A 57,671-nucleotide genomic window follows, 5' to 3' on the forward strand; every position below is an offset into this window, starting at 1 on the left:
TAGGAGATGCTGCTACTGGTACGAATTCTGCTCCTAACGCTGTATTAGCAGCTACTACTTTAAGTATTAAGAATGGTTCGATTACAGGTGGTAAAATTGCACCTACAACTATCGCTACAGGCAACTTAGTTGATAAAGCAGTTACGGTTGGAAAAATAGCAGATGGTGGGGCAGACAGAGTATTAACGACTACTGCTGCGGGAGTGGCTCAATGGGAACCTAGAGCAAACTTAGCTGTAGCTAAAGCGAACTTATCAACTGATGGAATAATCGTGGTAGGAGATGCTGCTACTGGTACGAATTCTGCTCCTAACGCTGTATTAGCAGCTACAACATTAAGCATTAAAAATGCCTCTATTACAGGTGGAAAAATTGCAAATAGAACTTTAACTGCTAATCATTTAGCTATTGTAGAGGCTAGTGACTTTAATTCTGTTTTGTCAACGGATACAAAAGGTAACCCTCAATGGTTTGTAAAAGGAAATTTAACTACTGATAACATCATTGTCGTAGGTAAAGGTGATAGTGGTGCTAATACATCTGGTCATTTTCCTTTATTAGCCCCTATGGAATTAAGTATAAGAAATGCTTCTATTACAGGAACACAAATAGCAAACAAAGCAATAACAGTAGGTAAAATAGCAGATGGTGGCGCAGATAGAGTATTAACAACTACTGCTGCGGGAGTGGCTCAGTGGGAGCCTAGAGCTAATTTAGCAGTAGCTAAAGCAAATTTAACAACAGATGGAATAATCGTGGTAGGAGATGCTGCTACTGGTACGAATTCTGCTCCTAACGCTGTATTAGCAGCTACAACATTAAGCATTAAAAATGCCTCTATTACAGGTGGTAAAATTGCTGCCACAACTATCGAAACAGGTAATTTAGCTAATAAAGCAGTTACAGTAGGTAAAATAGCCGATGGTGGGGCAGACAGAGTATTAACTACTACTGCTGCGGGAGTGGCTCAATGGGAACCTAGAGCAAACTTAGGAAATATTATTGCTGCTCATAATGGTCTTACTAAAAATGGTAGCTATATTGAGCTAGGGGGAACATTAGCTAAACCTACTACTATTACTACAAGTTCTTCAAATCAATTAATGGTAACAGGATTACCTACGGCTAATAACAAAACAGATAATGTCGTAATGGTAGATGCTAGCACTGGAGCTTTAAGACAAACAAATGCGGTGAATCCAAGTTATTTCTATCTTCCTCCAGTAAACATTACAGTAACACCTGGAGCTACTAATCAATCACTAAACATTTATAATCTATATAGTACGCAATACAAAAACCCTAGAGCTAAGAGCAATAGTGCCGCATCACTACCTGTATATAATGCAACAGAACTTAATTATTTTATAATCTATGCGGATCCTGCTGTGTTTTCAAATATTGCTGTTGACCCTTATGGAGTTATGACTTATAGTATATCTTCTAGTCCTAATGTAACAGGTAGTACATTCATTACAGTAGTACTACAAACAAAATAGGAAATACTTACTATTTACTACTTTTAATACAGTAATAATGAAAAAATTGTATTATAGATTTAAATCATTTGAATTATGAAATATATAAGTATACTTAAAAGGTTAAAACCTCTCCTCATACTCTTAATCTTATTATCTATCAGTACTAGTGAAGTTCTGGGGCAAATTTTTATACCTTTTTCAGCAAGAAAATCCACACAAACTACAGGTCAGTATAAAGGAGTATCTACATATAAACTACAAGGAGATTTTAAGATGATTGGGAATACAAACCATTATCCTAAAAATTATGATCCTACAAGAGATAATATACAACCTACAGAATATATTGATATCGATAATGACCCAATTACTGTTAACTCCTCTATGGCCGAGTTAAGGTTAGAGAGTTGTTCTGATATTGTATTTGCTGGATTGTATTGGGTGGGTACAGTACCACATAATGCTGCTGGTTCCTTTGTCATCAATGGAAAAACACTATATAGAAATAAAATAAAACTAAAACATGAAAGAAATTCATCTTATACGACCTTTACTGCTGATGCCCTGTTTCCTGAACACACTTCTATCTACTATGGTGGTTATGCAGATGTAACGAGCTATGTAAAATCAAATGGAACTGGTAATTATTATGTAGCTGATATAGCTAGTGAGCTAGCTGTAAACCAACAGAAGGTAAGTGGTTGGGCAATGGTTATTGTTTATCGAAACACAACTATGACTTGGAAGGAAATTACTGTTTATGATGGGCTTGCTGCTATTAATCTTAATACTACATTTGATATTGATATTTCTGGGTTTCGTACTCCTCCTGTTGGCAATGTTAATATCAATCTTGGTTATATGGCTATGGAAGGAGATAGGCTTGCTGTTACTGACTATCTTGCTATTTTAAATGCAAATAAAAATGATTGGGTCAAACTAAGCCATTCAGCAAATAGTGTAGACAACTTTTTCAATTCCACCATCACACCTAATGACTATAATAGAAATCGAAAATTAGTCGATAATATGGGGATTGACATTGGTAAATTCACTCTTCCTAACGACAATAATCGCTTAATTAAAAATGGAGATACAAGTACTAAATTTAGAGCTGGAACAGTCAGTGATGGACTTAACATACATACTCTTGTCTTTGGTGTAGATACCTATGTCAGCGATATTATTGCTGAAAATAAAATCACAACTTCAGGAGTAGTAGATAATAGTACTGTATCTGCAGGACAAACTATACAGTTTAACACTACTTTACGCAATATGGGATCAGAAGCTATAGGTAATGGAAAAATAGAAATTCCTCTACCTAATACTGTATACTATGCTGGTAGTAGCATTGATCAAAGTAAAGTGGTTAAAGGAGCAGTTACCTGGGTTCCTCCTAGCGGTGCCGCAGCTGGTGCTACTTCAACTAATACTCCTGGGGGAACACTAGTATGGAACTTTAATGGGGATGTACCAACATCAGCAAACAACACAACCATATTAGGAAGTTTGACCTATAATTTAAGAGCACTAGACTGTAGTCTAGTATCCTCTGCATACAATCCAGCTTGTCAAACTAATATTGAAGTAAATGGATCTGTAACAGGAAGAGGTAGAGTTACAGGAACAAATTTAGATACACCATTAGTAAAAACTCCAGGATATTGTGCGGGAGCGCGAGATGAAAGTAGTTTTAATTTAAGAATAAATGCTTCTTATTGTTCAGATGTGTCTAATGGGGTAAGAATTTTTGAAGCCTCTTGTACTACTAGTATTAGACGTTCAGACATAGTTAATGCATATCCTCTTGGAACAAAATTCTATCGTTCTGCACCAGGTACAAGTAATTATTTACAGACATTAGTAACAGGTGATTTTAGTGCTACTGCTTCAGGAACACCTTATTATGCAATCTTACCAGGGAGTAGTGAGTATTGTTATCTCAGACTTTCAGCTGTTTCAAGATCAATAACAAGTTCTCCAATAGCAAGTGATATAAGCGCTTGTGAAAGGTACCCTTTAGACTATAATAATCACCGTCCATCTACAAGTGGAGTTTCTTTATACTATTATAATAATAGTACAGATAGTACTCCCCTAACTAGCGCACCAAAACCAACTACACCTGGAACATATACATATTGGGTAGCAGAGGGAAGTTATGTAAATGGAGCACTATGTGTAGGTCCTAAGAAGTCTTTTAGAATAGTAATTACTAAACTACCTACTATAGAAAATCAAGTAGGTCCAATTTCTATTTGTACAGGAGATAGTTATACATTACAAATGCGTACTTCTTCTGACGCAACGAATCATGGCTTCTATTACACTTTACCTGGTGATAATAGAGAATATCCATTAGAAGATAATTCTTTTCCTAATGAACAAGTAAGATATGACTTCAATACGAAACAATTAAGATTTAAAAATGCTAGTAAATCTTTAAACGGTCTAAAACTCCGTTATGCTGTATTTAATAATCAAGGCTGTAGTGGAGTCTCTGATTTCTTTACAATAACAGTTAAAGATTGTGCTTTTGAAATTAGATTAAACCCTAATATGTCAATAGAGAAAAAATAAATCGATTTAACACCCAATTTACCTAACCCCCTAAACTCTCCGTTATTAAGTTAACGGAGAGTTTTTTATTTAATAATATTGAATAAAAAACACGAAATGTACTACTACATTTCGTGTTCTATAGATATAAAATAAGCCAACAAAATGGCTGGCTTGAATTATTTAATTTTTGAAGCTAATAGATAGGTTACAGCCATACGTACTGCTACTCCATTCTCTACCTGGTCTAAGATCACTGACTGTTGTGAATCAGCTACATCAGAAGTAATCTCTACTCCTCTGTTAATAGGCCCTGGATGCATGACTACGATTTCTTTATCTAATGAATCTAAGATCTCTTTAGTCAACCCAAACTGTTGAGAATACTCTCTCGTATTAGGGAAATAGCTAAAATCTAAACGCTCATTCTGAACGCGAAGCATATTCGCTACATCACACCATTCTAGAGCTTTTCTTAGATTAGACTCTACCTTCACTCCTAAACTCTCGATATACTTAGGGATTAAGGTCTTAGGTCCACATACTCTAACCTCAGCTCCTTGCATCTGCAAAGCAAAAATATTAGACAATGCTACACGTGAATGTAGAATATCTCCTACGATAACTACTTTCTTACCTGCTACATCCCCTAACTTTTCGCGGATAGAATAACTGTCTAATAACGCCTGTGTTGGGTGCTCATGTGCCCCATCTCCTGCATTAATGATACTTGCGCTTACGTTCTTAGATAAGAAATGAGCAGCTCCTGCATCACTGTGACGCATCACTACCATATCTACCTTCATGGCTAAGATATTATTAACTGTATCGATTAGTGTTTCTCCTTTCTTCACTGAAGACTGAGCAGCAGAAAAACTAATTACATCTGCAGATAAACGTTTTTGTGCTAATTCGAAAGATAGTTTAGTACGAGTACTGTTTTCAAAGAAGATATTTGCTATGGTAATATCTCGTAGAGAAGGAACTTTCTTAATCGGACGATTAATTACTTCCTTAAAGTGATCAGCTGTTTCGAAAATTAAATCAATATCATGTTTATTGATATACTTAATTCCTAAAAGGTGATTTACGCTTAATTCTTTCATTGTACTTCTATGAGTAGATTTAGGTAGTTAGTTTTTTTCAGTTTCTTCTAGAAAGACTGCATCTTCCTGTTCATGTTCAGACCAGTGTACACGGATAGTCTCCTCGTCAAAGGCATCTACTTGTCTTCCTCTATAATCAGGCTGTATCGGTAAGTGACGACTAAAACGACGATCTATTAATACCAATAGTTCTATCTCTGCTGGACGGCCAAAAGACTGTATAGCTGTCAGTGCGGCACGTATACTACGTCCTGTATAAAGCACATCATCTATAAATACGACTTTCTTATCTTCTACTAAGAAGTCTATTTGTGTTTTATTCGCTTCAAGAGTTTTTTGATGTCTTCTAAAGTCATCTCTAAAGAAAGTAATGTCTAAAAAACCTAAAGGCACTTCAGATATACCATATTCAGTCTTAAGGATGCTTTTAATGCGTTCTGCTAAAAATTTACCACGCGGTTGAATACCAATAAGAAGGGTATTAGAAAAATCAAGATGTTTTTCTACTAATTGACAAGCCAAACGGTGTAGAATGATATCAATCTCTTTTGAAGTAAGTAATACTTTTGGATTCATATATAAAAGAGTTGTGTTTGGGGGGTAAATTTACAATTAAATATCATTTGTCACCAATTTATTAAACATATATCTTCTAAAAAAATGTAGTTAATCAAAGGATGCTTTCTAAATCATATTGATATCTTTGGATAAAGATTAAAAATTCTATTGCTCATGATCAAGTCTAAATTCATACTATTCATTACTTTAACCCTATCTCTAGCACTGCATGCTCAGAAGATAGAAGACCCTCTTCCTTTGACAAATAAACAAATACAAAAAGAACAGTGGGTCATACAGGACAAAGAGAAAAACCTAATTCTACAATGGACTGATGGTGCTCTAGAAGTAGCATTAGCCAACAAACCGATTAATCAAGATCAGAAGAAAACAATCTACGCTCGAATACCTGCTCAGCAAATCAAAGATAACATTACAGAATATGTCTTACTAACTGATAAAACAGAGTTCTTATCTACTCCTACAACAGTTAATTGGACACAAGAAGACTTAGAGTTCTTTCGCGTTTTAGAGTCTAGTGCTATCACTGTGAGTAGTACAACGGATGTCTTAATGCTTAAAAAAGGTACAGAGACTAAATATGTGTTCTATAACACAGCTTTTGACCGTATGTGTAAGTTCGTCTCTAGATTTAACTGGGGACTAATTGCTTTAAATAGAGATTCAGATAATCTACCTAAGATGATTACTTCTTTTGATTTTGAAAACAAAACCATGACAGGTACGATAGATAATATCCCTTTTGAGGTGAAGTTTGATTTCTATTTTGATCAAGATACTTTTTATTTCAAAAGTTTCGAAATTCCTTATCATGCTAAAAATAGAGCAAGTCGTAAAACAAAAGAGAGATACGGGAGATACTTCACAGATAAAACATATCGCTATGATATCGCTGAACAAACACTAAATTTCTATCAAGACGAAAAGTTAGTACTCATGTTTGGTTTCATGCCTAAAGAGTAAAACACAATCCCTATAATCTTTTAAAATACGCAAAAAAAGAAATACAACTCCTTATTATCTATATCACTTATTGATTTATATTAAGTTATCAATAATATATCTCTTATAAATTGTGTTATTAAATAGGAATTACTATCTTTTCGCAATCATTTACAGATACTTCTAAAAAAACTAAACACATAATAATCAATCTATTATAATTAAATAGTTAACAAAAAGAGGGTAAATGCATCACATATATTTAGAATTATTTTAATATTTATTATGAAAAAATACGCTACTAGTTTATTTCTTTGTTTAACAAGCTTAGTAACTTTTGCACAACAAGGTTTTTTCGATTCTCAAGAAAGACATCCATTAGCACCAGATGGTATATGGAATGTGAGATGGGTATTACAAGACAATAGCAAACCTGGGACACTAACTCCTACAGATAAACATATCATGCTTAATCGTGAATATGGATCTACTATCACTGGATTTGCTGGATGTAATGTGTTTGAAATTCCTGTAACGAAAACTTCTGTTAACTCAAAAGGTACACATCTGACGACTCGTTTTGATTCTAAAACGAACAAAGAATGTGCTACAGACGTTAAGTATGATGAGAACAAGTTCTTAAAGCGTATTTCTAATGGTACAATTACCTTTAATGAAAAAGAAGGTTTATTATACCTAATGACTAAAGATAGAATCGAGTACGTATTCGCTGATGAGAAGTTAGATAAAGTAGCTAAAGATGTACGTCGTTATGACTGGAAACTAGTAGAGCTAGATGGTGGTGAAAAAAGACCTTATAGACAATGGATTACTTTTGACTTTCACAATTACTTAGTGAAAGGAAATAACGGATGTGCTTTATTCGAAGCTCCATTTGCTATTAATACAAAAACGAGTACAGTCACTTTGTTTGAACTTCAATCGGATACTACTAAATCATGTGGTAACAGTAGCAAAGACGAGTTCTTAAAATACTTTGACAATTCTACTTACCCATTCGAAATTACAGATCAGACTCTAAATATCTTACAAAACAATAAGGTGATTATGAAGTTTGACTTAGCAAAGAAAAACTCTTTATAAAACACAAGACTGTAACAGAATACAGTCATGAAAATATCTAAAACCTGTGAAATTATACTTCACAGGTTTTTTTATACAACTAACTATAAATCAACCTAAACAGAATACAGTCTCAATATTCTCAGCTTTCTAATGAGGGTTAAATAAAAATTAAGATAAGCTTATAAACGCTTTACAATTGATAAATTCTTTACCTTAGTGGATTAATAACAATTTAGTTTTATGAAAGCTTTAATTTTTAATGGTTCTTTAGACGAAGAAGCATTCCGTACATCGCGACGCATTGCACAGTATTATGCAGATCAGTTCATAAATTCTAATATTGAAGTTCGACAGGTTCACTTATCAGATTTTCAAATTCCTATATTTCAAGCTAAATTAATGGATAACGTCCCAGCAGACGTAATGACCTTTGCAGATGCTTTTAGAGAAGCAGATGTGATGATTTGGCTTACTCCACTCTACCATGGTAGCCTTACTGGAGTAATGAAGAATGCTATCGATTGGTTAGAAATAACAGCTAAAGACCACCCTGCTTATTTGACAAATAAAATAGTAGGATTTACATGTTGGTCAGCTGGTAACCAAGCTATGCAAGGTATACAAGCTCTAGACAATATCGCAAAAGCACTTAGAGCATGGTCTTTGCCTTATTCTATCCCGATTAGCAACTCTGACTTATATGAAGACAATGATATCTCAGAAGTCTACAAAAAGAAAATGTCAATGTTAACCGACCTTCTAATAGAGAGCCAAACGCGATAAAACAAAAAGCCTATTTGAATACTCAATAGGCTTTTTTGTTACTATCAGAACAACAATAATTTTTGGTGGTTGGTATTTCTGTATTTAAGTGCTAAGTAAGAAAAAGAGAGGTGCCTCTACCTCTCATTCCCTATAAAACAATTTTTGAAAAACACCTTATTTGGATTTCACTAAATCCTTTCTTAATTAACACTCACTTTTAATCAAATCATTAAAACAATCCCTCCTTAAACTCAATTCAAGTTCTTTTTCACAAGCAATATTTTTAAAAAACTAAGCTTAGGAGGGAATGAAAATTATAAGAGTCTTTCTCAGTCTTTATAACCATATTCTAATCGATATGGAGATGACGAAAACACGATAAAGACTCCTTGAAACATAATACAAATCAATTAAACTGAAGCTAACTTGGCTAGAGCTGACACTCCTTTTAACTATGAAAAAATTATTGTAAAAACAATAAAAGAGCTATCTATAAAACTTGTTTAACCAATCATTATGTATCAACTATTTTGTTGTTATGTTTTTTGTACTGAGCAAATGTAAACATGTTTTTATACTATACAAACCCCTGTAAATACTGGCTTTTTTACCTCAATCACCTAATGTAGATAATAACCATAATAAGTTCACTCCTCATAAAATCATTAAACTAGCACTTGTCTCTACCACCCTACATCTCTTCACATTTAACAAACAAAATAGTTAACATACTACTCATCTAATAACTAATCTACAAAAACACTATTGACTTATTCTATAATAAACAGTCTATACATTCTACTTCTAATTTTTCTTAAATCGCTAATGGTGATAAGAGCACAAATGTTATTTAACAATTAATTAACTTAACATAATAACCTTTATTAGCTAAATACAACAACTAAATCATCTGATAAATAAGAATAAAGTTCATTACATTCCGTTTTTATGATAAATAAAGAGTTCTATTAATAGAAAAAGGCAGTGAGATAACTCACTGCCTTTACTATTTTTATACTCATATATTATCTTTGAAGGATAATAAACTCTGATCGTCTATTCTGTGCGTCTTCCCATTCACTACATGGTTCACATTCTACTTTTAGCTCTTGTGATCCATATCCCTGAGATTCTAACCTACTACTTTCTATACCTTGTGATACAATATAGTCAAGTGTAGCCTTCGCTCTATCATTTGACAATTTTAAGTTATAAGCTGGATTTCCTTTACTGTCAGAGTGTGAGTTAATTTTAACTCGCATACTAGGGTAGCGCTTCATCACTTTTACTAGCTTATCTAATTCTATCTTACTATTCTCTGTAATTTCGGTCTGATTAAAGGCAAATTGGATATCTCCTAATTCGATTTTGTCTTTCCCTATTACGAGTTCTTCTAGAGGCCTTAAGAATACGTCTATCTCCTGTACCCCTTCTTCAGCATTGACTGTGATATCAATGATTTCATCTAAATAATCTGGGTGAGAGACCTTAATCTTATAAGTCTCGCTACACTTCACTTCTCCTCTAGCCATCCCACTTCTACTAGATACGCCATGATCTTCTACTCTACGCCTAGTATTGATAAACTCTACTTTAGCATCAGCTACAGGAGTATTAAAGCTCTTGTTTTTAAGCATAGTTCTAAACTCTACAAAGCACAGCGGGAATGCCTTATATATATCTGTACGACCTATTCTATCAGAAGAGAATAATCCCATATTCTTATCGGGATAAAAGCTAAAAGCGAAATCGTTCTTAGCTGTGTTAATAGGTTCTCCAAGATTAGTAGGTGCATTAGATAGATTATTTAAATCTGATACATACACATCCATTCCTCCATATCCTCCCCATCGATCAGAACTAAAGTATAACTTATTGTCTGACGAAACGAAAGGATAATCATTACGAGTTCCTGAATTAATCACTGGCCCAAGGTTCTCTGGTTTTCCGAACTCATCATCTTCTAATAGGGCTACACGCCATATGTCTAATTCTCCATAACTTCCTGGCATATTAGAGGCAAAGTATAAGAATTTGCCATCAGGCGATAATGCTGGGCTCGTATACATAAAGCCTGCACGGGTAAAGCGCAGTGGCTTTACTCTCTTCCACTTCTTTTTCTTCTTTTTAGCGTAGAATAGACTCATTAAATGATCTCTATGCTTAACGTTATCATTCTTTCTAAACTTCCTGTTTCTATAGGCTTCTGAAGCGAAATAAATACGTTGTCCATTAGCAGAGATCACACTAGGTCCATCATTAAACCTTCTGTTGACACGCCCTTTAATACGCGTCACCCCTTTTATAGGTTCATCTTTTCCCTTAAACTCAGCAGTATAAAGATCATAGTTAGGCTTGCGTTGCCATTTATCTCTTACTTCAAATATCTTTCTAGGTATTTTCTTTTCGTGCTTCGTTCTATTTGACGCGAAGTACAGTGTATCACCAGGATTTAACCATGCTCCAAAATCGTCATATTCTAAATGATTAAGGCCTGACTCCTGAAACATATAAGTAGGATATCTGTCAACTAAGTCCTTATGTGCATCTGGTTTGGCTAGAAAGTCTTTTGCTCTTGCATCTTGAGGTGCTCTACGAACGAATTGTTGCATCATATCTTTGGCTGCTTCATAACGTCCATTCTTCTCCATCACTTTAGCATACTTATAATAGATATCTGGCTTAAGTGTAGAGTCGTTTTGAGCGATTGCTTTACCATAATACCTAGATGCTTCAATATCTTGATTTAACCTATCATAACAATCTGCTAATTGCAAATAAATATAATCAGCTGTACGACGTCCTAATATAAGTCTTTTATATTCGTCAGCCGCCTTAGCATACTCGGTATTCTTATAATATTTGTCTGCTCGTTTTAAGCTTGGTTTCTTTTTTGCTTGTACAGTTATACTTAAACTACACAGTAAAACCATCAAAAAAATTCTCATACTATTCTGTTATATAGACCAATAGAGATAAATGTACTCTATTTTAACTATTTATTACTCAAAAATACTACTTTAATTACTTACTATACTAACGTATATTCTGTAAATTAGTTGTTCAGAATCAGATAAAAATCCCTTCAGTATGAATATTGAATTAAAAAAAGCATTCTTAGCTCTTTATGACACTTTTAAAAAAGAAGATGCTCAAAAAACAGATCGATTAGATAAGTGGCGCAATATAGAACCTGAGTCTGCAGAGTTCCTTTCGCTATTAGTCAAAACAAAACAAGCTAAGAGAATACTGGAACTAGGTACTTCTAATGGGTTTTCAACAATATGGTTAGCCGAAGCTGTATCTCACCATCAAGGAGAAATTATCTCTATAGATATCGAAAGGGAACGTACAAATAAGGCATTTGAAAACCTAAAACAATTTAACCTACAGTCTTATGTGGAATTGCTAACCTATGACGCAGGACAATATCTAGCAGACACTAATCTTGATTTTGATCTTATCTTATTAGATGCAGAGAGAAGTTATTATACAGGATATTGGAAAGATCTAGAACGTCTATTAGATCAGACTGAGTCTAGCTTATTGGTAGTAGATAATGTAATCTCACATGAAGCAGAAGTAGAAGAGTTTATCAATGGAATAGATGAGAATAAGTTTAAGAAAGTCATCCTCCCTATCGGAGCAGGATTGTTATTAGTTTCTAAGCAGTAAAGAAAAAGCGTGAATAATCTCATTCACGCTTTTTTACTTATACTACTAAAATTGTAGCTATTGGTGGTCTGGTATGACTAATTTATCTTGTTTATACTCTCCTAATACCTTTAAGTATCGAGTAGCCTTAGTTACTTCTTCCATCGCCTTATAATACTTGTCATAATCTTCATTGACTAAGACAACACCTGCGTGGAATGAGTACTGGAACACACTTCCTGACAGAGGTACAGACTGTATCTTACTCAAGTTTAAATCATGAGAAGCTAGTATCTCTAATACTCTATTTAGACTTCCTTTTTGGTGATCTGTATAAAAATATAGTGAAGCTTTATTAAACCCTTCTACTTTCTTAGGCTCTCTACTTAACAAGAAAAATCGTGTATAGTTATCATACACGTCATGGATATTCTCTGCTAAGATCTCTAGATCATACATCTCTGCGGCTAATGTAGATCCGATAGATGCAACACCTTTATACTGTTTCTCTTGGATATTTCTAGCGCATGTAGCCGTATCATCCATCGCTAGACGCTTCCAATCAGTATATTGATCTAAGAAGTTCTCGCATTGTAATAAGGCCATAGGGTGTGTACGCACCTCTGTGATATCCGCTAATGTCTGTCCTTTTAAGGCTAGTAAATTATGTCTAATAGGAAGAGCAATCTCTCCCCAAATATACAAGTCATTCTTAGTTAACAACGAGTAATTAGGTAATATAGATCCTGCAATAGAGTTCTCTATCGCCATCATGCCATAATCTACTTCTTTATTGACTAACTGTTTTACTAACGAATTAAAAGTAGGACTATCCACTATCTCTACTTCTTCTGAACCAAAGAACTTCCCAACTGCTTCATGGTGGAAAGATCCTTTGATTCCTTGAATGACTACTGATTTCATAAAATATGTTTTTGGCTTTAATAATTTGCAATATTGGCAAACTATCAAAGTTAGTAGTTTATACTTATAATAAGCAGTTTTTATACTCCATATTTTAAGTTTTTATTACTTTTAGCTTATTAATCCCTATTGAATTTAAATTAATCACACTAATAACACTCTAAAGCAACTAATTACTAAACATATGAGTATAACAATCAGACCTTATCAACAAGAAGACAAGCAAATCTTACTCAATATCCTTCAACTCAATGTCCCTACTTATTTTGCGCAAGAAGAAGTAGATGACCTAGCGCTATACCTAGATCAGTATCTAGACCTCTACTATGTAGCCTTAGACAATGACAAGATTATAGGTGCTGCAGGTATTAACAGAAACTTCGAGAAGGAATTTGCTTCATTGAGTTGGGGATTCTTACATCCTGATTATCATCGAAAAGGTGCAGGTTCTCTACTCTTAAAACACAGATTAAACCTCCTAAAGCCTGATCATAGAATCAAAACAATACAAGTGCGTACCTCTCAGGTGGTGTACCGTTTTTTTGAAAAACACAATTTTGAAGTGATAGAAACTCAAGAAGATTATTGGGCAAAAGGTTTAGACCTCTATGTGATGCGTTTAAAATACTAAAGAAAACAAATTAAGCGTTAAAACAAGTAGGGAATTAAAAACAGTTTTGTAATTTCACCTCAATAAAACTCACATCATTATGAAAAAGTTATTCGTTATGGCGGCTATCTTAGCCATTACACCCATTTTTGCAAACACACACCATACTAATATTAATACCAATAAAAGCATTATGACACAAACCCCAAAAGACAAAAAAACAATTTACCAATTTAAGGTTACTGACCTTTATGGAGAAGAGTTTGACTTTGCTTCCTTAAAAGGAAAGAAAATCATGATTGTAAATACTGCTTCTGAATGCGGTCTTACTCCTCAGTATAAACAACTTCAGAGTATGTATAATGAATTCGGAGGAGACAACTTCGTCATCGTTGGTTTCCCTGCGAATAACTTTGGATCTCAAGAACCAGGTAGCAATGAAGAAATCGCTACTTTCTGTGAGCAGAATTATGGTGTATCATTCCCAATGATGAATAAGATATCTGTAAAAGGAGATGATATTGCACCGATATATGAGTTCTTAACTAAAAAGTCTAAGAATGGATTAGAAGACAGTGAAGTACAGTGGAATTTCCAAAAGTACTTAATAGACGAAACTGGTCATTTAGTGAAAGTAATCAACCCTAGAACACTACCAGATGACCCAGAAATCAAAGCTTGGGTTAAGGCAAAATAAGTCACTTTACATATTTAACCTTAAATCCTCAGCTACCATTTACTGTGAATTAATTCTACTTTACATAGCTTCAATTAGCGATTAAATGTTTTCTGCGGATTTGAGGTTTAATACAATGGGTTTGTTCGTATCTTTGGGTTTTACTTTTAAATTATGAACTATCCACAAATAGAACTAGCGCAAAGTATTATTGAAATTTGTAAAGCAAAGAATATTCAACATATAATCATATCACCAGGATCACGCAATGCCCCATTAACAATAGGCTTTGCTAGTGATCCTTTTTTTACGTGTTACAGTCTCGCAGATGAGCGCTGTGCAGCCTTCTTTGGTATGGGAATTGCTCAACAGACAGCGTTTCCTATTGCCTTAGTCTGTACGTCTGGTTCAGCCCTTCTTAACTATTATCCAGCTGTAGCAGAAGCCTTCTATAGTCAGATACCGATGGTTATTATCTCTGCAGATAGACCTTCCTCTAAGATTGATATAGGAGATGGTCAGACCATCAGACAGCGCAATGTATATGAGAACCATATCGTGTACAATGCTAATCTAACAGAAGAGGCGAGTAATGAAAATGATATTCTAATTAACAATGCTATTAATACAGCGATAGCCCAAAAAGGCCCTGTGCATATCAATGCTCCTTTTGAAGAGCCGCTATACAATACTGTAGAGGAACTTACAGTTACTCCTACTATCATCAACCTAGAGACGCTACCTCTCCAATTCAAAGAGTTTGATCAATATATAGATAGTTATAAAGAGGCAACTAAGAAGTTGATCCTTGTAGGTGTTAATACACCTGATGCACTAAGTCAGGAGATGATAGACTGGTTAGCAAATGATCCTTCTGTTATTATCATGACAGAGACTACCTCTAACCTGCACCACCCTCACTGCGTAGAACATATCGATCGCATCATTACCACATTCTCTGAAGAAGATTTCTTAACCTTTCAACCTGATCTTTTAATTACTTTTGGAGGAATGGTGATTAGTAAGAGAATCAAAGCATTCTTGCGTAAGTATAAACCTACTCAACATTGGCATATTGATACGCTAAGACATTATGATACTTATAATGCGCTTAACAAAGCAGTATTAGATACGCCTGAGAACTTCTTCCAAACCATTAAAGAAAACGTAGAACACTATACTACATCTAACTATTACACTTGGATGCAGAGCATTGTCACAGCTAGACTAGCTAAGCATGAGGCATATTTAAAGACAATACCGTTTAGTGATTTAAGTGTATTCGAAACCTTATTTGCTCAATTGCCAAAAGGAACCCAATTGCAAATCAGTAATAGCTCAGCAATACGCTATGCTCAATTAATCAAAATAGACACTTCTAACCCTGTTTATTGTAACAGAGGTACTAGCGGAATAGATGGAAGTACTTCTACGGCTATAGGGGCTGCTGTAGCTACCCAAAAGCCTACCTTATTAATCACAGGAGATATCGGTTTTCTTTATGATAGTAATGGACTGTGGAATAACTATATTCCTAAAGACTTTAAAATACTATTGCTAAACAATGGAGGTGGTGGTATTTTCAGAATCTTGCCAGGACATAAAGAAACACCTGTATTTAATACTTACTTTGAGACAAGCCATCATCACACAGCTGAGCACTTAGCAAAGATGTATAATTTTAAATATCAAACAGCGACTAACAAAGAAGAACTAGAACAGCAATGTCAATTGTTTTTTGAAGATAATAACGGTCCTGCTATTCTAGAAGTATTCACTCCTACTGAGGTTAATAATACAGTACTGAGTAACTATTTTCGCAATATGTAATTTTAACAGCGATTAATGCTTGCGTATTGAAATTTTATGTATCTTGTACTCAATAAAAAAGAAAATTATGAGTAAAAGAGACGAATTAATTCAAAAGTACGCTGCTGATTTAAAAGATAAGTGTGGTGTAACAGCTAATATGGATTTATTAACTGCTGTAACTATTGGATGTGGACCATCTATTTATAACCAAGATTCTTCTACCGTTGCTGGTTCTTCAGAGTCTGAGTTAGCTACAGTTAAAAACAACTTTTTAATTAAAAAGTTAGGTCTTAAAGATGGACCAGAGTTAGATAAAGGTATCCAAGCTGTTATGGATAAATATGGTCAATCAAATAGAAATAAATACAGAGCTGTAGTTTATTACTTATTGACTGTTCACTTCAAAAAAGAAAGTGTTTACAAGAAATAATATAACGTAAATATATTAATGTACTTTAAAAGGAGCAGTTCTGTGACTGTTCCTTTTTTTATGCTCATCACTAAAAAATTAGAGACTCATCTAATGACAAGTCTCTAATGGGGGTACTTCCAAAAACATTTACGCTTATACAAGTATATCAACCTTTAGGAGTAAACTTTAGAAAATACTATTATCACTAAATCAAATACTACTTCCTTCTGTTATTTTTGGGCTTTCCATATCAGGTCTCTATAAATGCAATGTCTTTGATGTTTAAAAAAAAATATAAAATTGGGTATGAAAAAACGTTCTTATTGTTTAGATTACTAAACAGTTTTTCTTGAGTACACTCTCTTTCCTTTATAGAAAGTGGCTTCTCTCTCTGGAGTACGAGCCACTGCCTCCGCAGAGCAACTAGCCTTCACGAAAACAAGGTCTGCTGAATCTCCTACTTTTGGCCATTGGCGATCTCCTGCTTCATTCAATGGTAGCACCTGATCCTTAGTCGCTATTTGTAAGGCACGACTCAGTCTTAACTCATCTGTCCATCCATAAAGTTCGGCACAGTGCTTTGCTTTTTCTAGCATATCACAGTTCCCAAATGGTTGCCAGTGATCTATAATACTATCTGTACCCGTCATCACACTTACCTTATGCTTATAGAATGTAGGTATAGGCATCATAGAGCGCCCTAGTGGTACAGTAGAGATCACTCCTACTCCATTAGTACTCATCTGTGTACATAACTCCTCTAATTCCTTAGCATCTGACTGCCCTAGAGCGAAGCCATGACTGATATAAGTACGTCCTTGTAACGCTTTATTAGCTTCTACTTGTTTTAAAATATATTGGATAGCAGGAATGCCTGTTTTAGCTCCTTCATGAAGATGGATATCTATTCCTTTGTCATAATCTAAAGCGATTTGAATCATGATATCTAAAGACTTCTCCATATTCCCATCTACCGTAGTTGGGTCAAGCCCTCCAATATAATCCACCCCTAGTTGAGCCGATTCTCTTAGCAGAGCCTCACTATCAGAATATAAAATACCATGCTGAGGAAAAGCAACTATCTCACTCCCCATCACCTCTTTTTTATTCTCTAGTGCTATTTTTAGATTCTCTAAGCTCTTCAGTCCACTAGTCGGGTCTATATTAGTCTGACACCTTGCAAAATAAGTTCCTTGACTATTCATTAAGTCTATCGCCATCTCCGCTTTTTCTACTGACTTAACTAATAGATTAGGTAATATTCTTCTTTCCAGATCGATCATATCTTTAACAGATCGACCAGGTTTAGGATCACCATACCAGCGCTCTCCATAGAACGTTTTATCGATATGAATATGCATATCTCTAAATCCTGGCAACATTAGTAATCCATCCATATCTACACTGATAATACCTGATGTATCGGACATTCCTACCTTATCAATAGAAACAATAACTCCATTGGCAATGCGTATATCAAATAAGGCTGTCTTAGTACGCCACACTTCCCCTCTATCATTATACTCAAAGCCAGTTTCTAATAATACATTGCGCAGAATGAACACATTTGCCTTAACAGAACTTCTTTCAGTACTTGCTTTCGCTGACGAGCCTACTGATGGAATAAATAATCCACCAGCTGCCGCCGCTGTTAATCCTAGAAATTGCTTTCTATTTATCATGTTGTTGTTTCCTATTATTGTTATACACCTATCGAATATACAGTTTATTTAGCACCAGCTGCTTTTAACAACTTCACCATTCCTGTATAATTTCTCTTTTGAGCATGTTGTAATGGAGTTATTCCATCAGCGTCAGGAATATTCACATTCACACCACCCTTAATTAATTCATCTACGATACTAGTATGTACAGCACCGCCATTGCTAAGGACTATCGCTTCCATAAGCGCTGTCCAGCCTAGTCTATTAACATGATCGATAGGATAATTGGGATAGTTAACCAGTAATTTTACTACTTCTAAATGACCTTTTTCTGCCGCAGGTATAAGCGCACTACCATTATAACGGTTAAACACAGTAAAGTCTGCACCGTATTTTAACGCCTCTTGCACTATTTCTAAATTACCTTCTGCTCCTGCATATAAGAAAGGGCTATTAAGAACCTTGTCTTGGGCATTGACATTTGCCCCTGCTTGCATTAAAATCTTTGCGATAGCATTGCGATTTTGATATACAGCATACATCAGAGGAGTCTCTCCTTTTTCGTTGCGCTGTTCTATATCTACCTTACTTTCAAGAAGCTGTTTCACAGCAGTAAGGTTATTATTCTTAATCGCGGTAAATAATGATACTTCCTTCATATCTACTACTTCATTTGAATGGGTTGAACTTTCATCTGACGAGTTACAAGCCATAGCCGCACCTCCGATAAAGCCAATAAAAAGTAATATAGCTATTCTTCTTCTCATTTTCATATCTCTTGGTTTTTAATAGGTTAAGTTCGTTACTTATAACTACTAATACAAAGATAGAAGTACTGATAGGAAGGAAGTTGTAATATTTTTATAGATTATTGGAATTTTTATAACTCGATCTAAACTCACCAGGTGTTACTCCCAATTGTTTTTTGAAGAAATTATTAAAATAGCTCGTATCATTAAAAGACAACGAAAAGGCAATCTCTTTAATCGAAATATTCGTTGTAGTCAATAACCTCTTTGCTTCTAGCAATAGTCTATTCTGAATTAATGATCCCGCATTAGTTCCCAATACCTTTTTACAAAGAATATTTAAATAATTCGGAGTGATCTTTAATTGCTCAGCATAGAATGCCACACTACTTTGTTCTTTAAAGTGTACTTCTAACAACTCTTCGAACTGGAGTATGTTCTTATCTATACTATGAGGATTCACTCCCTCATGATAGTCTACATAATCCTTGTGTAAGTGTTTTAGCAATAAATGAAACGACAATAGAGCGATCTCTCGGTCAATAATCTGATTCTTAGCTAATCGTCCTTCTAACTCCTCTAAATCTGCCTTATACTTCTCAAAGCTCTCCTTCGTTAGCAACATCTGATTCGGTGCTCCTAATTGAAAATAAGCTAAAGGACTATAAGTCGTATTCAGAGATTGTAAGATAGTAGGTGAGAACATCAGTTGAAATCCAACAGTATGATTCTCCAATAACCAATAGTGCACTTGCTGGGGTCTCAAGAAAAACACTTGGTAATCTACTACGTCTACTCTTTCAAAATCAATATCGTGGTATCCTCCTCCTTTTTCAACGAAGAAGATAAAGTAGAAATCATGCTTGTGTGGGGACAACAAATCATTTCTACCTTTCTCAATATGTTTGAACAAAGTTATATCCCAGGTATCTTCCCCTAAAATGGTGGAAGTGGAAAGTGTCTGAATTTTAGTATTTCTATTCACGTATTTTGTATGGTATATTAATTCAAGTGACATTTATAGTCGCTAAAAATAATTCAATTCAAATTCATGTTAAACTATTTTTAGTTAAAACATCACAAAGTTCACACATTGAGAATTATTTACACAATAAAACAACTGTAATTATTATCATTCCTTTATAAGAATATCATTTCAGCAATCTATCAACCTATAAAAAGCCAATATAAGCCTCCCTCTTTCGTTTATTCTAATCCTATAAATTAACATTTCAAATCTCATGTATAAAAAGAAAAGCCCATCCTTTATAAGGATAGGCTTTAACTGTGATATTAATTTAGTAGATGAATTAATTATTCTAACTTAAGAATGGTAATTTCATATTTTTGGTTCCCTGCTCCTATCTCCCTCTCATAACCAATCAAATACAGCTCAAAAGAGCTCTTTTTTAATCTATTACCGAGGCCAAAGAAAACAATTATATATTGAACTACCAAATTTTAAAGTATTTTTTGCTCTAAAACATCTACTTATTATTCTCTAAAACCAGCTTCCTTGCTACGAAATATCGCTAAGTGGGAGTTATTTTAAATATATCATGCTTTCTTCTAATTTTGCAGTTAATCTTTTACACATTGGTTTAAAGGTCATATAAGTTATTCCACCTGAAACCACTCCCCCTAACAAAGGAATAACCTTAGATACACTTTTTGCAAAAGTTTCTTTCGTCATTTTCACTCCAACCCATTTAGCAATCTGTTTTGCTAATTGATAAACGGCATATTTTGTTAGTGCTTTTTGTGGAACTCTTTTTACAAATTCCACTGAAAACCTTTTACTTAGTTCTACTACTGCTTTATTTGCTGCATTTGCTCCAAACATTACACCTATAAAAAGAATCAATACACTAACTAATTCTTCATTATCTGTATCTTCTAAACTAGGCCAACCATATAAATATGCTAATTTCTGTGCTACTATTATAATATGATAATAATATTGTGCTAAATCTAATGGAATTGTTGCAGCTAATGCTATCCCTCCAGGTAAACCAGCAAGGGCAGAACTTCCTGTAACTTTAACCAAATGACTTGAAATAACATCATTACTTAACTTTCTAATCAACTCAATATTAACATTCCTTTTTATAGTACCTTCTTCTATTATTAACTCCAATTCATATTCATTATAGTATTTACTAAAAATTCCTTGTAAATATTGCTCTCTATTTATTTTCGCTCCTGGTAGAGATAATGATTTATTTATTACCTCTGTCAAAATTGTATCTGCATTCATTATTTAATTCCGTTTTTGAACTTATATGCACTTAATACACCCGCAAGTGAAGTCATTGCTAATCCTACAACACTAATATCATCTACCCAACCTATTACTGGAATAACATCAGGGATTGCATCTATAGGGCTAATAGCATAAGCTATAGCTCCTCCTAGAATTGCTATTTCCTTTGCAGAAATCTTATATCTTCCACCTAATACATCTTTCATTAAACGTAACAACAATTTAAAATCAGCTATTCTAGATCCTAGATTCGAAGCTTTTTTATCTGCTTTATCTAAATCACCACTACTAATTCTTCTATTTTGATATTCTCCAAAAAGTTTCTCTGCTTTATTTTTTTGTTCTTGATTCATTATTTATATCTTTTAAATTAAACTTCTCTATTAATAACACAACCATTCGCCTTCAACTACCTCAGCTAAGTCGCCGAACTTTTGGATTTGTTGTTGGAGTTCATAGTTGGGTTTTACTGTTATTCTTATTTTATATCTATGTTCTGTATCCTCTAAGACCGTTTGGCTATGGTGAAGCTTAAGGCTCTCGAGGTAAGGCTTTTGATCAGGTTCGAAGAGGATGACTATATCCTGTAGTTTCTGACTCTTATCCCCTAGATTTACACCTACTATTTGACTATATGCCTTCTTAGCCTCTGCTATTCTACTTTTAAAATTCTTCTCTAAGCAATGAACCTCTTGGATGCGATCCATACCAAAGCTTCTAAACTCTTTCGTCTCCTCTACTTCAGCGATTAAATACCATCTGTTCTGATACTGTTTAAGGTATAGAGGATTCACTATAGTCTCAGAAGGTTTATCTTTTCTATATCCTTGATGCTTAATCATGACAGACTCCTTCTTTAGCATCGCTTCTCTTAATCTATCCAGATGACTCTCATTTCGCACAGCTAGTCCCTCTTCGAAATCTAGATGGTCTACCATTCTTTTATCACCTTTCACATAAGACTGAAGAAGATCAGCTGTTCTGAAGTGGTAAATCATCTCCATCAGTTTCTCATAGTCTACTTTATCATGTATTTTTAGACTATACGAATCATCGCCTTTATCATAGATTACCTCAAAACCATAATCTATGTCCATCTTCTTGCGCAGACGGTTCCATGTCTCATAACTAATTGTTTTCTCTTCTGCCTTTCCTACAGCCTCTAGAATATCTTCTTTCTTACAATGCTTCTTGCGTTCAAATAGGTCTAACACATTGTATATTCTTACTAAGTCCTTCATTCTTTCACTTGTATTATTGTGAATTTGTCTTTTTTTTATTCTCCTATAACATTTAAATTATCTTTCTACTAATCAATATTTGGTTGTCAAAAACATATTAATTACCTCATGCCAATAATCCCAACTATAAGCTGCAGACGGATGAGTCATTCTTAGCATAGGGATAATCTTCTGATTAGATAATGTATAGCACCATACCTCGTGTAGGTCTGTCTCAGACATTATCACTTCTTTTCCTTGAGCACCAGTATTAGGCAAATTATCATATAAGCGATTTCCCCACACGATTACATAATCAGGCTGTAGTTGTTCTAACACCTCAAATAAAGCACTCTCTGCTGCCCTAAACTCCTGAGCCGTTGGCGCTACTCTGGCACCCGAAATAGGAGCTTGTACATAATTATAAAAGGCTAAAGAATTCCATACTTTCTCTTTTCCCTTATAATCCAAATCTGTTCCTGCTATCGCCTTCGCAAACTTGGTATACGTATTCTTATACCCTTCATGTGGACTGTTAGAATCAAATAAGTCCATGATGATCTCTTGTGTCAAGGTTGGCACAGCATCACCTTCATTTGCACAATAGTGACTTTCCCCTAACACTAATACTTTCTTTCCTTTTATGCCTTGTTGATATTCTGTTCCAATCCAAGGCAAAAACATTACTCTACTCATATTAATTTTTTTAAGTAATACTTCCATTGTATTACAGTGACAGTGCAAACATATCAGCGATGACTGTCAAAAAACACCAGCCAACTTTTTATTTTTTGTGATGTTGTGATTTTGTTTTTTTGTGAAACCGTGATGTTGTGAAACTGTAAACCGTTTGCTGTAAACTGTAAACTATAATCCGTAAACCGTCTGCTGTAAACTGTAAACTATAATCCGTAAACCGTCTGCTGTAAACTGTAAACTGTAAACTATAATCTGTAAACCGTCTGCTGTAAACCGTAAACTGTAGCCTCTTGTTCCTAACTAAACCTCCACCACTTCTATAAAAGCAGGGCTACAACCGCCGCCTTTAGAGAAATCAATACCATATACTCGTCTAAACGCCTCTTGTACCACCTTGCCATTGTCTAACCAAGGATGTGCAAATGACACAAAATCAACACTCATCCCTTTTTCGAGGTAAACCTGCTCATTATTATATGTGCGTATCACCGTAGCTTTATATCTTGCCATAGCTCTAATTTTAAATCTAAGTTAATTCTAACACACTATGTATCATAACAATAAAGTGCCAAACCCCATTTTTTTTGAGTGAGAAAATTCAAATATTCATTCACTCAAAAAAAGCTCATATTCACCCAATAAAAATATTTTATATCGAAAATCACCTTATGTAATTCTATCCCTATCTACTCCTTTCAATAGGTGAGTATTGTTCCTTATTAACTCCATTCAAATAAGTACTTGTTCTTCTATTTGATAGTTTTAGAAATTATCATAGCTTTGGAGATTAACCTTAAGACAAGTTCGCTATATGAAGTATTATACCTACTAACCTAGATATACTACATCATACAAGCCTCTACTACCTAACCATTATAAATGAAAAAAAACACTACAGCATCTTCAGTTGCTGCTGCCCTGACCTCTATGATGTGTGTACAAGGGGGAGCATCTGTAGCCAAGCAATTATTTCCTGTAGTTGGAGCTACCGGAACGACCGCTTTGAGAATAGGCATATCAGCTATATTCCTTAATATTATTAATCGTCCGAAGATTTCGAAGTTCTCTAAAAAAGAATGGTTGTACTGTGGGCTATTTGGAGGTTCTATTGCCCTGATGAATATGATCTTCTATCTCGCTATACAGCGCATCCCATTAGGACTAGGAGTAACGATAGAGTTTATAGGGCCTTTATTTCTAGCGCTATTCTTATCTCGAAAAGTATTAGATATCGTATGGGCTTTATTTGCTTGTGCAGGAATCTTATTGATCGTTCCATGGCAGACTAACAATGTAGATATTATAGGACTAGGATTAGCCGCTACAGCAGGTGTGTTTTGGGCGTGTTATATCGTGATGGGAAGTAAAGTCTCTAAAGAGATGAATACAAACCATGCAGTATCAGTAGGTCTTGTATTCGCCACGTTTATCGTAGTCCCTGTAGCCTTATTTATGGGAGGACTAGAGAAGTTGACCTGGAGTAGTCTAGGACTTGGAGCATTAGTAGCTATTCTATCTAGTGCCTTACCATTCTCTCTAGATTTAGTTGCACTAAAGAAGTTACCCGCTAAGACATTCAGTATCCTTACTAGTTTACAGCCTGCCTTTGCAGCCATGTCAGGTCTTCTATTCTTAAAAGAGCACCTCACCTTGACACAGTGGATCTCTATAGCCTGTGTGATCACTGCGAGTGTAGGCTCTACTATATTTAGCACTAAAAAAGAAGCTTAGTTATTTATATATCCTAAAAAGGGTTATTCTCATGATTAGAATAACCCTTTTTTATACAGATGCATTTTTAAACAAATAGATAAGCATTACTTTTTAATGGCACTGATTGCATACCTATCGGATACTTATCGCATAGTGGTCACATAATTAAGCTATAAAAGAATGCGATCACTATGCTATAATTCTACCATCAGATGCTGAACATTCGGCTCGATTTTTGATATAAAACACTTATTATCAACTATTAAAACCAACAACATTATGGCTAGAATTAATTCCAAAAAACTCCTAGTAGGTATAATAGGACCTATTTATGGAAAAGAACACAGAGGCAAGCAGATATTGCAAACAAGGCCTAATCGTTCAAAACAAGACAAATCAAAAAACCACAATGCAAAATTAATGCGAAGTGTATCTCATAACTCTTCCTTTATTCGACAGGTAATCGAGATTCATTTAAACAAAAGACATGAGAGCTATATGCATTCTCGTTTTTTAGGGCAACTCATGAGTATCATGCACCAGGAGGATAAGATTGATTTTAAACAAAGGTCGATTTTTTCGGTCAATTGTAAAGCACTTGAAGGTTTTGAGTTCAATAGAAAAGTTTTGTTTAAAGAAACTTTCCTCGAAAGAATTATTGTACAACACACAGACAAAGAAGTACTGCCAGTACGGGTACCTTCTTTTATCCCAAAAGAACAAGTGGTCTTCCCAAAAGGTTGTACAGATGCACTCCTGCGCATTAGAGCCTTTGCGATACACCCTGACAACAACTTATCCAAAGAAGGGCCACTTAGAGAGCTAAATATAGAATTTTCGATACATGATCCTATTGTAAACGAAACTGACTGGCTATGTAATTGTATTGATACGGATGAAAAATTTGAGCTCTTAGTAGCAGATATACAGTTCTTTTATCCTATCAATAATACTGCACAAAGGTTAACTTTATATAATACAAAAGAATATAACCCTAGTATGGTTATCTATGCTAAATAGAGGTATTTGTACTTTGGTTTACTGATAAAGAAGATGATACCAAAATACACAGCAAATAAAAAGGGAGTCAATCACTTGACTCCCTTTTCTATTTAAAGTATTCTTACTTCTTTTCTATCGCAGCACGATAAATATCTTCGTATAGAGGTACGACCTTATCTATACTGAATTTCTTCGCTACTTCTCTTGCGCGTTCTTTAAAACCACATAGCGTATCTTGATCTTTTACAATCTTCAATGCATTCGCTACCATATCCTCTACATCTCCTACATTACTAAGATATCCTGATACACCATGCTCATTCACCTCAGGAAGACCTCCCGTATTACTAGAGATAACAGGTACTCCCATCGCCATTGCTTCTAAGGCTGCTAGACCGAAGCTCTCTGTCTCTGATGGCAATAAGAATAGATCAGAATAGGACAAGATATGCTCTATCTCATTACTATTACCGAAGAAGATAATCTTATCATAGATTCCCAATTCTAATGCTTGGCGTTCTGCACGCTCTTTCTCAGGTCCATCCCCTACTAACATCAGTTTGGCAGGTCTCTCTTTTTGGATTCCATAAAAGATAGAGACTACATCTTCGATGCGTTTCACCTTTCTGAAGTTACTGATATGCGTTACGATCACCTCATCTTTACCCGCCATAGCACTACGCTTACACGGTGTGTCTTCACAGTCTAATTCTTTTACCTCTATAAAGTTAGGAATAACATGAATCTCCTTTTCAGTACCAAACAGGCAGTGCGTAGATTCTTTTAAAGATTGAGATACAGAAGTCACATAATCAGAATTATTGATGCTAAAGCTCACTGCAGTCTTATAGTTCGGGTGATTTCCTACTAAAGTAATATCTGTACCGTGTAGTGTTGTAATCATCGGTAGATTAATCCCTTGTTCTTTCAACATCTGCTTCGCCATATACCCTGCATAAGCATGAGGAATAGCATAGTGTACATGCAGTACATCGATCTTGAATAGTTTCACCATATCCACTAATTTACTTGACAAGGCAAGTTCATAAGGCTGATAATGGAACAATGGATACTCAGGAACATTTACTTCGTGATAAAATATATTAGGATTTAGCAAGGCTAAACGCACTGGTTGACTATAAGTAATAAAATGCACTTCGTGATTTCTTTTCGCTAATTCCAACCCTAATTCTGTGGCTACTACACCACTACCCCCAAAGGTTGGATAGCATACGATGGCTATTTTCATATAATTAATGCTTGTTTTTTAGAATCCTTAAAGATAATTCTATTATTAATAACATCTCTTGTTTTAACTTTCAACTTTGTGCTATGCCGTCTTTTTTAACACTACACCACTGTAACACAACGTTTTTATCTGTTTTATTTTAACAAAAACACTATTTTTGTTAAGCTATAAGACGCATAAAATAACGCTCATAAAAAGTAAAAAATGACAAAAGAAGAATACCAACAAAAATACAATGAAGAAGATGCAGTGGGATGGGATGCTATCTCTGATCACTTAGCAAAACAATATGGAGAGCAAGAACCTCAGCACTTCGGCAATGCATTACCTTACTCTTTAGGTGGAGAAAATCCTTTAGATGGATTAAGTGTATATAATAGTGATCAGCAGACAGACCACTTCCATATCGTTACCTATGGATTCTCTGACTTATATTATAATGACGAAGCTGTAGACAATGACTTTAGTGGATATGGTTTTGAATTGACAATGCGTCTAAAAAAGCAAGGAGATGAAAACTTTCATTGGGCGATGAATCTAATGAACAACTTGGCTAAGTATGTATTTAGCTCAGGAAAATGGTTTGAAGAGTTTCACTTTATCCCTACTAATAGTCCTATTCGTTTAGATTACGATACAGATTTAGTAGCTATCGCTTTTGCATTAGACCCAGAACTAGGCTCTTTAGAGACTCCTAATGGACGTATAGACTTTTTACAGATGGTTGGTATTACCCAGAAAGAGTATGATGCTTTACTAGAAAACCCTAAGACTTCTGAAACAGAGAAACTACTTGAACAATTGCGTCAAGATAATCCTATGTTGATAGTCGATTTAGATAGAAAGTAGTTAATGGTGGACAGTTTAAGGTTTACAGTTTACGGTTCACTGTAAACCGTAAACTGTGAACCGAGAACCTATAAAACCCAACGCTCCACTAAGCTATACCACATCGCTTTACCTTCTTTTAAGGTAAATACTGCTGATGATTCTCTAACTGTTTTTAAATCATCTGTCTGTTGTATTTCTATATAGTGAACTACTGCATGTCCGAAAGTAGCGTATCCTTCTATATCCTTAACCTCTATTTGTCTTGTTGGAAAGATTCCATAAGCAGTAGTTAACCATTGTGTAAATGTATCATACCCCATACTCTTACCATCTCCGTTAGTCATTACAAATAATGGGTCGAATGTACTTACTATCGCTTGATACAACTCTTCTTTATTAGATGCTGTGCCGTTAAACCAAGTCTGTATATTGATGTGAAAGTCTATTACCTGTTGTTTTGCTAAATCCATGTTTTTTGTTTTTTTGTGAAACCGTGAAATCGTTTTTGTGTGATGTTGTTTAATCGTTTTTTTGTAAGGCGAATTGCAATTCGCCCCTACGGTTATATGTATATAGGTAACATTCTTAATTCCTAATTCCCCTTAGGGATAACCGCAAACCAATAATCTGTACTAACCCTATTACTGCTATTGCTATCCCAAAGGCATTAGGATAGTCTAAAGTACTGCTTAAACTAAAGAATATAGTACCTATTACTGCTCCTCCTAATACACTGCCTACTTGTATCGTAGTACTCACGATACCTGATGCTTGTCCTACTTGATCTACTGCTATGGACTTAATACTCTCTTTCATCATCACAGGCATTAACAGCCCATGTCCAAGTCCTGCTGATAAAAATAAGCCATGCATGAATGCGTTCGGTGTACCATATTGACTAAATAATATACCTAACCCTACGAAGGAGATTAATAATAACAATAGTCCTGATCTTATCCAAAAAGAAGCTTGCTTATCTACCTTAGCAAATAAGATTGGCCCTAGAAAGAAACCTATTCCATAAGGCAAAACAGCCATACCAGCTACTAATACATCCCACCCTAGATAAGACTGTAAATAGTAGGGATAGCAGATGAATAGCCCTGCGGTAAAATTATAAAACAAAATGATAGGCAAATTATAAGCAAAGGATTTATTACTAAACAAAGAGATAGATAACAAGACAGGTTTTTGGCGCTGTTCTCTATATTGTTCATACTTCACAAAGCTAATAGCAAGTGCTATACTACCTCCTATAATAGCAAATATCCACCACACCCAATCATAGGTTCTCCCATAAATCAAAGGAGTGATAAAACAAAGTAACGCACTAATCACAAGGACTACACCTAAGTAATCTAACTTTTGTTTTTGTACTTTCTCCTTAGGCATAGTAGTATAAATACCGTATAGACAAATAGCTGCCACAGGTACATTTACCAAAAAGATAATCTCCCACGTTAGATTCCACAAATGAATATTTAATAGTACACCACCTAATAATTGTCCTATTATAGCTGCTAAGCCAAATACAGAACCAAAAAGCCCTAAAGCCTTTGCTCGTTCTGATTCGTCAAAAAGGATGCGAATAGATGCTAATACTTGCGGAGCTAATAAAGAGGCTCCTATTCCTTGCAAAAAACGAGAGAAAATCAACATCTGTACAGATGGAGAAAATGCACACGCCAAAGAGGAGATTAAGAATATCCACAGCCCTGTCGTAAAGATGGTTCTCCTACCATATATATCGCCAAGCTTTCCACTACAGACTACCAGAGCAGCATACGTAAGTCCATATATCGCTATGACCATCTGTAATTGGTTCTCTGTTGCATGAAACGATTCTTTAATCGCAGGTAGCGCCATATTGACAATAAAGTAATCTAAAGGAGATAGAAAAGCTCCTATAACTAAATAGCGTAGAATAGTCCACCTATTTTTATATTCATTCATATTGTTTATTTTTATTCCTTTGCAAAGGAAATACCCTAGATACAAATTATCTTGTACTTTAAAAGGTTTTTACAGTAAACAATATGACTTCTAAAAACACCTTCGACCCTATTCATATCACAGAACATCTACTGATAGATGATGTTTTTAGTATACAACCAAAAACGCATCTCACTATCGTGTATATACAAAAGGGAAAAGGGATGAGTCGATATGAAGATCATAAAGTCCCTTTTAAAAAGGGAAAACTGTTTATTATTCCTTTTGATACACCGTATTCTTTTGAAAGTAAAGATGGTCAAATCCTCGTGATAGAATGCCCTCAGAGCTTTATCACTCAGATTCGCACAGAGGCAGATCGCATAGAGACTTGTGATAATATCAATAAGCTGACCTATATCACACATAACTACCATACTAAAGCGGGATGTGTGTTTCAGTCTAAAGAAGATGCTGTATTTGCAGAACAGTTATTGCTCAGTATTCAACGAGAGCACAATAACCATACACAAGATTATTTAATCATAAGACAATGCATTTCTATCCTACTCAACCTTGTAGCTCGTAACCTTATTCTACACGATTATGAGCAAGTCAATGAGAATAGAAAGGCACAAGATATTATGAAAATGATCACTTATATTCAGCAACACATTGGGCATAAGGAGAAGTTGACTTTAGAAGCGTTAGCCAATGAGTTTAGTATTTCTAAAAACTATCTGGGTGAATATTTTAAGAAACAGACAGGGATATCACTACAAGACTATATCTTAGATTACAAGCTAAAGTTAGTAGAAACTAGGCTTAAGTACAGCAATACCAGATTAAAAGAAATAGCTTTTGAACTAGGCTTTAACGATGAAAGTCATTTGTCTAAATTGTTTAAAAAATATAAACAAATGACTCCCTCACAGTATAAAAAAGAACACCAAAAAGTATAATATGCCTCTTACCAAACTAAATCAGTTAAATCGGTATTATAAATATCAAAAACGCTTACAGAAGAGTTGCGAAACTGTTCTTTTATCAAAGTTTGATACTCTTCTATTTTAGAATTCTCTCTTAACACTGATAAAGATTCATTATAACCAAAAGTATACACAGCTTCTTTTGTTTTATCACTATACTCTTTTCTTATCTCAATAGATTGACCATTTAACTTTGCATGAATATTATAAACACTTAACTGCTGATCTTTTAAATAATCTCTCAAATCTTCAAAATTAGGGATATCTTCTATCCACTCTGCTGTATATTCTATACCTAAGACTTCACTTAGTTTATTCTCTTGTTCAGGACGTAAAACGAAGTTAATCCTTAAAGCTTTTTTATCATTGCTTAATTTACATAAGCTATCATCCTTCAAATTGTTTAAACATCTCTCAAGTAGATCCTCGAAAGCAAAACCAGTTTCTTCTATTTCGTCATCTACCCAATTATAAACTGTTCGATCATCTATATCATCTGTACGTAACAACCAAAAGTCTTCACCTCCATTATCCCCTATCATCACATAGTTCTCTTCTACTTCACCTAAATACCCATTCTGTTCTATCCATTCGTTCTTATTGATGAATAGCCCTTCTATAACATCTTGATAGATACCAATAGTTAACAAGAACTCTCTGTAATAAGGTGGTAGCGATTTTGAGATGCTTGACTCTAAATCTATTACTTCTTCCTCTTTTAAAGCTTTATAAAACAAATAGTTTTCAAAAGGTGCTATCTCTTTTAAAAATAGTTGGTAATTAATAGTTTCCATATTATTATGTTTAGCATAATGAGCAAAAATAACTAAATTTAGAAAACATGTTTACCCCTAAAAACAGCCATTTATCTTATAAAAAAGCTAAAGTTAGTTAGGAAACTTAAATTCAAAAATCAATAGATTAATTTCGCGCGTGAAACAATAATTTATAGCGGATGAATACAAAAATACAAAGACTTAATCCTAGCACTTTAGCAGCACCAGTGGGAAGATATTCTCATGTGACTGTGGTTCCTAAAGGAGCTAATCTATATACATTCTCAGGACAAATAGGTACAGATGCGATGGGGAATATCCCTTCTACATTTAATGCGCAAGTACAAAACACATTTATGAATATCATCCAAGTATTAGGTAGTCAAAAACTAACTGCTGATGATGTTATTAAAGTTAATATTTGGGCGACACAAGAGATAGACTGGGACTTCTTCTACGAAGTTTGGGATAACACTTTTGGTACAGATTACCCATCTATGACTGTTGGGTATATCACAGCACTAGGATTGCCAGAGATTCAATTAGAAATAGAAATATGGGCTGCAAAGTAGTCGTTTAGATTGATACATAATAAGTAATTCGCAAGAGTTGGCTCAGTTGGGTCAACTCTTTTTTCTTATAAGCCTCCTAACACACTGAAAATAAATACTAAATAAAAGTAAATGCGCTATCTAAAATTATCAAATTTTGGTAACTTTGATAAAAATAGAAGTTATGGGACGTAATACATCAGTATCATTAGGAGACTACTTTGAAGGTTTTGTTGAAGCTAAAATAAATGAAGGTCGTTATAAAAATGCTAGTGAGATCATTCGCGCTGGTCTACGTCTTCTTGAGAAAGAAGAAAATGAGATACAAGTATTAAGAAATGCTATACAAGAAGGAATTGATAGTGGAATAGCTGAAGACTTTGACCCTAACAACCATCTAAAAGCTTTAAAGGCTAACAAATAGAAATAATGGCAAAGTATATTTTGACTAACCGTGCGGTTAAGGATCTCTCCGAAATTTGGTCATATACTTTTGAAGCATGGTCTGAGCATCAAGCTAATAAATATTATACTCTATTAATTGAAACTTGTCAGAAAATAACCAATAATCCAACTCTTGGAAAAAGTTACGCCAGGATAAATACACATCTCTTAGGTTTTGCTATAGGTAAACATATTATATTCTATCAAATACTACAGAATAAAGATATTTTAGTCATTCGCTTCTTACACGAACGAATGGACTTAAAAAACATTTTGAAAGAATAGTACTGATATAATTACATTCTCCAAGTCTACCTAACAAGAACTATCCTCCTATTAAAAAGTAACTAAATCGTCTTTTACTTCTTCTTCTATTAGGACTCTCGTTAGCTTTATTAAAAAAGATAAATACAATGACAAAATCAAAAGACGAGAGTCAAAATTCATAAATCCACCTTTCAACTATTTTCTTACAGATACACTATTTCTTAATTAAATCCTTTTAAAACACTGTATTATAGACTTTTAAACCTATATTCAAAATTAGTGATTTTTCAATTATTCCTTTCTCTTTAAACCTATAAGTCTGATAGGTAAACTTAAAATTGCAAGAGACCATTAGATGAAAAAAACTATGAATTAGCATTACTTTGTAGCATTTATCAAATGTGGATATTGGTTTAAACTAACTATAAAAAACCACAAAATATTATTGATATCCACTAATAATCAACTTATTATAAAATACTTCTCATTTAGAACAAACTTATACTTAGAATGATTATAAATAATTATATATTTGCGACACCCTAATTATATTTATTAAATCTAAATAATTGATTATTATGCAAACTGATAAGCCCAAGAAAACCAAGGGGATTTTCAAAAAGTATATGCTTAAACTCCACTTGTGGTTAGGACTACTGTCAGGTATAATTGTACTTATCGTATCACTTACAGGAACTGTTTTTGTCTTCAACGAGGATATCTCTACCTATCTTAAACAAGACATGATCTATCATGGCGAACAAGATATTGAAAATAAAAAACCGATTCCTATTCGTGAACTAAAAGAACTAGTTAATGCACAATTAGTTAACGAAGAAGTTCCAGCAGAGGAAGTAACAATCCCAATGGATCCTACTCGTTCTTATCAATTTGGATTGTTTAAAGCCAATCCGGAAGGATGGAATTATTTCGATACTTATCTCGTTTTTAAAACAGTCTATGTCAATCAGTATACAGGAGAAGTAATTGCTGTCGATGACCTATTGAAAAGCCCTTTCTTCTTCACTATGATTCTTCACCGCTCATTACTTTTGAGTAATGCTGTAGGAGGTACTATAGTAGGTGTAGCTACTATAATCTTTGTGATTATGCTAATCACAGGGATTATACTATGGTGGCCTAAGAATAAGAATATGCGTAAACAACGCTTTTGGTTTAGATGGAAGAAAGTAAAAGGTTGGCGCCGTAAAAATTATGACGTTCACAATATACTTGGATTTTACTCTTCGGCTCTAGCTTTAATAGTGGCTATTACAGGGATTATGTACTCTTTCCGTATTACTATGAGTTGGGTCTACTTCTTAATCAACGGGTTTTCTATGTATGCACCAGACTTTAGTCATTATAAGACTACAGCTCCTGAGTCTATGGAAACTCCAACAACAGTAGATCGCATAGCTGCAACTGTAAAAGAGCACTACCCTAATGCTTTCTCCTTTGGTATTGACTTAGAAGATCATGAGAACGCTGATCATCATCACGATAATATGACTATTCGTGTTAAAGATCACGAATTCAAATATAATGACTCACATACCATGATATTTGACGAACACTCTGGAGAGCTATTGTTCAATAGATCTCATGGAGAACGATTATTAGCAGAACGAGCTACTGGTGCTACTTATGATTTGCACGTAGGAGCTTTCTTTGGTATGCCAGGAAAAATAATTGCTTTTATCCTTAGCTTATTCTGTGCCTCTCTTCCTATTACAGGTTTTGTTATCTACTGGGGAAGACGCAATAAAAAAAAGACTACTAAATAATTTTAAAACAATGAAAAGACCATATATATGGCTGCTATCACTATGCGGCCTGGGTACCTATGCCCAAACAGAAGCACAATTAGACAGTATACTCAACGCATTTAATACAAACCTTGGCGAAGTATTAATCACTACTAAAGCTCCTGTATTCCAACAGAAAGCTGACAAAATGGTGTTTAGTGTAGAGAATAGTGCTTTATCAGATGGAAGTACAGTACTTGAAGTTCTTGGAAGAGCTCCAGGAGTGGTTGTATCTCAAGAAGGTGAATTGTCTCTGAGAGGTAAAAAAGGAGTTAGTGTAATGCTAAATGGAAAACTGAGTTCTCTATCTGCAAAAGAACTAGCCAATCTCTTGAGATCAACCAACTCTTCTCAAGTTAAAAATATAGAGATTATCGCTAACCCATCTGCTAAATATGATGCTGCTGGTAATGCTGGTATTATCAATATTGTATTAAAGAAGTACAATATGGAAGGGCTGAAAGGAAGCTCTTTTGTCAATGCAGGACGAGGACGTAAAAACCGCCTTAATGCAGGATTTAATCTAGGGTATACGCATGAGAAACTAAGTCTATTTGGAGACTATAGTTATACTTTTAGAGGGGAAGAAGAACACAAGCATTATCTTCAAGACTTCTACAACACTACTAATCCTTCTGTGATAGACCGACACAGTGAACAACGCTTCACTAGTAATGAGCCTCTTACTTCTAATAACTTCAAATTTGGAGTGGATTACTCTCTATCTTCTAAAACAACTGTGGGCTTCTTATTCGATGCTAAAATCGGGAGATATGAAGATTATTCTAAAGGATATAATATGATCTATGCTCCTGTAGAAACATTGAATTCACATGTTAATACAGACAACGGAAATAAAGAGCATTGGTATGATTACACATTTAACTTAACTGCTTCTCATTTATTCAATGATAAGGGGAGTAAAGTAGATGTAGATTTAGAATATGAGACTTCTAAGTTTAGATCTGAACAATCTCAATTAGCTGACGTTTTATTAAATAACTCAAATGCTCCATATAGAAATAGACGTGGATATATTCCATCACATTTTAAAGTATTTAATGGTAAATTAGACTTTACCTTACCTCTTGATGATAAGCACGCTTTAGAGACAGGATGGAAGTCAATTGTCAAATCAAATGACAATCCATCTGTTTATGAATTCCAAAATAATTCAGGATGGGAAGTAGATCCTGCTTCAACGAATCACTATAAATACAATGAACAGATACACGCTGCTTATGCTAACTACAAGCTTAGTTTAGAGCATTGGAGTTTCCAAATAGGATTGCGTTCAGAGTTTACACAAACTGAAATAGACCAAAAAACGACTAAAGAATACAGTAAAAACGATTATACTAAACTATTCCCTAGTGCCTCTATCAAATACGAAACAGATAATGCACATGGCTTCTATGCTTCGTATAGTAAACGTATTAATAGACCGAGTCACTTTGACTTAAACCCATTCCGTTTTTATGATGACCCTTTTAACTATTGGCAAGGGAATCCTAAGTTAAAACCTGAGATAACACATGCTTCTGAGGTAGGATATACATGGAGTAAGTACCTTATCGCAAATGTGTACTTCAGTGTGACGAACGATGTGATGACCAATGTGTATAATTACCAAGCAGATACAGGTATCTTAGTAAGTACGCAAGAGAACTTAAACAAATCTTATCACTATGGTGCGAATGTAACAGGTACAGTAAGCCCTACAGAATGGTGGTCTATGAGTAATATGTTTAATTTGTTTAACAACAAATATGAAGGAAACTATCAAGGAACAGAAATCAATAGTTCACAAGTAGCTTTCACTTTTAACTCTCAAAACAACTTTACCATTGTTAAAGGATTAAAGGCTGATTTCAATGCACAGTACTTCTCTAAGTCAAACTTAGGTCTATACAAAAGAGATAGTTATTTTGACTTAACAATCGGTTTATCTAAAGCCCTATTAGAAGACAAAGCAACTATTAAACTAGCTGTAACAGATGTTCTAAATACTGTGAACTATAATGTAACAGGAGATAACTTCAATTCTAATATTCGCAAGAAATATGATCTAGATAGTCGAATAGCTACTTTATCATTTAACTATAAGTTTTAATCTAATTAAGGAGATTTTCTCTCATTATACTTCATTGATTTATACACAAAAGCCAGTCAATCTCGACTGGCTTTTGCTTATATAATAAGTCTTATTCTCTTACCAATACCCTAGTGCTTTCCACCATAGGCCTCCTACTAGAATAAATATAATTAGGTTAACCACACTAGTTACAAAACCTACTTTCCACCATTCTCCTAATGTTGTATACCCTGTCCCGAAGATAATCGGGGCTGTACCTGTACCATAATGTGTAAGTGACATCATTATAGATGATGAGAATCCTAGTACTAATGCCCATAACATCTCAGGTGCTCCAAGAGCTATACCTGCTGCAAAAAAGGCTGCAAACATCGCTGTAATATGCGCTGTAGTACTTGCAAAGAAATAATGAGAGTATACATATACTAGAAGTAGTATAAGCGTAGCTGGTATCCACGATAATCCTAATCCTGCAATACCTTTTCCTACTGTTGTAGCGAGCCATCCTACTAAACCTAGTTTACCTAAGAAACCTGCCATCATCACTAAGGCTGCAAACCATACTATCGTATCCCAAGCCCCTGTATTTTTTAAGATATCTTCCCAAGTTAATACACCTGTGACAATAAGAATTCCCAATCCTAAGAAAGCTGCCGCTGTTGGTTGAACAGCAAAAGTATCTCCAAAAATCATTGCCGGAACTCCTGCCCATAACAATAATAAGATGGTAAACACTCCCATTGTAATATACTCAGGTAAAGAAATAGGCCCTAACTCATCTAATTGCTTTTTAGCAAATACTGGAGCATCAGGAGTTTTCTTTATCTCTGGTGGATAAATCATATAAATCACTAAAGGCATCACGATTAAAGCTACAAGGCCTGGTACTAAAGCGGCTAGTGCCCACATTCCCCATGTTATAGTGATTCCTGCAGTAGTACCTGCTAAAACCAAGCTAACAATTAATGGATTAGGAGCAGTAGCGGTAATAAACATCGCTGAAGTAATAGGATTGGCATTATAGTTCACTAGTGCTAAATAACGTCCTATCTTTTCAGCAGATCCTTTCTCTGGTTTAGAACCAAAGCTCACTGCAATAGAACGCATAATAGGGTGTATAATTCCTCCTCCCCTTGCGGTATTACTTGGTGTTACAGGAGCTAATATTGTTTCTGCAAAAGACAGTGCATACGCAATCCCTAGTGTTCTTTTTCCAAACAAGGAAATAAGGAAATACCCTATCCTTGCACCTAAACCTGTTTTCTTTAAACTTATAGAGATCATCACCGCTACTCCAATAAGCCAGATTAAATCATTTGAAAAACCACTTAAAGCATCTGCTAAAGCTGCTTTAGAGTTGCCTGGATTAGTTACACCTGTTATCGCTACTAAGGCTATCGCGACAATAGACACCGCTCCGATAGGTAGCGCCTTTCCAATAATAGCTGCGATAGTTCCTACGAATAATGCTAACAACTGCCACGCATTAGGACTAACGCCTTCTGGAACAGGGATAACAAACCAAATAATTAAAGTGATAGCGACCGCGATTAACGCTGGTACGGGTTTGATAGGTTCTAATTTACTTGCCATACGAGTAATTGATTTCTGTAGTAAGCTATAATCCCCAAATGAGTAAATACAATCTTAGTATAAAAGGGATATTTTTCACTACTTTTATTTATAATCTAAAATCAACAAAAATGCCAAACACACATTTTGTACAATATTTTTTTAGTTTTTTTATAACAAATAAGAACACTTAACTGTTATAATAGTATGTTTGTTATTTCTATTTTTCACTATTAAAGATAACACTTTATTATATAATATTTTCAGTTTTCAATCAATTTTTAACTACAAAATTCAAATTAACCACAACCTTAACACTATAAAATAATTAAAAAAATACAATCATTAACGTTTTTTAATATTATAATTCCGTTAATCCTTTATTAATAAAATCGTAAACTATGATATCCGTATATAAGATAAAGCCCTATTTTCAGAAATCACTAATGCCAATACTAAATGCATTACATAAAAAGAAAATAACAGCTAATCAGATTACTGTATTCGCTATTGTCTTCTCTTTTGTATTAGCAGTGCTATTTTGGTATGCAGATGTATATCACTTCTTCTTTCTTTGTTTGCCAATAGGTCTACTGATTCGCATGGCATTAAATGCACTAGATGGCATGATGGCTAGGTTGTATAATCAGACTTCTAAGAAAGGCGAATTACTCAACGAGGTAGGTGATATTCTATCTGACTTTATCTTATTTATTCCCTTGTTGAAGTTTCAACCGGAGAGCACCTATTTGATTGTCTTATTTATCGGCTTGAGTATTATCAATGAGTTCGCAGGGCTAATGGGTAAAGTATTAGGTGGAGAGAGAAGATATGATGGCCCTATGGGTAAAAGCGATAGAGCATTAGTATTGGGGATATATGGATTACTCCTATTCTTTGGTGTTAATCTTAGCGGAGCATCTTTATATATTTTTATCGTTATCAATTTACTATTAGTACTAAGTACAATCACAAGGTGCCGTAAAGCACTTAAAAACGCACAATAGATGACGAAGGAAGGAAAGTTTGCAGATGTACCCCTACGCGTTAGGACATGGTGTTATATCGTTGTAGTATTTGGCTTAGCACTACTACATCCGTTGAATTTATTAATGTTCATTATGTTCCTAATCTATTGGGGACAACTAGAGTTATTTACTTTTGCCATCCCTATAGGATCCCTAAAGTTAGGAGTAGCTGTATTGACTACCTTGATTATCACTATTTGTTTATTACTGCTACCTATTGAAGAGAGTTTACTTACTATACTTGGCTTAAGTATGATTGTTTCTGCTGGTATATACCTAAAATATAGAAACTATGCTTTCTTCTTAGTGATCATGACCATTTACCTGCTATCTACTGCGATATTATTCTATATCGGATTGGCAAAAGAAGGTTATAAATATCTCATTCTATTAGTTGTCCCAATGGAGCTAAACGATGTGAGTCAATATATGGCTGGCAAACTATTTGGCAAGACTAAGATAACTCCTCATATCAGCCCAAATAAAACACTAGAAGGCGTTATAGGTGGTATTGTGATGACTACAGGTATATTTAACCTGATGTACTATTTACTATTCGGGGAAGCCATTACGCTAAAGACTATTCTACTGGCGATGGCATTGAGTGTTTTAGGTTTTTTAGGAGACCTAACCTTCTCCTTAGTCAAACGAAGAGCAAATGTCAAAGACACAGGTACACTCCTTCCTGGACATGGAGGACTACTAGACCGTGTAGATAGTTTATTATACACCACTCCCCTATTTTATATTGTCATGTTATGGATCAAATAAAACCTTATAATCGCGTAGCGGTGTTCTCTGGTGGCGGAAGTCGCTTTGTGATGTACTGTGGTATGTATGTCGCGATGGTCGAACACAATATTCGACCTGACTTAATTATCTCAACCTGTGGAGCGACTATCTCTACATCGATTATACGCACCTTTAATACACCCGAGGCCATTAAAGGATATCTAGCATCAGACGAATTTCTGACTGCTGCGATGAATACCTTTTTGACTAATCAGACGAGACTAGACCGCCTTCCGTACTACTGTATCAAGCACAGTAAGAAAAAAGAGAATGCTCCCTATCTATTAGACCTGTTTAGCAAGTATTTTGTTGATCAGCCTCAAAACCTAGATGAGAAATTCCCTTCTCTACTAACTACACATACTGATGCGCCAGAGGTCATTACCCTTGGTTCTGAGATATTATATACACCTAAGCGAGTGAACAAAAAGAGAAAGGGCGAGAAAGCCTTTAAGAAAATACTTATTCCTACTGCTAATATTCCTCTTGATTCATTATATCAATATATTGATCAATATAAATTTGACACAAATAGTGCAGTAGAGAGAGATACAGAATTACTTCTAGGGGTAGAATCTTTAAGAGCGATGCGTATTAGTACCTCTGATATGTTCTATATGGCACCTGCTCAGTATAGAGGTAAACAGTATTTAGGAGGAGCGATAGACCTTATCCCTTTCGAACTAGCCACTACATTAGGTAGCGAAATATGGCTAGAGCACAAAGCTCCTTATTCTACTATGGAAGAAGGCTTAGTAAGAGCTGTATTTGGCTACAGTGGAAATGAACGACTTCAACAAGCAGCAGCTATCACAGCCAATAGATTAGACACCAGTGATATGAGACAAAAACTCTCTGGGGGCTATCTAAGCCGTAAGATTAATTGGAGAAAGTTTGCTTTAGAAATACAATTACCCATCTCTAAAGAAGACTGTAAAGAACAGATATTTAGACAATTTGACTATGGATATCAAGTAGTCCTTAATGCATTAAAACAATGAAAAATGTCTTTATCACAGGAGGTACATCAGGTATAGGATGGGCATTAGCTCAGCGTTATTTACAAGAGGGCTATCGTGTAGGTATTGGCAGTCGTATTCCTCATAAAGAAGGACATGACTTCTCTGTACATCCTAATCTAACTGTCTATACAGTAGATGCAACAGACCTACCTCAACTACGAGATGTTATAAACACATTTAGTCAAACTAAGCTTGATATACTGATAGCAGGAGCAGGTAATTATACAGATAGTGCCTTAGAGCATATTTCATGGGAAGATACCAATGCCATGATAGACAACAATATCAAAGCAACCCTAAATGCATTAGAAGTAGCGAGAGGCTGTATGCAGGACAACGGAGGAACCATCGTCTGTATCGCTTCGATATCTACCTTTTTAGACTATAAGGAGGCGACAATCTACACAAGGTGTAAGCAAGCAGTAGTAGCACTTACCAAAGCGTATCATCGCGCCTATAGGGATAAAGGGATTAAAGTCATCAGTGTGCATCCTGGTTATGTCGCTACACCTAGACTACTAGAACTCAACAGTGATGATTTATCTAAAAAACAATATGTTATCACCCCTACAGAAGCAGCTGACATCATCTATACTGATATTACACAAGGCAAAGAACTAATAGTCTTTCCTAAAAAGATGTATCGACTAATTCGCTGTTTACAGCTATTCCCTAAAGGAATATTACAACGTATTATGCACAAAAAAGCAAAATGGCAAAAGAAGAAATAACTCCTACTTTTAAACAACGAACCAAAGCAATGCTACTCTGTTATGCTGTCTTCATTATTTTATATATGACAGCACAGTATTACGCTGTATATAGAGCATTGGATTGGTCTGTGACCTTAGCGATAGATCACTATATCCCATTTATAGAGTGGATGATTATTCCCTATAGTACTAGTGGACTATTCTTCTTACTCGTTTTTTATTGGGTAGATTCCATCTATCAATTGAAATTACTGACTAAGCGTATGTTAGCAGTCACTATATTCGCCTTTATTGGGTTTATTGTATTCCCTATTCAGTTTACAGTAGAGAGACCTTTGCATACAGTGGCTTTGTTTACCCCCTTTTTTGACTTTATCACGACATGGGATACCCATTATAATCAAGCTCCATCACTACATGTAGCCTATGCAGTTGTGTTTATGACTGTTGTAGAACACACTAGAAGATTTAAGGTATTTACCAAAGTCTTCTTACATATCTGGCTTGCCTTAGTAGCGCTCTCTACACTATTTGTCTATCAACATCACACCATTGATTTGATCACAGCCATTCTAGTTTGTTTAGGTACTTTTATCTTTCTACCAAACAAAGAGAAAGCCCTATACCTCAATATAAAAAAAGGATTGATATATTTTGTTTTAGCGACTATGCTATTGGGGGTAGTTTGTTATTCACTTGAACTCTGTACTTCTATTTTATTGCTTTGGATAGCGACTAACCTTATCTATATAGGTACAGCTTATATTCAAAACAATATCTATTTTATCAAAGATAAACAAGGACAAATTAACTTGTGGAAATACCTTGTTCTACTGCCTTATATAACAACTTATTATATTCTGAGAAGGCTGAACAAAGTCTATTATCCTGTAGAAGTCAAAGAGATGATCCCTCAGCTCTATATCGGATCTTTACTTTCTTCTAAAGAAGCTTCAGCTCATTTTGGTTCAAGTGAAGTGATAACCTATGACCTATCTGCTGAGATGAAGGAGAACAGTTATTTATTACACCATTCTGCCTATCACTTTTATCCGCTTTTAGATATAGGACAGGCTAATCAAGAATATATTCAGCATATCGTAACACATATTATTAACGCTTATCAAAACAAAAAAAACAATACTGTAATCTATATACACTGCGCTATGGGACTGTCTAGAAGCATGACTATAGCGGCTTTAGTTTACGCTTATTATACAGGTTGCACACAAAAAGATGCGCAGGCATATATACAATCTATTAATCAAAACGCTATCTTTAAATTATAAATTGCTATAAAAAACACTAATATATGATAGAAGGAACATTCACTAGCTTTGATAATGCAGCTATATTTTATAGAGCTTGGAATTACAAAGAAGGACAAAAAACAATGATTGTCCTACATCGTGGACATGAGCATTCTGCTCGTTTAGCAGAGTTTGCACAGAGTGCTCCATTTGCTAATTATAACGTATTTAGTTTTGACTTTAGAGGGCATGGATATACAGAACAGGAAGTATCTCCTAACTTTATGGACTATGTGCGAGACCTAGATGCCTTCGCTCATTACCTAAACCATACCTATCAGATACACTATCACGACACTTTCGTAGTAGCCAATAGTATTGCTGGGGTTATAGCAAGTGCTTGGGTACACGATTACGCTGTTCCTATCGCAGGTATGGCATTACTTGCTCCAGCATTCTCTATTAAACTATACGTTCCTTTGGCTAAAGAAATGATAGCACTGGGTACTAAGTTTAAACCAGATATGATTGTGACAAGCTATGTAAAGTCTAAGGTATTAACTCATGAAAAAGATCAACAAGTAGCTTACGATAGCGACCCGTTAATCACGAAGTTTATCAATGGGCGTATGCTTGTAGACTTATTGGATGCAGGAAAACGCATTGTAGATGATGCAGCGGCTATTACTGTACCTACGATTGTCTTCTCAGCTGGGAAAGATTACGTAGTCAAGAACAAATGGCAACAACGCTTCTTTCACAATCTAAGCAGTAACCTAAGAGAGTTTAAAACACTTAAAGACAGCTTCCACGGTATCTTATTTGAAAAAGGACGTGAACAAGTGTATAAAGACATTGCTAAGTTTATGGAGAAGAGCTTCGCTGCTCCTAAAGTAAAAATCAACCTAAAAGCGGATAAGTTTACTACTGATGAGTACTACCAAATGTTATTTGGTCTATTGCCATCTGTCGAATTGCTATCTTATAAAATCCAGAAGAAACTATTAGGTATAATAGGTCCTCTATCAGAAGGAATGCGATTAGGACTGTTATATGGTTTTGACTCTGGTATCTCTCTTGACTATGTGTATAAAAACACTCCTCAAGGGAAGTTAGGCTTCGGTAAAATAATGGATAAGAACTACCTTAACGCTATCGGATGGGCAGGTATTCGCCAACGAAAAGTTCATCTATTACAACAAATAGACAAACAGATAACGCTGTTACAAGAACAAGGAAAACCTATCAAGATACTAGACGTAGCGGGAGGTACTGGTAATTATTTATTCGACATCAAAGCAAAATACCCTGATGCAGAAATAGTAGTCAATGACTTTAAACGTTCGAATATTGAAGTCGGAGAAGCTTATATCAAACAGCACAATCTAACTGGTATTCGTTTTACGAACTATGATTGTTTTGATCTAAACACTTATCCGCTATTCAACTTTGAGCCAAATATTACTATCATTTCAGGTATTTTTGAATTATTTGATGATAACGATATGATTTGCAATACCATCAAAGGAATAAGTAGTATAGCGACTAACAACAGCGTGATTGTGTACACAGGACAGCCATGGCACCCACAGTTAAAAACAATTGCCTTTGTACTAAAGAGTCACAGAGATACAGACTGGGTAATGCGTCGTCGTTCTCAGTATGAACTTGATAAACTATTCGCTTATAACAGCGTGTTTAAACAGAATATGTTAATCGATAACTATGGTATATTCACAGTATCCGTAGGTAAGATTGTCAAATCATAAATAACAAAAGCCCTCAATGATGAGGGCTTTTTTATTACTACTCAGATTGCTCTAAGTAGCCTAATTTTGTGAAGGTGTGAAGGTGTGAAGGTGTGAAATCGCTGTTTTCTGTTCCCCGTTCCCTGTTTTCCGTGACACGCATAATAATGCGTCTCTACATGATGTGACAGATGTTCCTCCTTGCGCAAACTCTCCCGACTTTCCTATTTTCTGTTCCCTGTTTCCCGTTCCCTGTTTCCCGTTCCCTGTTTCCCGTTCCCTGTTTCCCGTCCCCTGTTTCCCATTCTCCGTTTCCCGTTCCCTATTCCCTGTGACACGCATAATAATGCGCCTCTACATGATGTGACGGATGTACAAAACTCTTAACTAATTACTTAAACTTCTCTAGATAGTCTAGTGTGTTTACTAACTCATACTTAGGGCTGCGTTCTAACCACATATTAAAGAATGCAGTATGCGTTCCCCCCATTAATATAAATACACGATCATCTTTCGTCAGTGGTATTTGGTTTAGGTTAGAATACATCACTAAGTTACGGTGATAGAATTTAGCTGCTTCATCAGCTCCTTCAGACTTGCCTGGAGAAGACACATGAGTCAGCATATCAGCATTCAGATTAATCAAAGCATCGAATACCTCTTTTTTATTATTGAAGTAAAGCATTTGCTTCACATCCCTCATCTTTTTTTCTCCTTCATCTAATACTTTAAAACAAGCCGCCATATAATCATCATATAATTGCTTATCATTGTACCTTCCTACTTTCTGTGCTATCATATAGTTATATCCTTCAGAATAATCTATACCATATAGTTTATCTACATTAGTTAATCGTCCTAATTCAAAAGCTAATAAAGTTATTTCATTAGGGTTTTTAAATACCTTATTGGGATTTGTCAAGTACTCCTGATAAGACTTGTTTAAACTCTCGTTAGATTCTGGTAATTGCTCTACGATAATCACAGTTGGTTTAAAGGCCGCTAAAGCTCTAGCTACCTCGTGTATCATCTCCTTGTTTTTGGAATTGTGTTCATCGAACTCTGTAGTACTCGCATCAGATGTATACCCCATGTGAAACGTTCCCATATTCAGTACTGGGATAGGGTGTTCTGATTTTAGATTATCGTTTACTTGAGCATTGGCTATTTGCCCTCCCATTAAACACATCGCAAATAAACTGAATAATTTAGTTCTCATAATTGTTTGTTTTTTTATAGTTCTATTTTTTTGTTTTTTGGTGATGTCGTAACGTGTATTCTCCCGACTTCCCTATTTCCAGTTTCCAGTTTCCTTAAACTTCTTTAAATATTCTTTTGATTATAGGACAAAGATGAAATAGTAAGCGCTTTCTCTTTTTACTTTTTCGACCAACACTCTATTTTATCCGATGAACACTCTTTATTTAAAAACTAAGTTTTTATAGCTTTACAAAAAACAATACTTATGAAGACAGTAGAGGTTTTATCCATCCAAAAAGAAAGAAAATTACACTTACTCTTATGGCTATTCATCATCTATATTTACTATGTTCACTTAGATTATAATGCTCCATATTTAATTAGATTTACTGATTTCTCTATTCTAAATAATACCACTGCTATCATCTTCGTTAGCGTTTTTTACTTTCATTACCTTTACATTATGCCTCAAGTGATGAAGTCGTTCACTTGGAAAAAAGTTTTTCTAGGATGGCTATCTTCTTATCTCTTTTTCTTGGTAATAAGAGCTTTTATAGAACAAGGCGTCATATTGTGGATATGGGGCGTACAGAATTATTACCCTGGTACTCCAGTATTATTTTACATCTTTGACAACTTATACTTTAGTCTAATTCCTATTCTTTCTTCTACTATCACTTTTATTATCATCTATTTGATTCGAAGTCTACAATTAAATCAAATTATAAAACAAGAAAAAAATGAAGTAGAATTGCGCTTTTTAAAATCACAGATAAATCCTCATTTCGTCTTTAATACACTAAACAATATCTATTCTTTAGTCTATCAGAAGTCTGAACAGGCGCTCCCTGCTATAGATAAATTAAGTCAACTCATGAGGTATATGACTTATGAAACGGATACAGATCATATAGAACTTCAAAAAGAAATCAACTATATACAGGACTTCATTGACCTAGAGAAAATGCGTATCGCAGGACAAACACATATCATCCAAGACATAGATATAGAAAATCCTAGTCTACTCATTCCCCCTTTATTGTTACTTCCTTTCATAGAGAATGGTTTTAAACATGGAATATTAACAGATCAAGAACATCCTTTTACAATTGCGATTAAACAGCATAATAACCTACTTGAAATACATACTCAGAACAAGACTAACAATTATAACAAGGATAAGACTAGTGGAATAGGTCTAGCCAATATCCATAAACGCTTAGATTTACAATTTCCGAATAAACATACTTTGAAAATTACAGAAGAAGAGAATATCTTTACTTGCCAACTATCCATTGAATTATGAGTTCTATTAAATGCTATATATTAGATGACGAACCTTTAGCGGTAGCCTTACTAAGCGATTATGTACAGAAGTCTCCTCAGCTAGAACTAGTAGGAAGCTCTACCTCTGCATTAACAGCTTTAACTGAATTACAACGACTAGACGTAAACCTGTGCTTCATCGATATACAAATGCCCGAACTAACAGGACTGCAAATCATGAATCTACTGGGGAGAAAGGCTTACTTCATCATCACCTCAGCGTATAACCAATATGCATTAGAAGGGTATGAGCATAATGTAATCGATTATCTATTAAAACCGATTACCTATGAGCGTTTTTTTAAAAGCATACAGAAGGCTTCTCCCATTATACAGCAAAATAATCTAGTGACAACTCCTCCAAAAATAGATCAAGAGAATCACTTATTTATCAAAACAGATGGTAAGCATATCAAAGTACTCTTTAATGATTTAAAGTATATAGAAGGGTTAAAAGATTATTTGGTATTACATCTAGTGAATGAACGTCTTATCACGCTATGCACTTTAAAGGAGATGGAAGATAAACTACCTAGTCATCAATTTATCCGTGTACATAAATCCTTTATTATCAACAAACAACACTTAGATACTATAGAGCGCAATAGACTATATATAGATAAGGCCATCATCCCTATAGGAGAGACTTATAAAAAAACGGTATTAGGTCAACTCTTGAAAGAATAAGTACTTACTTCTAATTGATTACTTCCTCATATAAATCTAGTATACTTCTTATTCTATTGAGCATTTAATCTATCTTACTATTCTTATAGTTTTCATACTACTTGCTTTTATATACTTCAATACTAAATATAATATGCATCCATAGTGACTCCGTTAAAACTGTCAAAAAAACGGACTTACTATGGACTCATAACGGACTCACTACGGACTCATTCCTATTGAAACTTGTATAACTCTTTACTATAAGAACATTCTGGATACAAAAAAAGAAGATGATCTTTCGGATCACCTTCTAAGTGTTGAGTTAATTTTAAAACAACAATAATGAACTATGTGAGGTAAAATTACTTGATGCCAATTCAAAATAAATATAGATATCAAATGTAATTAGAAGAATACTAACTCATTTCAATGTTTTATATCTAATGAAGTATATTCAGACAAATAAGAATTAAAAAAAGACTACATCACTGTAACCTTCTAAAAATTTCTTAACACTTTAATTGTAATTGTTTCCTTTTCTAAGGAAAGAAAAATAATAACGAAAGATTGATAAAAAGATAAGGGCAATTTTACTCTATCAATCTCTCATCGTTTTTAATTTGTTTGGTTACTGCAAGCTATTACATTTGATAAGAAGAACAAACTATAAAAGCTGACCAATTTCAAACATTATCCCCCCTATTCCACTTTTACACTTTGAATTATAGTGACAACACCTCTATTTCTTGGTTTTGGACAGTCAGAACTTGGTAATTATTTAACAACACTAAAGGCAATTTATCCTTATATTCTTGATATACTTGTTCAGCTACTTCTGTAAAAGGTTCACATCCATAATGTACTAAAGGATATTGATCTATCATTCCCATTGCCTTGTATTCTGTCAACTTAGGGGCAAATGATTTGTCATCCATTGCCTCTATATATCGAATGTCAGGACACATCACAACACTTCCTGCCGAAGTCCCTATATACAGCTTCCCTTTAGACACCTCTGCTTTTATTAAGTAATCAGCACCCATTTCTTTTAAAGTTTGGAGTAGGTAAAAAGAGTTTCCCCCAGACATAAAAATGTAATTATTAGTAGTTACTTTCTCTATAATCTCTTCATTACTTGCTGTACTCAGTTCTAATACATCTACAATGATTCCTAAACTTTCGAAAGCTTTCTTATCATTCTCCACATGCCCCACATACTCTTCTACTACACTGGCAGTGGGAATAAAGGTCACCCTTTTTCCGTGCACCTCTTCACCAGCAAAGTCGCTAAATAAACTAACTACATCACAGAATGAAGAACTTAAAAACATCTTTATCACGATACAAATTCTTAAAATTGATAAAACTAAAGTACAATTCTTACTAATACGCTTTTGCGATTAATTATAGCTATTTTCAAACCACAATTTACTATATTGACCTCAGTATAAACTCAATGTTAACTGAGAAGAAGAGAATCTCTCTTTATTCTCTAATTCTAATAAGAATTTCTTTCTCCAAATCCCTCCTCTGTAGCCTGTCAGACTACCATCAGTACCTATAATTCGGTGACATGGGATCACAATAGCTATTCTATTCATTCCATTCGCATTCGCTACAGCTCTAATACTTTTTGGAATCTGTAGATACTCCGATTGTTCTTTATAAGATTTTGTTTCTCCATAAGGGATATGAAGAAGCCCATGCCACACCTGTTGTTGGAATGCTGTTCCTATTAGATCTAAAGCAACACTAAAAGTAATTAGCTCTCCTTCAAAGTACTTCTTCAACTCCTCTTTTAATTGGGTAATATGCTTGTTCTCTCCAGGTACAATCACGGCATTCTTCTCTTTACTAAGATGATCATACTCCTTCTGTATTACCTCTATATCAGCAAACTCTAATAAACAAATTCCCTTATCTGTAGCACAGACCACGATAGTACCGATAGGAGTTTCTAGTTGTTGTAAATCTATAATACATTGTTCTGTACTTTGTCCCATAACGAATAGAGCTTATTTTCAGTCTACTAATTTAAAACTAGAATACACATCGACCAAATACTACAAAACAATTCTACTCCTGAAATCTTTCATTCATTCTATAGCTATACTTAAATCACTCAGGACTATCTGTCTTATATAACTACTCTTGACAACAACACTATTCTAAAATAAAATAGGTTCCGAGAAACAATCGGAACCTATTCATTGCTGACTTACTAATCAAGTCATTTATAAAGAAATCTACTAGCCAACTAAATGAGTAAATAGTGCTTCATTATCATTTAAATACTGATAATTAAAATTATGTTTCTCTAATTGTTTAATCAGATGATTATAATCGAGTCTGTTGGCTAGTTCTATCCCCACTACTGCAGGGCCTCTTTCTCTATTATTCTTTTTGGAAAACTGAAAATAAGTGATATCATCATCTTTCCCTAGTACTTCATTGACAAACTCCTTTAACGCTCCTGGTCGCTGTGGAAAATTAACGATGAAATAATGCTTTAGCCCTTCATATAAGAGTGAGCGTTCTTTTATCTCTTCTGTACGAGTAATATCGTTATTACTTCCACTTACTACACAGACTACCTTTTTGCCCACCAATTTATCTTTATACAAATCAAGAGCAGCTATACTCAAGGCTCCAGCTGGTTCTACCACTAGTGCTTCTTCATTATAAAGCTTGAGAATAGTAGTACATACCTTTCCTTCGGCTACTGTTATTACATCGTGTAAACTCTCTTTACAAATAGCAAAGTTTAAATCTCCAACTCGCTTAACAGCAGCCCCATCTACAAAGGTGTCTACTGTATTTAATGCCGTATTCACATTCTCTTGGATAGAAGTCTGCATAGATGCTGCTCCTGCTGGTTCTACTCCTACTATATGTGTATGTGGGCTTAAATGTTTAAACACAGTACTGACTCCGGCTGCTAAACCTCCTCCTCCAATAGGGACGAATACATAATCAATAGGCTCTTTCATAGCCTGTAATACTTCTAATGCTACAGTACCCTGACCTGCGATTACCTCTTCATCATCAAAAGGATGAATAAACACCGCTTTATTCTCTTTACAATACAAGCTTGCTTCTGCATAACAGGCGTCAAATGTATCTCCTTTCAAAACGATGTTAACCTTATCTTTACCGAATAGTTTGACTTGATCTATCTTCTGTTTAGGAGTAGTAATCGGCATAAATATCGTTGCGTGGATATCTAGATGATGACAAGCGAAAGCGACTCCTTGCGCATGATTACCTGCACTAGCACATACTACACCTCCAGACTGCTCGTCTGGAGTAAGTGTAATAACCTTATTATATGCTCCTCTCAACTTATAAGAGCGTACAGGTTGCAAATCTTCTCTTTTCAAATAGATATCTGCCTGATATACTGTACTTAGGTTTAGATTTTTCATTAAAGGAGTCTGGACGACGACTCGTGCAATATTCTGTTGTGCTTGATATACTTTTGTCAATAAGTTCATGATTGGGATGGTCTTAGTTTTCTCACCTCAGCACCTGTTTGCCAAAGTTCGCTTTCTCTTAATTCTTTTAATTCTTCTTCTAGCTTAGCTCTGTAATCTTTCTCGCTATTTGCCTTAATCACAATCTCTGCCTCTCTTCCTGACGCTACACTCTCATATAACTCTTTAAACACAGGAGTAGTCGCATCTCTAAATTTATCTTTCCAATCTAGTGCTCCTCGCTGTGCTGTAGTAGAACAATTAGCATACATCCAGTCCATTCCTCGATCTGCTACTAAAGGCATTAAACTCTGTGTCAACTCCTCTACGGTCTCATTAAATGCTTCGCTAGGTGTATGCCCTTTTGATCTCAGTACATTGTACTGTGCTTCAAAAATACCTGCAATAGCTCCCATTAACACTCCTCGTTCTCCAGTCAAATCACTATAAGCCTCTCGCTCAAATGTAGTCTCAAACAAATAACCTGAACCAATAGCAATACCTACTGCTAAAGCTCTCTCCTGCGCTCTACCTGTAGCATCTTGGAAAATAGCATAACTTGAGTTTAATCCACAACCTTCCAAGAATAATGTACGCAAAGATGTTCCTGACCCTTTCGGTGCTACTAAAAATACATCTACTCCTGCTGGTGGAATAATATTCGTTTTCTGATGAAAAGCGACACCAAAACCATGAGAAAAATACAATGCTTTACCTGTTGATAGATTACCTTTAACTGCCTCCCACGTATGGATTTGTCCTGCGTCTGATAGTAGGTTCATGATAATCGTACCACGTCGGCAAGCTTCTTCAATATCAAATAGCGTCTCTCCTTCTACCCATCCATCAGCTACTGCCTTATCCCAACTGTTAGAATCCTTGCGCTGTCCTACGATCACATTGATCTTATTATCTCTTAAATTCTGTGCCTGTCCTGGTCCTTGTACTCCATAACCAATAACAGCCAATACTTCATTTTTTAATACTTCTCTTGCTTTATCTAATGTAAATTCTTCTCTTGTCACTACATTTTCTAGTGTTCCTCCAAAATTAATTTGTCCCATTTTTTATAGTTTTTTGTGATTTTGTTTTTTTGTGATGTCGTGAAATCGTTTTTTTGTGATGTTGTGATGTTGTGATGTTGGCGCGGATTTGTAATCCGTGACATATATCTCGTTTAAAGCTCTCTTGACTTCCCTGTTCCCTGTTCCCTGTTCCCAGTTTTCTGTTCCCTGTTTCCTGTTTCCTATTTTCTATTTTCTAACGTAGCGCCTACCTAGTAAGAGTAGTGCGACAAAGCGGTGACTCCCTAGCCGAAGGCAACTTCCTTAAGGCGTAGCCATACATTCCTAATTCTTAATTTTAAATTCTTAATTCCCCGAAGGGTAAACATTCTTAGTTCTTAATCAAATAAAGCTCTTCATAGTTCATAGGCTTCGTAATCGCTACTCTGCCAGAACGAGTAAACTCTAGTACACCATAACTAGACAACTGAGTAAAAAGATTCTCTATTTCTTCTATATACCCTGTTTTCTCTATCGCTATAAAATCTTTATCTACTGATAATATTCTAGCTTGATTCGCTCTAATGATTTGTTCTACTTGGGTATTGGACAACAAAGATGTCCTTACTTTATAAAGTGCTAGCTCCTGGTAAATGATATCGCTATTCTTATACGCAAATACCTTAAACACTTCTACTAATCGCTCTAACTGACCGATCAATTTATCGACTTGCTCTTGTGTACTTTTAAATACTACAGTGTATTTAAAAACCTGTTTTATCTCAGATTCTGACACTGTAAGACTATCTAGATTAATATGTCTACGCGTAAAAACATTGGTTATTCTCGTCAGCATCCCAATACTATTTTCAGTAAAAACCGACAATGTGAATTCCTCTTTCATACTCCTTGTCTTTTAATTTAATAATACATCAGAAACACTTGCTCCTGTTGGAATCATTGGATATACATTTTCTTCCTTCTCTACTACTATTTCTAATAGATAAGCTCCCGGATGAACAAGCATCTCTTCTAATGCATGTCTTAAGTCAGTTGCATGTTCTACTTTATTGCCTTTGATATTATACGATTGAGCAATACCTACGAAATTAGGGTTGTTCATCTCCGTAAAACTATACCTCTTCTCAAAGAACATCTGCTGCCACTGTCTTACCATTCCTAAAAAACTGTTGTTTAGAATAATCATTTTCACCCCTATATTACTTTGCATAATTGTACCTAGTTCTTGAATATTCATCTGAAAACCTGCGTCCCCTGCTATCGCAACTACCGTTTGTTGAGGATTGCCTAGCTTAGCACCTACAGCCGCAGGAAGAGCAAACCCCATTGTCCCCAATCCTCCAGAAGTGATATTTGTCTTAGGTGAATTGTACTGATAATGACGGGCTGTTATCATCTGATGTTGTCCTACATCCGTTACAATGACAACTTCCCCTTTTGTCAATTCTGTCAATAACTTAACAGCATCCTCCATCATAATCTTGTCTGCATTGACTTGCTGTTTGTGAACTCTCAACTGTTCTACTTCATATGCTTTGCCTTGTTTAAACTCAGAAAGCCAATCCTTATGAGTACGCTGTTCTACTAGTTCAATCAAAGTATTTAATGCCTTTTTAGCATCACTTCGTATTCCGATATCTGCCTTAATAATTTTATTTAACTCTGCTGCATCTATATCAATATGAATAACCTTAGCTTGCTTTGCATATCGAGATACATCTCCAGTTACCCTATCGTCAAAGCGCATTCCTATAGCGATTAATACATCACACTCATTCGTCTTTACATTCGCTGCATAATCACCATGCATTCCAAGCATTCCACAGAAATGACTATGATTACTAGGCAATGCTCCTAAACCTAAAAGCGTGGAAGCAGTAGGTATATCTGTCTTTTCTACAAAGGCTTTTAACTCTTGTTCTGCATGACTTAATAATACCCCTTGTCCTACTAACAAATAAGGTTTTTTTGCCTTATTAATTAAATCAGCTGCTTGGTGAAAGCGTTCTAAATCGACTGGAGGTTCTGGAGCATAACTTCTCACCTCAGAACATGGTTTATATTCAAAAGCAGTCATTCCGAACTGAGCATCCTTTGTGATATCAATCACAACAGGTCCAGGTCTTCCAGCCTTCGCTAGATAAAATGCTTTGGCAATAGTAGGTGCTATCTCTGAAGCCTTAGTCACTTGGTAGTTCCACTTCGTAATCGGCATCGAAATACCTATTACATCTGTCTCCTGAAACGCATCTGTCCCCAATAATTGAGATGTTACCTGTCCTATGATACACACCACAGGTGTTGAATCAATATAGGCATCTGCTAACCCTGTAATCAAATTAGTTGCTCCTGGTCCTGAAGTAGCAAAGACTACTCCTACTTTACCAGAAGCTCTTGCAAATCCTTGTGCTGCGTGTATTGCTCCTTGTTCATGGCGTACTAAAATGTGTTCTAGCTCATCCATTTTGTCATAAAGAGCGTCATAGATGGGCATTATGGCCCCACCTGGGTACCCGAATATCGTCTCTACTCCTTCACACAACAAAGAAGAGATTACTGCTTGTGCTCCTGTTAATTTTTCTTGTTGCATATTTTGTGTTTTTTGTGAAATCGTTTTTTTTGTGATGTTGTAAGGTTGTGAAACCGTCTTTTTGTGATGACGTGATATCGTGATGTTGTTTTGTAGGGCGAATTGCAATTCGCCCCTACCGTTGTGTGCCGATAGGACGTGATGTTGTGATGGTGCGGATTTTTAATCCGTGACGTGTATTCTCCTGACTTTCCTGTTCCCTGTTTCCCATTCCCTGTTTTCCATTCCCTGTGACACAGGACAGAACGTTAAGAAAATGTCTAGTAGACATTTTTAGTGAATGAGACAGGAGGCGTGCGGGCTAAATGCGTTTCTACATTATGTGACGGATCTGTCTTACTGCGCAAAGTCTCCCGACTTTGAACAACCCTTTTCATAGCGCAGCCAAACATTCCTAATTCCTAATTTTAAATTCTTAATTCCCCGAAGGGTAAACATTCTTAATTCTATCCGTAATACATCCCTCTGATGCATCTGCCACACAGTTTGAGTATTTGTACAACACTCCTTTTTTAAACTTTAGTGCTGGCTTTTGCCACTTTTCTCTACGGGCTTCTAATACCTTCTGATCAACTAATAGCTCTAGCTTTCTATTCTCTACATCAATACTGATGATATCTCCATTCTCTACTAATGCAATTGTACCTCCATCATACGCTTCAGGAGTAATATGCCCTACTACGAAACCATGCGTACCTCCTGAAAAACGACCATCTGTGATAAGAGCAACACTCTTGCCCAATCCTGCTCCCATAATTGCAGAAGTAGGCTTAAGCATCTCTGGCATTCCTGGACCTCCTTTAGGACCACAATATCGGATAACTATTACTTCCCCTGGCTGAACTTCTTGAGCTGATACACTTTCGATAACTGCATATTCATCATCAAATACTCTTGCTTTCCCCTTAAAGAACGTACCTTCCTTACCACTGATCTTCGCCACACTTCCCTTCTCTGCTAGATTACCATAGAGAAACTGTAAGTGTCCACTTTCCTTAATGGGAACAGTGATATCTACAATAATATCTTGGTTCTTAGCCAAGTCTTTTGCTAGACTTAAGTTTTCTCTTACTGTCTTTCCTGTCACTGTAAGACAATCTCCATGCAATAATCCCTGATCCAACAGATGTTTCATAATAGCAGGTACCCCTCCTATTTTGTGTAAATCTTCCATAAGGTACTTTCCACTAGGTTTTAGATCTGCTAAGACAGGTACTCTATCGCTAATCTCCTGAAAGTCCTTTAGTGTAATCTCAATGTCTACAGCGTGTGCCATCGCGATTAAGTGAAGTACTGCATTCGTAGATCCTCCTAGTGTAATCACCATCGTCATCGCATTCTCAAATGCTTCTCTAGTCATAATATCTGATGGCTTGATGTCTTTCTCTAATAAATTTCTCAAAGCCTGTCCCACTTCTAAGCACTCCTGTTTCTTCTCACTACTTAGAGCAGGATAGGAAGAACTATGTGGTAAACTCATCCCCAGAGCTTCTATGGCTGATGCCATTGTATTGGCTGTGTACATCCCTCCACAAGCTCCTGCACCTGGGCAAGCATTCTTAATCACCCCTTTGTAATCTTCTTCTGAGATAGAGTTGCTAAACTTCTTGCCCAAGGCTTCGAAAGCAGAGACGATATTTAGTGACTCTCCCTTGTACTTCCCCGAGTGTATACTTCCTCCGTATACCATAATAGCTGGTCTATTCAGTCGCCCCATCGCGATAATTGCACCTGGCATATTCTTATCACAACCTGGGATAGCAATGACAGAGTCATACCATTGTGCATTAACCACTGTCTCAATAGAGTCTGCTATAATATCTCGAGATACAAGAGAATACTTCATGCCCTCTGTCCCATTCGAAATACCATCACTCACACCGATTGTGTTGAAGATTAGCCCTACTAGTCCACTCTGTTTGACGCCTTGCTTTACATACTTTGCCAGATCGTTTAGGTGCATATTACAGGTATTGCCTTCATAGCCCATACTCACTACACCTACCTGTGCCTTATCTAAGTCTTCTTCACTCAGTCCGATTCCATAGAGCATAGCCTGTGCCGCTGGCTGTGTTTGGTCTTGTGTGATTACTCTACTGTACTTGTTCAATACATTCATAATTGTGTTTTTTGGTTGATTATATATCCTTGATAGCGAAACGACTAGAGAAGTTTTATTGCAAAATGCTATAACCAAAAAAAGCCTCCCAATATGGGAGGCTTCAAATATTCTTTATCTCTAGATAGAAAAAATCAGCATAGCGACTCCCGTGCAAATGTGTTTACCACAATCACAATAATTAGAACCACTAGAATGTTTACTAAATTTTTCATCTTTTTTGTTTCTGATCTATAGGTCAAAGATATAAATTGATTTAACACAACCAAACAATAAAAACCAA

Annotated in this window: 51 protein-coding genes and 1 pseudogene; 27 read left to right on the forward strand and 25 right to left on the reverse strand. The window is 35.2% G+C overall.

Annotated features, from left to right (window positions below; all coding sequences use genetic code 11):
• Positions 1-1,499: pseudogene (locus AABL87_RS11565) on the forward strand (hypothetical protein); the annotation flags it as partial.
• Positions 1,500-1,574: 75 nt separating this feature from the next.
• On the forward strand, positions 1,575-4,064 hold the full coding sequence (locus AABL87_RS11570; protein ID WP_341277377.1) for a hypothetical protein: 2,490 nt from the start codon (positions 1,575-1,577) through the stop codon (positions 4,062-4,064).
• A gap of 158 nt (positions 4,065-4,222) precedes the next feature.
• Here the strand turns inward: AABL87_RS11570 and AABL87_RS11575 are convergent, their stop codons facing one another.
• Positions 4,223-5,149, reverse strand: a complete 927-nt coding sequence (locus AABL87_RS11575; RefSeq protein WP_006261576.1) for an aspartate carbamoyltransferase catalytic subunit — start codon at positions 5,147-5,149, stop codon at positions 4,223-4,225.
• Between the two features lie 27 nt (positions 5,150-5,176).
• Positions 5,177-5,725, reverse strand: a complete 549-nt coding sequence (pyrR, locus tag AABL87_RS11580; protein WP_006261577.1) for a bifunctional pyr operon transcriptional regulator/uracil phosphoribosyltransferase PyrR — start codon at positions 5,723-5,725, stop codon at positions 5,177-5,179.
• A 156-nt stretch (positions 5,726-5,881) separates the two neighbouring features.
• Between pyrR and AABL87_RS11585 the strand changes: the two genes are divergently transcribed.
• The 3 genes from AABL87_RS11585 (at position 5,882) to AABL87_RS11595 (ending at position 8,539) form a co-directional block, all read left to right on the forward strand.
• A complete protein-coding gene (locus tag AABL87_RS11585; RefSeq protein WP_341277378.1) occupies positions 5,882-6,691 on the forward strand; it encodes a hypothetical protein in 810 nt (269 codons plus the stop codon).
• A gap of 264 nt (positions 6,692-6,955) precedes the next feature.
• Positions 6,956-7,774, forward strand: coding sequence for an META domain-containing protein (locus tag AABL87_RS11590; RefSeq protein WP_006261579.1), 819 nt, complete (start codon positions 6,956-6,958; stop codon positions 7,772-7,774).
• 222 nt (positions 7,775-7,996) lie between these two features.
• Complete coding sequence (locus tag AABL87_RS11595; protein ID WP_006261580.1) at positions 7,997-8,539, forward strand: NADPH-dependent FMN reductase; 543 nt, start codon at positions 7,997-7,999, stop codon at positions 8,537-8,539.
• A gap of 1,007 nt (positions 8,540-9,546) precedes the next feature.
• Here the strand turns inward: AABL87_RS11595 and AABL87_RS11600 are convergent.
• On the reverse strand, positions 9,547-11,469 hold the full coding sequence (locus AABL87_RS11600; RefSeq protein WP_286432687.1) for an OmpA family protein: 1,923 nt from the start codon (positions 11,467-11,469) through the stop codon (positions 9,547-9,549).
• Positions 11,470-11,611: 142 nt separating this feature from the next.
• Between AABL87_RS11600 and AABL87_RS11605 the strand changes: the two genes are divergently transcribed.
• Positions 11,612-12,196, forward strand: a complete 585-nt coding sequence (locus AABL87_RS11605) for an O-methyltransferase (RefSeq protein ID WP_041892778.1) — start codon at positions 11,612-11,614, stop codon at positions 12,194-12,196.
• A 57-nt stretch (positions 12,197-12,253) separates the two neighbouring features.
• On the opposite strand, the gene AABL87_RS11610 is transcribed toward AABL87_RS11605, so the two are convergent.
• Positions 12,254-13,099: a prephenate dehydratase gene (locus AABL87_RS11610; RefSeq protein ID WP_006261583.1), complete on the reverse strand. Its 846-nt coding sequence runs from the start codon at positions 13,097-13,099 to the stop codon at positions 12,254-12,256.
• Between the two features lie 184 nt (positions 13,100-13,283).
• Here AABL87_RS11610 and AABL87_RS11615 point away from each other — a divergent pair, with 184 nt between their 5' ends.
• From AABL87_RS11615 to AABL87_RS11630, 4 genes are all read left to right on the forward strand, one after another.
• Complete coding sequence (locus AABL87_RS11615; protein WP_341277379.1) at positions 13,284-13,730, forward strand: GNAT family N-acetyltransferase; 447 nt, start codon at positions 13,284-13,286, stop codon at positions 13,728-13,730.
• Between the two features lie 79 nt (positions 13,731-13,809).
• Complete coding sequence (locus AABL87_RS11620) at positions 13,810-14,406, forward strand: glutathione peroxidase (RefSeq protein ID WP_041892786.1); 597 nt, start codon at positions 13,810-13,812, stop codon at positions 14,404-14,406.
• Between the two features lie 153 nt (positions 14,407-14,559).
• The gene (gene menD, locus AABL87_RS11625; protein ID WP_341277380.1) at positions 14,560-16,215 is read left to right on the forward strand and encodes a 2-succinyl-5-enolpyruvyl-6-hydroxy-3-cyclohexene-1-carboxylic-acid synthase; all 1,656 of its coding nucleotides are present in this window, start codon (positions 14,560-14,562) and stop codon (positions 16,213-16,215) included.
• Positions 16,216-16,282: 67 nt separating this feature from the next.
• A complete protein-coding gene (locus tag AABL87_RS11630) occupies positions 16,283-16,627 on the forward strand; it encodes a DUF2853 family protein (RefSeq protein ID WP_006258306.1) in 345 nt (114 codons plus the stop codon).
• Positions 16,628-16,944: 317 nt separating this feature from the next.
• Here AABL87_RS11630 and AABL87_RS11635 read toward each other — a convergent pair whose 3' ends face one another.
• The 8 genes from AABL87_RS11635 to AABL87_RS11670 all read right to left on the reverse strand — a co-directional run bounded on the left by AABL87_RS11635 (position 16,945) and on the right by AABL87_RS11670 (position 23,714).
• A complete protein-coding gene (locus AABL87_RS11635) occupies positions 16,945-18,291 on the reverse strand; it encodes an amidohydrolase (protein WP_006264077.1) in 1,347 nt (448 codons plus the stop codon).
• A 44-nt stretch (positions 18,292-18,335) separates the two neighbouring features.
• A complete protein-coding gene (locus tag AABL87_RS11640) occupies positions 18,336-19,046 on the reverse strand; it encodes an ankyrin repeat domain-containing protein (RefSeq protein WP_006261588.1) in 711 nt (236 codons plus the stop codon).
• Positions 19,047-19,134: 88 nt separating this feature from the next.
• Positions 19,135-19,935, reverse strand: coding sequence for a helix-turn-helix domain-containing protein (locus tag AABL87_RS11645; RefSeq protein WP_225581811.1), 801 nt, complete (start codon positions 19,933-19,935; stop codon positions 19,135-19,137).
• Between the two features lie 630 nt (positions 19,936-20,565).
• A complete protein-coding gene (locus AABL87_RS11650) occupies positions 20,566-21,279 on the reverse strand; it encodes a hypothetical protein (protein ID WP_253114288.1) in 714 nt (237 codons plus the stop codon).
• Positions 21,279-21,638 (reverse strand): YkvA family protein, encoded by a 360-nt coding sequence (locus AABL87_RS11655; protein WP_445929835.1) that lies wholly within the window; start codon positions 21,636-21,638, stop codon positions 21,279-21,281. Before AABL87_RS11655 ends, AABL87_RS11650 begins: the two co-directional genes overlap by 1 nt.
• A 30-nt stretch (positions 21,639-21,668) precedes the next feature.
• Positions 21,669-22,526 carry a helix-turn-helix transcriptional regulator gene (locus tag AABL87_RS11660; RefSeq protein ID WP_341277381.1) on the reverse strand — a complete coding sequence of 286 codons (858 nt, stop codon included), beginning with the start codon at positions 22,524-22,526 and terminating at the stop codon, positions 21,669-21,671.
• Between the two features lie 72 nt (positions 22,527-22,598).
• Entirely contained in the window at positions 22,599-23,201 is a 603-nt protein-coding gene (locus AABL87_RS11665; RefSeq protein ID WP_016649079.1) for a hypothetical protein, read from the reverse strand.
• A gap of 303 nt (positions 23,202-23,504) precedes the next feature.
• The gene (locus AABL87_RS11670) at positions 23,505-23,714 is read right to left on the reverse strand and encodes a DUF6140 family protein (protein WP_006258313.1); all 210 of its coding nucleotides are present in this window, start codon (positions 23,712-23,714) and stop codon (positions 23,505-23,507) included.
• A gap of 369 nt (positions 23,715-24,083) precedes the next feature.
• Here AABL87_RS11670 and AABL87_RS11675 point away from each other — a divergent pair, with 369 nt between their 5' ends.
• Together AABL87_RS11675 and AABL87_RS11680 are read left to right on the forward strand one after the other, a co-directional pair.
• Positions 24,084-24,935, forward strand: coding sequence for an EamA family transporter (locus tag AABL87_RS11675; protein WP_006258314.1), 852 nt, complete (start codon positions 24,084-24,086; stop codon positions 24,933-24,935).
• Between the two features lie 261 nt (positions 24,936-25,196).
• Entirely contained in the window at positions 25,197-25,937 is a 741-nt protein-coding gene (locus AABL87_RS11680; RefSeq protein WP_016649078.1) for a hypothetical protein, read from the forward strand.
• A 103-nt stretch (positions 25,938-26,040) separates the two neighbouring features.
• Here AABL87_RS11680 and bshA read toward each other — a convergent pair whose 3' ends face one another.
• Positions 26,041-27,168, reverse strand: a complete 1,128-nt coding sequence (gene bshA / locus AABL87_RS11685) for an N-acetyl-alpha-D-glucosaminyl L-malate synthase BshA (protein WP_006258317.1) — start codon at positions 27,166-27,168, stop codon at positions 26,041-26,043.
• 204 nt (positions 27,169-27,372) lie between these two features.
• Between bshA and AABL87_RS11690 the strand changes: the two genes are divergently transcribed.
• Complete coding sequence (locus AABL87_RS11690; RefSeq protein WP_016649077.1) at positions 27,373-28,017, forward strand: suppressor of fused domain protein; 645 nt, start codon at positions 27,373-27,375, stop codon at positions 28,015-28,017.
• 68 nt (positions 28,018-28,085) lie between these two features.
• On the opposite strand, the gene AABL87_RS11695 is transcribed toward AABL87_RS11690, so the two are convergent.
• Together AABL87_RS11695 and AABL87_RS11700 are read right to left on the reverse strand one after the other, a co-directional pair.
• Entirely contained in the window at positions 28,086-28,469 is a 384-nt protein-coding gene (locus AABL87_RS11695; RefSeq protein WP_073145092.1) for a hypothetical protein, read from the reverse strand.
• A 115-nt stretch (positions 28,470-28,584) separates the two neighbouring features.
• Positions 28,585-29,952 carry an MFS transporter gene (locus AABL87_RS11700; protein WP_341277382.1) on the reverse strand — a complete coding sequence of 456 codons (1,368 nt, stop codon included), beginning with the start codon at positions 29,950-29,952 and terminating at the stop codon, positions 28,585-28,587.
• An 83-nt stretch (positions 29,953-30,035) separates the two neighbouring features.
• On the opposite strand from AABL87_RS11700, the gene AABL87_RS11705 reads away from it, so the two are divergent.
• Entirely contained in the window at positions 30,036-30,893 is an 858-nt protein-coding gene (locus AABL87_RS11705) for a helix-turn-helix domain-containing protein (RefSeq protein ID WP_341277383.1), read from the forward strand.
• Positions 30,894-30,901: 8 nt separating this feature from the next.
• Here the strand turns inward: AABL87_RS11705 and AABL87_RS11710 are convergent, their stop codons facing one another.
• On the reverse strand, positions 30,902-31,714 hold the full coding sequence (locus tag AABL87_RS11710) for an SMI1/KNR4 family protein (RefSeq protein ID WP_341277384.1): 813 nt from the start codon (positions 31,712-31,714) through the stop codon (positions 30,902-30,904).
• Positions 31,715-31,875: 161 nt separating this feature from the next.
• On the opposite strand from AABL87_RS11710, the gene AABL87_RS11715 reads away from it, so the two are divergent.
• From AABL87_RS11715 to AABL87_RS11735, 5 genes are all read left to right on the forward strand, one after another.
• On the forward strand, positions 31,876-32,268 hold the full coding sequence (locus tag AABL87_RS11715; RefSeq protein WP_016649073.1) for a RidA family protein: 393 nt from the start codon (positions 31,876-31,878) through the stop codon (positions 32,266-32,268).
• A 163-nt stretch (positions 32,269-32,431) separates the two neighbouring features.
• Positions 32,432-32,671, forward strand: a complete 240-nt coding sequence (locus tag AABL87_RS11720; protein ID WP_006258324.1) for a type II toxin-antitoxin system ParD family antitoxin — start codon at positions 32,432-32,434, stop codon at positions 32,669-32,671.
• 5 nt (positions 32,672-32,676) lie between these two features.
• Complete coding sequence (locus tag AABL87_RS11725; protein WP_016649071.1) at positions 32,677-32,976, forward strand: type II toxin-antitoxin system RelE/ParE family toxin; 300 nt, start codon at positions 32,677-32,679, stop codon at positions 32,974-32,976.
• Positions 32,977-33,536: 560 nt separating this feature from the next.
• Positions 33,537-34,745 (forward strand): PepSY-associated TM helix domain-containing protein, encoded by a 1,209-nt coding sequence (locus AABL87_RS11730; RefSeq protein WP_016649070.1) that lies wholly within the window; start codon positions 33,537-33,539, stop codon positions 34,743-34,745.
• Positions 34,746-34,755: 10 nt separating this feature from the next.
• Positions 34,756-36,879: an outer membrane beta-barrel family protein gene (locus AABL87_RS11735; protein WP_341277385.1), complete on the forward strand. Its 2,124-nt coding sequence runs from the start codon at positions 34,756-34,758 to the stop codon at positions 36,877-36,879.
• A 99-nt stretch (positions 36,880-36,978) separates the two neighbouring features.
• On the opposite strand, the gene AABL87_RS11740 is transcribed toward AABL87_RS11735, so the two are convergent.
• On the reverse strand, positions 36,979-38,454 hold the full coding sequence (locus AABL87_RS11740; RefSeq protein WP_039330078.1) for a DASS family sodium-coupled anion symporter: 1,476 nt from the start codon (positions 38,452-38,454) through the stop codon (positions 36,979-36,981).
• A gap of 380 nt (positions 38,455-38,834) precedes the next feature.
• Between AABL87_RS11740 and AABL87_RS11745 the strand changes: the two genes are divergently transcribed.
• The 6 genes from AABL87_RS11745 to AABL87_RS11770 are packed head-to-tail and all read left to right on the forward strand — an operon-like array spanning position 38,835 to position 45,007.
• A complete protein-coding gene (locus AABL87_RS11745) occupies positions 38,835-39,440 on the forward strand; it encodes a CDP-alcohol phosphatidyltransferase family protein (protein WP_341277386.1) in 606 nt (201 codons plus the stop codon).
• A complete protein-coding gene (locus AABL87_RS11750) occupies positions 39,441-40,232 on the forward strand; it encodes a phosphatidate cytidylyltransferase (protein ID WP_341277387.1) in 792 nt (263 codons plus the stop codon).
• On the forward strand, positions 40,220-41,254 hold the full coding sequence (locus tag AABL87_RS11755; RefSeq protein WP_341277388.1) for a patatin-like phospholipase family protein: 1,035 nt from the start codon (positions 40,220-40,222) through the stop codon (positions 41,252-41,254). Before AABL87_RS11750 ends, AABL87_RS11755 begins: the two co-directional genes overlap by 13 nt.
• On the forward strand, positions 41,251-42,006 hold the full coding sequence (locus AABL87_RS11760; protein ID WP_341277389.1) for an SDR family oxidoreductase: 756 nt from the start codon (positions 41,251-41,253) through the stop codon (positions 42,004-42,006). The genes AABL87_RS11755 and AABL87_RS11760 overlap by 4 nt, the downstream gene beginning before the upstream one ends.
• Positions 41,988-43,277, forward strand: a complete 1,290-nt coding sequence (locus AABL87_RS11765; protein ID WP_341277390.1) for a phosphoesterase — start codon at positions 41,988-41,990, stop codon at positions 43,275-43,277. Before AABL87_RS11760 ends, AABL87_RS11765 begins: the two co-directional genes overlap by 19 nt.
• 23 nt (positions 43,278-43,300) lie before the next feature.
• Complete coding sequence (locus AABL87_RS11770) at positions 43,301-45,007, forward strand: bifunctional alpha/beta hydrolase/class I SAM-dependent methyltransferase (protein WP_341277391.1); 1,707 nt, start codon at positions 43,301-43,303, stop codon at positions 45,005-45,007.
• A 370-nt stretch (positions 45,008-45,377) separates the two neighbouring features.
• Here the strand turns inward: AABL87_RS11770 and AABL87_RS11775 are convergent, their stop codons facing one another.
• Positions 45,378-46,205 (reverse strand): DUF5694 domain-containing protein, encoded by an 828-nt coding sequence (locus AABL87_RS11775; RefSeq protein ID WP_006261612.1) that lies wholly within the window; start codon positions 46,203-46,205, stop codon positions 45,378-45,380.
• 246 nt (positions 46,206-46,451) lie between these two features.
• On the opposite strand from AABL87_RS11775, the gene AABL87_RS11780 reads away from it, so the two are divergent.
• Both AABL87_RS11780 and AABL87_RS11785 read left to right on the forward strand, forming a co-directional pair.
• Complete coding sequence (locus tag AABL87_RS11780) at positions 46,452-47,492, forward strand: sensor histidine kinase (RefSeq protein WP_006258337.1); 1,041 nt, start codon at positions 46,452-46,454, stop codon at positions 47,490-47,492.
• Positions 47,489-48,199, forward strand: coding sequence for a LytR/AlgR family response regulator transcription factor (locus tag AABL87_RS11785; protein WP_341277392.1), 711 nt, complete (start codon positions 47,489-47,491; stop codon positions 48,197-48,199). The genes AABL87_RS11780 and AABL87_RS11785 overlap by 4 nt, the downstream gene beginning before the upstream one ends.
• Positions 48,200-48,903: 704 nt before the next feature.
• On the opposite strand, the gene AABL87_RS11790 is transcribed toward AABL87_RS11785, so the two are convergent.
• The 7 genes from AABL87_RS11790 to ilvD form a co-directional block, all read right to left on the reverse strand.
• Entirely contained in the window at positions 48,904-49,512 is a 609-nt protein-coding gene (locus AABL87_RS11790; RefSeq protein WP_286432723.1) for a Type 1 glutamine amidotransferase-like domain-containing protein, read from the reverse strand.
• A gap of 111 nt (positions 49,513-49,623) precedes the next feature.
• Positions 49,624-50,184, reverse strand: coding sequence for a methylated-DNA--[protein]-cysteine S-methyltransferase (locus tag AABL87_RS11795; RefSeq protein ID WP_006265712.1), 561 nt, complete (start codon positions 50,182-50,184; stop codon positions 49,624-49,626).
• 246 nt (positions 50,185-50,430) lie between these two features.
• The gene (gene ilvA / locus AABL87_RS11800; protein ID WP_341277393.1) at positions 50,431-51,675 is read right to left on the reverse strand and encodes a threonine ammonia-lyase IlvA; all 1,245 of its coding nucleotides are present in this window, start codon (positions 51,673-51,675) and stop codon (positions 50,431-50,433) included.
• Positions 51,672-52,718 (reverse strand): ketol-acid reductoisomerase, encoded by a 1,047-nt coding sequence (ilvC, locus tag AABL87_RS11805; protein WP_025124250.1) that lies wholly within the window; start codon positions 52,716-52,718, stop codon positions 51,672-51,674. The genes ilvA and ilvC overlap by 4 nt, the downstream gene beginning before the upstream one ends.
• Before the next feature lie 331 nt (positions 52,719-53,049).
• Complete coding sequence (gene ilvN, locus AABL87_RS11810) at positions 53,050-53,562, reverse strand: acetolactate synthase small subunit (RefSeq protein ID WP_016649057.1); 513 nt, start codon at positions 53,560-53,562, stop codon at positions 53,050-53,052.
• A gap of 12 nt (positions 53,563-53,574) precedes the next feature.
• Positions 53,575-55,269, reverse strand: coding sequence for a biosynthetic-type acetolactate synthase large subunit (gene ilvB / locus AABL87_RS11815; RefSeq protein WP_006265716.1), 1,695 nt, complete (start codon positions 55,267-55,269; stop codon positions 53,575-53,577).
• 415 nt (positions 55,270-55,684) lie between these two features.
• The gene (gene ilvD, locus AABL87_RS11820; protein WP_341277394.1) at positions 55,685-57,388 is read right to left on the reverse strand and encodes a dihydroxy-acid dehydratase; all 1,704 of its coding nucleotides are present in this window, start codon (positions 57,386-57,388) and stop codon (positions 55,685-55,687) included.
• Between the last annotated feature and the right edge of the window lie 283 nt (positions 57,389-57,671).

It is taken from the genome of Myroides sp. C4067, from assembly GCF_038039665.1.
In the GTDB taxonomy this organism is placed as follows: Bacteria; Bacteroidota; Bacteroidia; order Flavobacteriales; family Flavobacteriaceae; genus Flavobacterium; species Flavobacterium odoratimimum.

Coding starts and splice junctions, on each gene's coding strand:
- AABL87_RS11570 (WP_341277377.1), top strand. CDS start 1,575: ATGAAATATATAAGTATACTTAAAAGGTTAAAACCTCTCCTCATACTC.
- AABL87_RS11575 (WP_006261576.1), bottom strand. CDS start 5,149: ATGAAAGAATTAAGCGTAAATCACCTTTTAGGAATTAAGTATATCAAT.
- pyrR (WP_006261577.1), bottom strand. CDS start 5,725: ATGAATCCAAAAGTATTACTTACTTCAAAAGAGATTGATATCATTCTA.
- AABL87_RS11585 (WP_341277378.1), top strand. CDS start 5,882: ATGATCAAGTCTAAATTCATACTATTCATTACTTTAACCCTATCTCTA.
- AABL87_RS11590 (WP_006261579.1), top strand. CDS start 6,956: ATGAAAAAATACGCTACTAGTTTATTTCTTTGTTTAACAAGCTTAGTA.
- AABL87_RS11595 (WP_006261580.1), top strand. CDS start 7,997: ATGAAAGCTTTAATTTTTAATGGTTCTTTAGACGAAGAAGCATTCCGT.
- AABL87_RS11600 (WP_286432687.1), bottom strand. CDS start 11,469: ATGAGAATTTTTTTGATGGTTTTACTGTGTAGTTTAAGTATAACTGTA.
- AABL87_RS11605 (WP_041892778.1), top strand. CDS start 11,612: ATGAATATTGAATTAAAAAAAGCATTCTTAGCTCTTTATGACACTTTT.
- AABL87_RS11610 (WP_006261583.1), bottom strand. CDS start 13,099: ATGAAATCAGTAGTCATTCAAGGAATCAAAGGATCTTTCCACCATGAA.
- AABL87_RS11615 (WP_341277379.1), top strand. CDS start 13,284: ATGAGTATAACAATCAGACCTTATCAACAAGAAGACAAGCAAATCTTA.
- AABL87_RS11620 (WP_041892786.1), top strand. CDS start 13,810: ATGAAAAAGTTATTCGTTATGGCGGCTATCTTAGCCATTACACCCATT.
- menD (WP_341277380.1), top strand. CDS start 14,560: ATGAACTATCCACAAATAGAACTAGCGCAAAGTATTATTGAAATTTGT.
- AABL87_RS11630 (WP_006258306.1), top strand. CDS start 16,283: ATGAGTAAAAGAGACGAATTAATTCAAAAGTACGCTGCTGATTTAAAA.
- AABL87_RS11635 (WP_006264077.1), bottom strand. CDS start 18,291: ATGATAAATAGAAAGCAATTTCTAGGATTAACAGCGGCGGCAGCTGGT.
- AABL87_RS11640 (WP_006261588.1), bottom strand. CDS start 19,046: ATGAAAATGAGAAGAAGAATAGCTATATTACTTTTTATTGGCTTTATC.
- AABL87_RS11650 (WP_253114288.1), bottom strand. CDS start 21,279: ATGAATGCAGATACAATTTTGACAGAGGTAATAAATAAATCATTATCT.
- AABL87_RS11655 (WP_445929835.1), bottom strand. CDS start 21,638: ATGAATCAAGAACAAAAAAATAAAGCAGAGAAACTTTTTGGAGAATAT.
- AABL87_RS11660 (WP_341277381.1), bottom strand. CDS start 22,526: ATGAAGGACTTAGTAAGAATATACAATGTGTTAGACCTATTTGAACGC.
- AABL87_RS11665 (WP_016649079.1), bottom strand. CDS start 23,201: ATGAGTAGAGTAATGTTTTTGCCTTGGATTGGAACAGAATATCAACAA.
- AABL87_RS11670 (WP_006258313.1), bottom strand. CDS start 23,714: ATGGCAAGATATAAAGCTACGGTGATACGCACATATAATAATGAGCAG.
- AABL87_RS11675 (WP_006258314.1), top strand. CDS start 24,084: ATGAAAAAAAACACTACAGCATCTTCAGTTGCTGCTGCCCTGACCTCT.
- AABL87_RS11680 (WP_016649078.1), top strand. CDS start 25,197: ATGGCTAGAATTAATTCCAAAAAACTCCTAGTAGGTATAATAGGACCT.
- bshA (WP_006258317.1), bottom strand. CDS start 27,168: ATGAAAATAGCCATCGTATGCTATCCAACCTTTGGGGGTAGTGGTGTA.
- AABL87_RS11690 (WP_016649077.1), top strand. CDS start 27,373: ATGACAAAAGAAGAATACCAACAAAAATACAATGAAGAAGATGCAGTG.
- AABL87_RS11695 (WP_073145092.1), bottom strand. CDS start 28,469: ATGGATTTAGCAAAACAACAGGTAATAGACTTTCACATCAATATACAG.
- AABL87_RS11700 (WP_341277382.1), bottom strand. CDS start 29,952: ATGAATGAATATAAAAATAGGTGGACTATTCTACGCTATTTAGTTATA.
- AABL87_RS11705 (WP_341277383.1), top strand. CDS start 30,036: ATGACTTCTAAAAACACCTTCGACCCTATTCATATCACAGAACATCTA.
- AABL87_RS11710 (WP_341277384.1), bottom strand. CDS start 31,714: ATGGAAACTATTAATTACCAACTATTTTTAAAAGAGATAGCACCTTTT.
- AABL87_RS11715 (WP_016649073.1), top strand. CDS start 31,876: ATGAATACAAAAATACAAAGACTTAATCCTAGCACTTTAGCAGCACCA.
- AABL87_RS11720 (WP_006258324.1), top strand. CDS start 32,432: ATGGGACGTAATACATCAGTATCATTAGGAGACTACTTTGAAGGTTTT.
- AABL87_RS11725 (WP_016649071.1), top strand. CDS start 32,677: ATGGCAAAGTATATTTTGACTAACCGTGCGGTTAAGGATCTCTCCGAA.
- AABL87_RS11730 (WP_016649070.1), top strand. CDS start 33,537: ATGCAAACTGATAAGCCCAAGAAAACCAAGGGGATTTTCAAAAAGTAT.
- AABL87_RS11735 (WP_341277385.1), top strand. CDS start 34,756: ATGAAAAGACCATATATATGGCTGCTATCACTATGCGGCCTGGGTACC.
- AABL87_RS11740 (WP_039330078.1), bottom strand. CDS start 38,454: ATGGCAAGTAAATTAGAACCTATCAAACCCGTACCAGCGTTAATCGCG.
- AABL87_RS11745 (WP_341277386.1), top strand. CDS start 38,835: ATGATATCCGTATATAAGATAAAGCCCTATTTTCAGAAATCACTAATG.
- AABL87_RS11750 (WP_341277387.1), top strand. CDS start 39,441: ATGACGAAGGAAGGAAAGTTTGCAGATGTACCCCTACGCGTTAGGACA.
- AABL87_RS11755 (WP_341277388.1), top strand. CDS start 40,220: ATGGATCAAATAAAACCTTATAATCGCGTAGCGGTGTTCTCTGGTGGC.
- AABL87_RS11760 (WP_341277389.1), top strand. CDS start 41,251: ATGAAAAATGTCTTTATCACAGGAGGTACATCAGGTATAGGATGGGCA.
- AABL87_RS11765 (WP_341277390.1), top strand. CDS start 41,988: ATGGCAAAAGAAGAAATAACTCCTACTTTTAAACAACGAACCAAAGCA.
- AABL87_RS11770 (WP_341277391.1), top strand. CDS start 43,301: ATGATAGAAGGAACATTCACTAGCTTTGATAATGCAGCTATATTTTAT.
- AABL87_RS11775 (WP_006261612.1), bottom strand. CDS start 46,205: ATGAGAACTAAATTATTCAGTTTATTTGCGATGTGTTTAATGGGAGGG.
- AABL87_RS11780 (WP_006258337.1), top strand. CDS start 46,452: ATGAAGACAGTAGAGGTTTTATCCATCCAAAAAGAAAGAAAATTACAC.
- AABL87_RS11785 (WP_341277392.1), top strand. CDS start 47,489: ATGAGTTCTATTAAATGCTATATATTAGATGACGAACCTTTAGCGGTA.
- AABL87_RS11790 (WP_286432723.1), bottom strand. CDS start 49,512: ATGTTTTTAAGTTCTTCATTCTGTGATGTAGTTAGTTTATTTAGCGAC.
- AABL87_RS11795 (WP_006265712.1), bottom strand. CDS start 50,184: ATGGGACAAAGTACAGAACAATGTATTATAGATTTACAACAACTAGAA.
- ilvA (WP_341277393.1), bottom strand. CDS start 51,675: ATGAACTTATTGACAAAAGTATATCAAGCACAACAGAATATTGCACGA.
- ilvC (WP_025124250.1), bottom strand. CDS start 52,718: ATGGGACAAATTAATTTTGGAGGAACACTAGAAAATGTAGTGACAAGA.
- ilvN (WP_016649057.1), bottom strand. CDS start 53,562: ATGAAAGAGGAATTCACATTGTCGGTTTTTACTGAAAATAGTATTGGG.
- ilvB (WP_006265716.1), bottom strand. CDS start 55,269: ATGCAACAAGAAAAATTAACAGGAGCACAAGCAGTAATCTCTTCTTTG.
- ilvD (WP_341277394.1), bottom strand. CDS start 57,388: ATGAATGTATTGAACAAGTACAGTAGAGTAATCACACAAGACCAAACA.